The 57,671-nt window shown below is 38.7% G+C and carries 50 protein-coding genes and 1 pseudogene (1 of these 51 running past the window's edge); 31 read left to right on the top strand and 20 right to left on the bottom strand.

The window, feature by feature from the left end; genetic code table 11:
• From lepA to HMPREF1320_RS02440, 7 genes are all read left to right on the top strand, one after another.
• On the top strand, window positions 1-498 hold the 3' portion of the coding sequence (gene lepA, locus HMPREF1320_RS02465; protein WP_009417359.1) for a translation elongation factor 4. The gene continues 1,299 nt to the left of window position 1, outside the view; only the last 498 of its 1,797 coding nucleotides appear in the window; the start codon falls outside the window, past its left edge; it ends in the stop codon at window positions 496-498.
• Window positions 499-516: 18 nt separating this feature from the next.
• On the top strand, window positions 517-1,779 hold the full coding sequence (locus HMPREF1320_RS02460; RefSeq protein WP_009417336.1) for a hypothetical protein: 1,263 nt from the start codon (window positions 517-519) through the stop codon (window positions 1,777-1,779).
• Between the two features lie 104 nt (window positions 1,780-1,883).
• Entirely contained in the window at window positions 1,884-2,060 is a 177-nt protein-coding gene (locus HMPREF1320_RS11455) for a hypothetical protein (RefSeq protein ID WP_009417355.1), read from the top strand.
• Between the two features lie 162 nt (window positions 2,061-2,222).
• Window positions 2,223-3,128 carry a hypothetical protein gene (locus HMPREF1320_RS02455; RefSeq protein WP_009417320.1) on the top strand — a complete coding sequence of 302 codons (906 nt, stop codon included), beginning with the start codon at window positions 2,223-2,225 and terminating at the stop codon, window positions 3,126-3,128.
• 79 nt (window positions 3,129-3,207) lie between these two features.
• Window positions 3,208-5,058: a DNA topoisomerase IV subunit B gene (locus tag HMPREF1320_RS02450; RefSeq protein ID WP_009417339.1), complete on the top strand. Its 1,851-nt coding sequence runs from the start codon at window positions 3,208-3,210 to the stop codon at window positions 5,056-5,058.
• A complete protein-coding gene (locus HMPREF1320_RS02445) occupies window positions 5,055-6,035 on the top strand; it encodes a polyprenyl synthetase family protein (RefSeq protein WP_009417313.1) in 981 nt (326 codons plus the stop codon). Before HMPREF1320_RS02450 ends, HMPREF1320_RS02445 begins: the two co-directional genes overlap by 4 nt.
• Window positions 6,036-6,105: 70 nt before the next feature.
• Window positions 6,106-6,840, top strand: coding sequence for a shikimate dehydrogenase family protein (locus tag HMPREF1320_RS02440; RefSeq protein WP_009417344.1), 735 nt, complete (start codon window positions 6,106-6,108; stop codon window positions 6,838-6,840).
• Between the two features lie 15 nt (window positions 6,841-6,855).
• Here the strand turns inward: HMPREF1320_RS02440 and HMPREF1320_RS02435 are convergent, their stop codons facing one another.
• The gene (locus HMPREF1320_RS02435) at window positions 6,856-7,515 is read right to left on the bottom strand and encodes a class I SAM-dependent methyltransferase (RefSeq protein WP_009417340.1); all 660 of its coding nucleotides are present in this window, start codon (window positions 7,513-7,515) and stop codon (window positions 6,856-6,858) included.
• A 157-nt stretch (window positions 7,516-7,672) separates the two neighbouring features.
• Here HMPREF1320_RS02435 and HMPREF1320_RS02430 point away from each other — a divergent pair, with 157 nt between their 5' ends.
• From HMPREF1320_RS02430 to HMPREF1320_RS02420, 3 genes are all read left to right on the top strand, one after another.
• Window positions 7,673-8,419, top strand: coding sequence for an electron transfer flavoprotein subunit beta/FixA family protein (locus HMPREF1320_RS02430; protein WP_009417333.1), 747 nt, complete (start codon window positions 7,673-7,675; stop codon window positions 8,417-8,419).
• Between the two features lie 6 nt (window positions 8,420-8,425).
• Window positions 8,426-9,376 (top strand): electron transfer flavoprotein subunit alpha/FixB family protein, encoded by a 951-nt coding sequence (locus HMPREF1320_RS02425; protein WP_009417352.1) that lies wholly within the window; start codon window positions 8,426-8,428, stop codon window positions 9,374-9,376.
• A 185-nt stretch (window positions 9,377-9,561) separates the two neighbouring features.
• Window positions 9,562-10,356, top strand: a complete 795-nt coding sequence (locus HMPREF1320_RS02420; RefSeq protein ID WP_009417311.1) for a lysophospholipid acyltransferase family protein — start codon at window positions 9,562-9,564, stop codon at window positions 10,354-10,356.
• On the opposite strand, the gene rlmH is transcribed toward HMPREF1320_RS02420, so the two are convergent.
• The 8 genes and pseudogenes from rlmH to HMPREF1320_RS02380 form a co-directional block, all read right to left on the bottom strand.
• Window positions 10,357-10,830 (bottom strand): 23S rRNA (pseudouridine(1915)-N(3))-methyltransferase RlmH, encoded by a 474-nt coding sequence (gene rlmH, locus HMPREF1320_RS02415; protein ID WP_009412231.1) that lies wholly within the window; start codon window positions 10,828-10,830, stop codon window positions 10,357-10,359.
• A gap of 44 nt (window positions 10,831-10,874) precedes the next feature.
• Window positions 10,875-11,340 (bottom strand): annotated as a pseudogene (locus tag HMPREF1320_RS02410) (macro domain-containing protein).
• A 304-nt stretch (window positions 11,341-11,644) separates the two neighbouring features.
• Complete coding sequence (locus tag HMPREF1320_RS02405; protein WP_009417315.1) at window positions 11,645-13,060, bottom strand: S1C family serine protease; 1,416 nt, start codon at window positions 13,058-13,060, stop codon at window positions 11,645-11,647.
• A gap of 60 nt (window positions 13,061-13,120) precedes the next feature.
• A complete protein-coding gene (gene murC / locus HMPREF1320_RS02400) occupies window positions 13,121-14,473 on the bottom strand; it encodes a UDP-N-acetylmuramate--L-alanine ligase (RefSeq protein WP_009417327.1) in 1,353 nt (450 codons plus the stop codon).
• Window positions 14,474-14,527: 54 nt separating this feature from the next.
• Window positions 14,528-15,436: a hypothetical protein gene (locus HMPREF1320_RS02395; protein ID WP_009417321.1), complete on the bottom strand. Its 909-nt coding sequence runs from the start codon at window positions 15,434-15,436 to the stop codon at window positions 14,528-14,530.
• A gap of 5 nt (window positions 15,437-15,441) precedes the next feature.
• Window positions 15,442-16,524: an undecaprenyldiphospho-muramoylpentapeptide beta-N-acetylglucosaminyltransferase gene (murG, locus tag HMPREF1320_RS02390; RefSeq protein WP_009417329.1), complete on the bottom strand. Its 1,083-nt coding sequence runs from the start codon at window positions 16,522-16,524 to the stop codon at window positions 15,442-15,444.
• A gap of 51 nt (window positions 16,525-16,575) precedes the next feature.
• Entirely contained in the window at window positions 16,576-17,526 is a 951-nt protein-coding gene (locus HMPREF1320_RS02385; protein WP_034553911.1) for a hypothetical protein, read from the bottom strand.
• Between the two features lie 891 nt (window positions 17,527-18,417).
• The gene (locus HMPREF1320_RS02380) at window positions 18,418-19,227 is read right to left on the bottom strand and encodes a M48 family metallopeptidase (protein ID WP_009410124.1); all 810 of its coding nucleotides are present in this window, start codon (window positions 19,225-19,227) and stop codon (window positions 18,418-18,420) included.
• A 200-nt stretch (window positions 19,228-19,427) separates the two neighbouring features.
• Between HMPREF1320_RS02380 and HMPREF1320_RS02375 the strand changes: the two genes are divergently transcribed.
• The 3 genes from HMPREF1320_RS02375 (at window position 19,428) to HMPREF1320_RS02365 (ending at window position 24,840) form a co-directional block, all read left to right on the top strand.
• Window positions 19,428-21,959, top strand: a complete 2,532-nt coding sequence (locus HMPREF1320_RS02375; protein ID WP_009417322.1) for an ATP-dependent Clp protease ATP-binding subunit — start codon at window positions 19,428-19,430, stop codon at window positions 21,957-21,959.
• Between the two features lie 65 nt (window positions 21,960-22,024).
• The gene (locus HMPREF1320_RS02370) at window positions 22,025-22,933 is read left to right on the top strand and encodes a C40 family peptidase (protein WP_009417362.1); all 909 of its coding nucleotides are present in this window, start codon (window positions 22,025-22,027) and stop codon (window positions 22,931-22,933) included.
• Complete coding sequence (locus HMPREF1320_RS02365) at window positions 22,930-24,840, top strand: ComEC/Rec2 family competence protein (RefSeq protein ID WP_009417318.1); 1,911 nt, start codon at window positions 22,930-22,932, stop codon at window positions 24,838-24,840. Before HMPREF1320_RS02370 ends, HMPREF1320_RS02365 begins: the two co-directional genes overlap by 4 nt.
• Here HMPREF1320_RS02365 and HMPREF1320_RS02360 read toward each other — a convergent pair.
• Window positions 24,826-25,530 (bottom strand): CDP-alcohol phosphatidyltransferase family protein, encoded by a 705-nt coding sequence (locus tag HMPREF1320_RS02360; RefSeq protein WP_009417348.1) that lies wholly within the window; start codon window positions 25,528-25,530, stop codon window positions 24,826-24,828. The two genes, HMPREF1320_RS02365 and HMPREF1320_RS02360, sit on opposite strands and share 15 nt — an antisense overlap.
• A 1-nt stretch (window position 25,531) precedes the next feature.
• Complete coding sequence (locus tag HMPREF1320_RS02355) at window positions 25,532-26,365, bottom strand: FKBP-type peptidyl-prolyl cis-trans isomerase (RefSeq protein ID WP_009417323.1); 834 nt, start codon at window positions 26,363-26,365, stop codon at window positions 25,532-25,534.
• An 80-nt stretch (window positions 26,366-26,445) separates the two neighbouring features.
• Between HMPREF1320_RS02355 and HMPREF1320_RS02350 the strand changes: the two genes are divergently transcribed.
• Entirely contained in the window at window positions 26,446-26,832 is a 387-nt protein-coding gene (locus HMPREF1320_RS02350; protein ID WP_002672472.1) for an RNA-binding S4 domain-containing protein, read from the top strand.
• Here the strand turns inward: HMPREF1320_RS02350 and HMPREF1320_RS02345 are convergent.
• On the bottom strand, window positions 26,827-29,172 hold the full coding sequence (locus HMPREF1320_RS02345) for a thiamine pyrophosphate-dependent enzyme (protein ID WP_009417346.1): 2,346 nt from the start codon (window positions 29,170-29,172) through the stop codon (window positions 26,827-26,829). The two genes, HMPREF1320_RS02350 and HMPREF1320_RS02345, sit on opposite strands and share 6 nt — an antisense overlap.
• A 404-nt stretch (window positions 29,173-29,576) precedes the next feature.
• Here HMPREF1320_RS02345 and HMPREF1320_RS02340 point away from each other — a divergent pair, with 404 nt between their 5' ends.
• Complete coding sequence (locus tag HMPREF1320_RS02340) at window positions 29,577-30,188, top strand: fumarylacetoacetate hydrolase family protein (RefSeq protein WP_009417345.1); 612 nt, start codon at window positions 29,577-29,579, stop codon at window positions 30,186-30,188.
• 97 nt (window positions 30,189-30,285) lie between these two features.
• Here the strand turns inward: HMPREF1320_RS02340 and HMPREF1320_RS02335 are convergent, their stop codons facing one another.
• Genes HMPREF1320_RS02335 through HMPREF1320_RS02325 form a run of 3 tightly spaced genes read right to left on the bottom strand, consistent with a single transcriptional unit; the run spans window position 30,286 to window position 33,321 of the window.
• Entirely contained in the window at window positions 30,286-31,062 is a 777-nt protein-coding gene (locus HMPREF1320_RS02335) for a diadenylate cyclase (RefSeq protein WP_009417337.1), read from the bottom strand.
• Window positions 31,059-31,877: a dihydropteroate synthase gene (folP, locus tag HMPREF1320_RS02330; RefSeq protein ID WP_009417342.1), complete on the bottom strand. Its 819-nt coding sequence runs from the start codon at window positions 31,875-31,877 to the stop codon at window positions 31,059-31,061. The genes HMPREF1320_RS02335 and folP overlap by 4 nt, the downstream gene beginning before the upstream one ends.
• 25 nt (window positions 31,878-31,902) lie before the next feature.
• Window positions 31,903-33,321, bottom strand: a complete 1,419-nt coding sequence (locus tag HMPREF1320_RS02325; protein WP_009417314.1) for an L-serine ammonia-lyase — start codon at window positions 33,319-33,321, stop codon at window positions 31,903-31,905.
• Between the two features lie 626 nt (window positions 33,322-33,947).
• Here HMPREF1320_RS02325 and HMPREF1320_RS02320 point away from each other — a divergent pair.
• The 11 genes from HMPREF1320_RS02320 to HMPREF1320_RS02270 all read left to right on the top strand — a co-directional run bounded on the left by HMPREF1320_RS02320 (window position 33,948) and on the right by HMPREF1320_RS02270 (window position 46,555).
• Window positions 33,948-36,626 carry an AsmA-like C-terminal region-containing protein gene (locus tag HMPREF1320_RS02320; RefSeq protein ID WP_009417334.1) on the top strand — a complete coding sequence of 893 codons (2,679 nt, stop codon included), beginning with the start codon at window positions 33,948-33,950 and terminating at the stop codon, window positions 36,624-36,626.
• A 22-nt stretch (window positions 36,627-36,648) separates the two neighbouring features.
• Window positions 36,649-37,395, top strand: coding sequence for a 2,3-diphosphoglycerate-dependent phosphoglycerate mutase (gene gpmA, locus HMPREF1320_RS02315; protein WP_002672496.1), 747 nt, complete (start codon window positions 36,649-36,651; stop codon window positions 37,393-37,395).
• Between the two features lie 149 nt (window positions 37,396-37,544).
• Complete coding sequence (locus HMPREF1320_RS02310) at window positions 37,545-38,666, top strand: N-acetylmuramoyl-L-alanine amidase (protein WP_009411845.1); 1,122 nt, start codon at window positions 37,545-37,547, stop codon at window positions 38,664-38,666.
• Window positions 38,667-38,686: 20 nt separating this feature from the next.
• Window positions 38,687-39,637 (top strand): MlaD family protein, encoded by a 951-nt coding sequence (locus HMPREF1320_RS02305; protein WP_009417351.1) that lies wholly within the window; start codon window positions 38,687-38,689, stop codon window positions 39,635-39,637.
• Between the two features lie 9 nt (window positions 39,638-39,646).
• The gene (locus HMPREF1320_RS02300) at window positions 39,647-40,957 is read left to right on the top strand and encodes a (Fe-S)-binding protein (RefSeq protein WP_009417324.1); all 1,311 of its coding nucleotides are present in this window, start codon (window positions 39,647-39,649) and stop codon (window positions 40,955-40,957) included.
• 23 nt (window positions 40,958-40,980) lie between these two features.
• Window positions 40,981-42,846, top strand: coding sequence for an ABC-F family ATP-binding cassette domain-containing protein (locus HMPREF1320_RS02295; RefSeq protein ID WP_009417343.1), 1,866 nt, complete (start codon window positions 40,981-40,983; stop codon window positions 42,844-42,846).
• A gap of 121 nt (window positions 42,847-42,967) precedes the next feature.
• Entirely contained in the window at window positions 42,968-44,218 is a 1,251-nt protein-coding gene (locus HMPREF1320_RS02290) for a peptidase U32 family protein (RefSeq protein WP_015783082.1), read from the top strand.
• A 23-nt stretch (window positions 44,219-44,241) separates the two neighbouring features.
• Window positions 44,242-44,472: a ferredoxin gene (locus tag HMPREF1320_RS02285; protein ID WP_002672503.1), complete on the top strand. Its 231-nt coding sequence runs from the start codon at window positions 44,242-44,244 to the stop codon at window positions 44,470-44,472.
• 39 nt (window positions 44,473-44,511) lie between these two features.
• Window positions 44,512-45,126: a porin family protein gene (locus HMPREF1320_RS02280; RefSeq protein ID WP_002672504.1), complete on the top strand. Its 615-nt coding sequence runs from the start codon at window positions 44,512-44,514 to the stop codon at window positions 45,124-45,126.
• Window positions 45,127-45,146: 20 nt separating this feature from the next.
• Window positions 45,147-45,623, top strand: a complete 477-nt coding sequence (locus tag HMPREF1320_RS02275) for a hypothetical protein (RefSeq protein ID WP_034553908.1) — start codon at window positions 45,147-45,149, stop codon at window positions 45,621-45,623.
• The gene (locus HMPREF1320_RS02270; protein ID WP_009417347.1) at window positions 45,623-46,555 is read left to right on the top strand and encodes a hypothetical protein; all 933 of its coding nucleotides are present in this window, start codon (window positions 45,623-45,625) and stop codon (window positions 46,553-46,555) included. The genes HMPREF1320_RS02275 and HMPREF1320_RS02270 overlap by 1 nt, the downstream gene beginning before the upstream one ends.
• Here the strand turns inward: HMPREF1320_RS02270 and upp are convergent.
• Complete coding sequence (gene upp / locus HMPREF1320_RS02265; protein WP_002672507.1) at window positions 46,529-47,182, bottom strand: uracil phosphoribosyltransferase; 654 nt, start codon at window positions 47,180-47,182, stop codon at window positions 46,529-46,531. The two genes, HMPREF1320_RS02270 and upp, sit on opposite strands and share 27 nt — an antisense overlap.
• Window positions 47,183-47,321: 139 nt before the next feature.
• Between upp and HMPREF1320_RS02260 the strand changes: the two genes are divergently transcribed.
• Window positions 47,322-47,906, top strand: a complete 585-nt coding sequence (locus HMPREF1320_RS02260) for a porin family protein (RefSeq protein WP_009417332.1) — start codon at window positions 47,322-47,324, stop codon at window positions 47,904-47,906.
• Between the two features lie 589 nt (window positions 47,907-48,495).
• On the opposite strand, the gene HMPREF1320_RS02250 is transcribed toward HMPREF1320_RS02260, so the two are convergent.
• Window positions 48,496-49,818, bottom strand: a complete 1,323-nt coding sequence (locus tag HMPREF1320_RS02250) for an exo-beta-N-acetylmuramidase NamZ domain-containing protein (RefSeq protein WP_034553913.1) — start codon at window positions 49,816-49,818, stop codon at window positions 48,496-48,498.
• On the opposite strand from HMPREF1320_RS02250, the gene HMPREF1320_RS02245 reads away from it, so the two are divergent.
• From HMPREF1320_RS02245 to ybeY, 3 genes are all read left to right on the top strand, one after another.
• Window positions 49,802-50,959: an ABC transporter permease gene (locus HMPREF1320_RS02245; protein ID WP_009411855.1), complete on the top strand. Its 1,158-nt coding sequence runs from the start codon at window positions 49,802-49,804 to the stop codon at window positions 50,957-50,959. The genes HMPREF1320_RS02250 and HMPREF1320_RS02245 overlap by 17 nt on opposite strands.
• 101 nt (window positions 50,960-51,060) lie before the next feature.
• Window positions 51,061-51,270, top strand: a complete 210-nt coding sequence (locus HMPREF1320_RS02240) for a DUF2892 domain-containing protein (protein WP_002672528.1) — start codon at window positions 51,061-51,063, stop codon at window positions 51,268-51,270.
• Window positions 51,271-51,275: 5 nt separating this feature from the next.
• Entirely contained in the window at window positions 51,276-51,695 is a 420-nt protein-coding gene (gene ybeY / locus HMPREF1320_RS02235; protein WP_009417357.1) for an rRNA maturation RNase YbeY, read from the top strand.
• Here ybeY and HMPREF1320_RS02230 read toward each other — a convergent pair.
• From HMPREF1320_RS02230 to rfbA, 3 genes are all read right to left on the bottom strand, one after another.
• The gene (locus tag HMPREF1320_RS02230) at window positions 51,682-53,100 is read right to left on the bottom strand and encodes a lipopolysaccharide biosynthesis protein (RefSeq protein ID WP_009417341.1); all 1,419 of its coding nucleotides are present in this window, start codon (window positions 53,098-53,100) and stop codon (window positions 51,682-51,684) included. The two genes, ybeY and HMPREF1320_RS02230, sit on opposite strands and share 14 nt — an antisense overlap.
• Before the next feature lie 12 nt (window positions 53,101-53,112).
• On the bottom strand, window positions 53,113-54,477 hold the full coding sequence (radA, locus tag HMPREF1320_RS02225; RefSeq protein ID WP_009417316.1) for a DNA repair protein RadA: 1,365 nt from the start codon (window positions 54,475-54,477) through the stop codon (window positions 53,113-53,115).
• 96 nt (window positions 54,478-54,573) lie between these two features.
• On the bottom strand, window positions 54,574-55,455 hold the full coding sequence (rfbA, locus tag HMPREF1320_RS02220) for a glucose-1-phosphate thymidylyltransferase RfbA (protein ID WP_009417328.1): 882 nt from the start codon (window positions 55,453-55,455) through the stop codon (window positions 54,574-54,576).
• Window positions 55,456-56,474: 1,019 nt separating this feature from the next.
• On the opposite strand from rfbA, the gene HMPREF1320_RS02210 reads away from it, so the two are divergent.
• Entirely contained in the window at window positions 56,475-57,527 is a 1,053-nt protein-coding gene (locus tag HMPREF1320_RS02210) for a glycoside hydrolase family 6 protein (protein WP_009417331.1), read from the top strand.
• Window positions 57,528-57,671 lie beyond the last annotated feature (144 nt).

Here is a 57,671-nt window from a genome sequence, read left to right as displayed (position 1 = left end):
CACTACCTCACCCCTGAGCGTGTAGAGCTGAACTTTGATATGCCACTTGCCGAAATCGTGTTCGACTTCTACGACCGACTTAAAACAGTGAGCAAGGGCTATGCCTCGTTTGACTATTCGCCTATTGGGATGCGCGCTTCTAACCTTGTGAAGGTGGATATACTTATTAACTCACAGTCAGTCGATGCGCTCTCTGCCCTTATCCACGCCGATAATGCTTATAACATAGGCAAGAAGATGTGCGAGAAGTTGCGCGAACTGATCCCGCGTCAGCAGTTTGACATACCTATACAGGCGGCTATAGGGGCTAAAATCATCTCGCGTGAGACTATCAAAGCCCTCCGCAAAGACGTTACTGCTAAATGTTACGGAGGGGATATCTCGCGTAAGCGTAAGCTATTGGAGAAACAGAAAGCAGGTAAGAAACGTATGCGCCAAGTGGGGAATGTGGAGATACCACAGAGTGCGTTTATGGCGGTGTTGAAGCTGAATGACTAATTTTTTAAATTTACATTTATGATCAATAATAGTAATTTTCCAGACATAATTTCTAAGCAATTAGAAATTAGAGCTAGTTTTCCTGAATTATCTAATAAAGAATGTGAATATATAAATAAGGCAAGAGATTTGTTTTGTCTTAAATATTATGATCATTCCTTAATTGATTTTTGGAATGCTGCTATTTCTAATTTAAGAAGAAGAGTAGAAGCATATGGAGTTGAGCTTTGGTCAACTGTTCTAAAAGAAAACTCTGGAAGAAAAAAGTATGACCCAAACGGAAGTACACTAGCTGAAAGATGGAGCGGTGTAGAAGATTTTGTTCTAATTTCAGGAGCAAAGGACATAGGGCTAATAAGCAAAAAAACAGCAAAGTCTTTAGAGACAATCGACTGGATGAGAAATCATGCATCTTGTGCTCATGACTCAGATGATAAAGTTTGTGAAGAAGATGTTATAGCGTTAGTTCTATTACTTCAAGACCTATTTAAACAACCTTTACCAGAACCCAAGTATTCTATATCAGCTATTTTTGATCCTATAAAAACTAAGCTACTTAATTCAGAAGAATTAAAGACATTAGAAGATCAAATAAAGACTTATAACAATCAAGAAATTAGAACTCTTTTTGGTTTTTTATTAAATTCTCTAACTACAGAAAATGAAGAAACTAAAACTAACATATTTCACTTATTCCCAATAGTTTGGGAAAAATCGAATGATGATTTAAGAAAAACATTAGGTGTAAAGTATCATAACTTGATGATAGGTGGTGATATTGAATCTGCTTCAAATAATGATACCAAAACAACTATTTTTGAATTATTAGTTAAAATGAATGCTGTTGGTTATATTCCAGAAGGAACAAGAGCAAGAATTTATAGAAAAGCATCAAGTAATCTTGCAGAAGCTAAAAATACTGCCTATGGATGGGGCAAGGAAGAATCTATGAGTAAATCTTTACTTCAGTTAGGGATAAAAGTGCCTTCTGTAGCTTTTGAAGATGTATATCAAGAAATTTTATCTGTTTGGTGCGGAAATTTTTGGGGAAGGTCACAAAGTTATTCTATATTAAACCCTTTCATAGACTCATTGAGCACTGATAAGATAAGACTTATAGTAAAAATGTTTAAAGAAAATGATAGAGTAAAAGAAGAATTATACAATCGAAAGCCTAAGGAAAAAGCTATCGATTTATTAAAATCTTTTCAAGAGAGATTAACCCTTGAAGCACATAAAGAAGAGCTAAAAGAAACAATTAAATTTGTTCAGAATTTGTAAAATCAGCCATTTAAACTTACATTTTATACCTGTAAAATACAATGTAGTAGAGCGTAAGAATCTGTTAGACAAAACAGCAGCTCCTAATAAAAACTAATTTAACTATGGGGTATCATATCATTAATATTACAGAAAATGGTATTAAAAGTGAGTATGTTAATGATAAAAAAGCATTAATGTACTTAGATACAATTACCGAAGACTCTATTATCTATCAAGGGGAACCCCATTGGACACCTTTGCAGGTAAAAAATGGACAACAGAAGAAGATGATAAATTAGAAGTTCTTTATTGCGAAAAGACAAAAATCGTAGAAATTTGTAATATTTTGGGACGAAGTAAAACTGGCATTTTATTACGAATTGGTATATTAGAGCTAAGAAAAAAATATGATATTTAGGAAATAAAATTCTTTATGAATAACAAAATATAATCATACATCTATGGACTTTTTAACAGGAAAACCACTATCGGATACTATTTACGATACCCTTTTTAAGGCGGAAAAGGAGCTTATCATCATTTCGCCTTATATTCAGCTGGGAGATTACCTCAAAGACAATGTTTTTAAACAGCTTTTAAACAATACCAAACTGCATATACTCATTGGGTTTGGCAAAAGTACCTCTAATGGAGAAGAAAATTGTAAGCGTGAAGATATTGAGTACTTCTTGGGCTTCCCGAATATCACAATGGTGTATATTCCACAGTTACACGGACAATATTATGCCAACGAAAAGCAATCGGTGATTACCTCTATGAACCTTTTGGATTACTCGCTGGTAAACAAGGTAGAGTTTGGTGTACTTGCCGAAAAAGCCCTCACCGACCTTGTGAACAAAAACAACTTCTTCGAGACTTCTAAAAATACCATTATGAGTGTACTCGACAGCGGTTACACTATCTTTGCCAAACGTCCTAACTACAACAAGAAGTTTTTAGGTCTGGCGAAAGACTATGTAGGCTCTACCGTGCATTTGGATTTGGTAGACGATGTATTGTCTAACAGAGAGGTGAAGCCTATCCGCTACTCCTCTTTTGTACCCGAAAACTACGCAAATGCCGAGAACAGACCACTCGCAGAACGCGAGCCTTCCGCTGAAAGAGCTATAGAAACCGAAACACCTCAGGAAAATGCTGTACAAGAAGAGAAAAAAGGGCACTGTATCCGTTGTAATACCGCTATTCCTTTTGACCCTTCGAAGCCTTTGTGCGACAGCTGTTATGAAGCGTGGGTGAAGTTCGGCAACCGTTTCTACGAAGAGAAGTACTGCCATTGCTGTGGAGAGGAGAAGAAAGTAACGGTAGCGACACCTTTATGTTATAATTGTTTTTCAAAACAATTGTAAGCAAAGGAGACAGATATTTATTTTTTGGATATGAATAATTTTTAATACTTTTGCACATCTAAAAACAAAAGTAAACTTTATGGAAGAAATTAGATATGACGAGGATAGTATCCGCTCTTTGGACTGGCAAGAACACATTCGCACACGCCCTGGTATGTATATCGGGAAGCTGGGTGATGGCTCTTCAGCCGACGACGGTATTTATATCCTTCTCAAAGAGGTCATCGATAACTGTATAGATGAGTTTGTGATGGGAGCTGGTAAGACCATCGACGTAAAAATCACCGATAACCAAGTAGAAGTACGTGACTATGGGCGCGGTATCCCCTTAGGAAAGGTAGTAGATGTAGTATCGAAAATGAATACGGGAGGTAAGTACGACTCCCGAGCTTTTAAGAAATCTATCGGACTCAATGGGGTGGGTACAAAAGCTGTGAATGCCCTTTCTACCTACTTCAAAGTGGAATCGGTGCGCGATGGTCAATGCAAATCGGCTATTTTTGAGAGAGGTTTACTAAAAGAAGAAGGCGCTATCGAGGAAAGCCAGAAAAGGCGCGGTACTAGCGTAGCTTTTATTCCAGACGACACTATCTTTAAGAACTTCAAGTTCCGTAATGAATATGTGGTGCGTATGCTCAAAAACTACGTATACCTCAACCCAGGTCTTACTATCAACTACAATGGTGAAAAGTACTATTCTGAAAACGGACTCAAAGACCTCCTCACCGAAAACAACAATGAAGAGGATTTTCTTTACCCTATCATTCACCTTAGAGGTGAAGATATTGAGATTGCCATATCTCACAGCAAAACTCAGTACAGCGAGGAGTATTACTCTTTTGTAAACGGTCAGAACACTACACAAGGGGGTACACACCTCAACGCTTTCAAAGAGGCTTATGTAAAGACCATTCGCGACTTTTATAAAAAAAACTATGATGCCTCCGATGTGCGTAAGTCTATCATCGCGGGTCTCTCAATCAAAGTGATGGAACCTGTATTTGAGAGCCAAACGAAAACCAAGCTCGGTTCTACCGAAATGGGAGAAGGAATGCCTTCCGTACGCACCTATATCAATGATTTCATCAGTCGCCACTTAGATGATTTCCTACATAAAAACCCTGAGATATCCGATGTGCTACAACGGAAGATTATGCAGGCACAACGCGAGCGTGAAGACTTGGCAGGTATTCGCAAACTGGCAAAAGAAAGAGCTAAAAAAGCAAGCTTACACAACCGTAAACTACGCGACTGTCGCGTACACCTCACTGATACCAAAGACGAGCGTGCCCTACAAAGCACCTTGTTCATTACTGAGGGAGATTCAGCTTCAGGCTCTATTACTAAATCGCGTGATGTAACCACACAAGCCGTTTTCTCACTACGTGGTAAACCTTTGAATACCTACGGAATGAGTAAGAAAATAGTGTATGAAAATGAAGAGTTCAACCTATTACAAGCCGCCCTAAATATTGAAGACTCTATGGACGACCTTCGCTACAATAACATCGTTGTAGCCACCGATGCTGATGTAGACGGTATGCACATTCGTCTTTTGCTTATCACTTTCTTTTTGCAGTTCTTCCCCGAAATCATCAAAGAAGGGCACTTATATATACTGCAAACACCTCTATTCCGTGTGCGCAACAAAACGCAAAAAATATATTGTTACAGCGAAGAAGAAAAGGAAGCAGCCATAGACAAGTTAAAAGGCAAACCTGAAATTACTCGTTTCAAAGGATTGGGAGAAATCTCTCCCGATGAGTTTAAAGATTTTATAGGAGAAGATATACGCTTAGACCCTGTAATGATGGACAAAACTATCCATACCGAACAGCTCTTGGAGTTCTATATGGGCAAAAACACTCCTGACCGTCAAGAGTTTATCATCAACAATCTAAAAGTAGAAATTGATAACTTCGAGCAATGAAGATAACAGCTCAAATAAAAGAACCTATCCGTGAAGAAATGGAACTCTTTGAACAGAAGTTCCGTAGCTCGATGTCGTCTAAGGTTGCCTTACTGAATCGTATTACCTACTATATTGTAAATCGCAAAGGCAAGCAAATGCGACCGATGTTTGTGTTCTTAGTAGCCAAGATGGTATCGGGAGGTAAGGTGAGCGAACGCACCTATCGGGGAGCATCGGTAATAGAGCTCATACACACTGCTACCCTTGTACACGATGATGTAGTGGACGACAGCAACAAGCGCCGAGGGTTCTTCTCAATCAATGCCTTATGGAAAAACAAAATAGCTGTATTGGTAGGTGATTACCTACTTTCTAAAGGCTTACTACTCTCTATAGACAATGGTGATTTCGACTTATTGCGCATTATCTCGGTAGCCGTACGTGAAATGAGTGAAGGTGAACTCTTGCAGATAGAAAAAGCTCGTCGGTTAGACATTGTAGAAGAGGTGTACTACGAGATTATCCGTCAGAAAACCGCGACGCTTATAGCCGCTTGTTGTGCGATGGGAGCTTGTTCGGTACAGCCAGAACAAACCGAAGTGATAGAGAAAATGCGACTCTTTGGTGAATACATAGGAATGGCTTTCCAAATAAAAGACGACCTTTTTGATTATACCGAAGACGCAATTGGCAAACCTACAGGTATAGATATTAAAGAACAAAAAATGACCCTACCACTTATTTATGTACTTAATATTTGTTCCGAAGAAGAAAAACAATGGCTTATCAATTCGGTAAAAAAATACAACAAAGACAAAAAACGCGTAAAGGAAGTAATTGAATTTGTAAAGAATCATAAAGGGCTAGAATACGCTACGACTAAAATGAAAGAGTTCCAACAAAAAGCCTTAAATATATTGAATGAATTCCCAACCTCACCTTATAAAGAAGCCTTAACTCTAATGGTAAATTACGTGATTGATAGGAAAATTTAATTTAGGTAAGAGGTAACATTCAGTATATAGATAATATGTATAGTTTATCTATAAAAAAAGCGTTTTTCTTATGACAACTTTTGCTCTTGTGGGTCGTAATATTGGCTATTCTTTTTCTCGAAAATATTTCACTGAGAAATTTAAACGAGAAGGTATTAATGATTGTGAATATATCAATTTTGATATACAAAATCTCAATGAATTACCCGCTCTCTTAAAAAGCACTCCCAATTTACGAGGAATGAATGTTACCATTCCGTATAAGCGAGAAGTAATGAAGCTACTTACTGCCATTGATACTACTGCACAAGCCATTGGAGCTGTAAATACTATAAAAGTTACTCCTGATGGACTCGTCGGTTATAATACCGACTGCTATGGCTTTAGCAAATCATTATCTCTCTTATTGCAACCACATCATAATCACGCTCTTATCTTAGGCACGGGAGGTGCATCGAGTGCTGTTGCTTATATGCTCAAGCAACTAAATATTGATTATCGTTTTGTATCCCGCACACCACAGATAAATCAGTTTACTTACGCAGAACTTACCAAAGAGATTATAGAAAATTATCACCTTATTATTAATTGTACTCCTTTAGGTACATTTCCTAATATTAACGATTGTCCTCCTATTCCTTATGAATATCTCACTCCTGAGCACTTGCTTTATGACCTTATTTATAATCCTTCACAAACTACATTTCTACACAGAGGAGAAAAGCAAGGAGCTACTATTTGTAATGGGCAACTAATGTTAAAACTTCAAGCTGAAAAAGCGTGGGAAATATGGAATGAAGAATAAAAAGCAGAGAGGTTTTTATTTTTCTCCTATCATTATGCAATAAGGACGACGTATTTTCTTGCCACTCTTAGAAACAAGTGTTTCTTCAAAAGTATACTCTTTGATATTCTTAAACCCTATGCGGGAGAGTATTTTTCGCACTTCGGGAACAGTATAAAACTTAAAACCCACTTGTGCAAAAGGAGCTTTCTCACCTACTGACTTGTCAATAAAAGTAATCACTACCTTTCCCATAGGCTTGAGCAACTGATAAATATTGCGATAATAGCGAGTAGGGCTTTTGAGAAAGTAAAGTGTATTGACTGAAAAGCAAACATCAAAAAGTATATTAAATTCAAGTCTCTCATCGGGTTGTACTTGCAGAAAAGAAACAGATTGTTGCGCTACCAATTCGGGATTGCTTACAGCAGCCTCAGTTATCATTTCCGCAGAAGTTTCTATTCCTGTATAGTGAATGGTTGGCTCTTTTTCAAATAAATAAGGTAAATGGCTGGCATTGCCAAAGCCAATTTCTAAAACATTGCTATTGGGCAAAAGTGATAAACAATCAATAGTATTGAAAATCATAGTGCGATTGGAAAAGAAAGTATATTCACCTACTTCTTTTGCATATATTCCGCTAGGGCAACGCAATAACTGTCCGAAAAATTGCATATCGGTTACTGGAGGATTCATTATTTCTATTTAGTATTTCAAATAGTTAGACGGCAAAGGTACATTTTTTTCGCATAATAGTTTGCACAGTTATACAAAAGGAAGTACTTTTACCGCTTCAAAAATAACCACCTTTTGGTTATTAATATATCATTTTAATTATATTATCTATAAGATTATGAAGATATTAGTATGTATCAGTAGCGTCCCCGACACTACTTCGAAAATAAATTTTACTGATGAAAATAAGAAGTTCGACCCTACAGGAGTGCAGTTTATCATCAATCCTAACGATGAATTCTGCCTCACTAAGGCAATCTTACTTAAAGAAAAGTTAGGCGCTACTATCACCCTTGTGAATGTAGGCACCCAAGAAACAGAACCCGTATTGCGCAAGGCTTCCGCCATTGGTGCTGACGATATTATCCGTATTGATGCCACTCCTACTGATGCTTTTTTTGTAGCTACTCAGTTGGCTAAGGTAGCTAAAGAAGGAAATTACGACCTTATCATTACAGGAAAGGAATCTATTGATTATAACGGCGGAATGGTGGGAGGATTTTTGGCAGGATTACTAAATCTACCCTTTATCAACAAATGCATAGGTTTAGATATCAATGGGACAGAGGTAATAGCTGAACGAGAAATAGACGGCGGTAAGGAAAAACTCTCGGCAACTCTTCCGTTAGTAATTGCGGGACAAAAAGGACTTACCCAAGAGAAAGACCTTCGTATACCAAATATGCGCAACCTAATGGCAGCTCGCACTAAAGTAATCACCGTGTTGCCTGCTGAAAATACAGATACGAGAGTAACAACCATAGGTTTTGAGAAACTTCCTGCCAAAAAACCTGTAAAAATGGTATCGGCTGATGATTTAGATACTCTTATTGATTTATTACACAACGAAGCTAAAGTAATTTAATAAAAAATGTCCATACTCATATATATAGATTCCGAAAACGGAAAAGTAAAGAAAAGTAGTTATGAAGTGGCTACTTATGCCAAAACTCTTGCTCAGAAACAAAATACCAAAATAGTAGCAGTAGCTATCAACATTGATAATCCTGAAATGTTAGGCACTTATGGTATTGATAAAGTATTGAACATAGCCGATGAAAAGCTACAACACTTTTCGGCGAAGGCTGTAGCACAAATATTACAACAGGCAGTGAAGAAAGAAGGAAGTACAACGGTGCTTTTCAGCGCCTCGTCGCAAGCCAAGAATATTGCCCCTTTATTAGCCATTTCTCTACAAGCAGGTTATGTACCTAACGCCATTTCACTCCCTGAAAACGATTTTACTATTAAGAGTAATGCCTTTTCTAACAAAGCCATAAGTTTAAACAAAATCACAACACCTATAAAAATAGTAGGATTAGCTCCTAATGCCTTCGGAGTAAAAGAAAATCCTACTCCGGCAATTGTAGAACCCTTCTCCCCTACCCTTTCAGATAGTGATTTCGATATAAAGATAATCGCTACCGAGAAGGCTACAGGAAAAGTACCGTTAGACGATGCCTCTATTGTGGTATCAGGAGGACGCGGATTAAGAGCCGCCGAGAATTGGCACATAATCGAAGATCTTGCCGAAGTACTCGGCGCTGCCACCGCTTGTTCTAAGCCTGTTGCCGATATGGGTTGGCGTCCACACGCTGAGCACGTAGGACAAACAGGGAAACCCGTTGCGCCTAACTTGTATATTGCCATTGGTATTTCAGGGGCTATACAACACTTGGCGGGGGTTAATGCCTCAAAAGTAAAGCTGGTTATCAACACCGATGCCGAGGCTCCTTTCTTCAAAGCTGCCGATTACGGCGTGGTAGGCGATGCTTTTGAAGTTGTTCCCAAGCTTATAGAAAAACTAAAAGCTAAACTTTAATATTTGTAATAACTTTTCACGGCTGGGAAATGCCCAAGAAACTGTGAAGATTTACAACAAATACAAAGACTGCTATGCAGATAGCAAGAGAGACTTTTCAATAAACTAAACTGATGAGTTAATGAGTTAATTTGTTACTATAGTAATTGACTTTTTAGCTCATCACCTAATCAAAAAATTGAACAATGCCTTTATTTAAAAAAGACCCTTTCGGACATACACTTTTCGTAAAACGATGGCTCATCCGCGTTTTTGGTATCCTTACTCACAGCAGGTATGATGGTTTTAACCAACTGAAGATTGAGGGTTCGGACGTTATTCGCGAATTGCCACCACAGAATGTACTGTTCATTTCAAATCACCAGACTTATTTCGCCGACGTAACGGCTATGTTTCACGTGTTCAACGCAAGTCTTAAAGGTCGTAAAGATACCTTGGATAATATGGGCTATCTGTGGAACCCAAAACTTAACATTTATTACGTGGCGGCTTCCGAGACTATGAAATCAGGGATTCTGCCCAAAATATTAGGTTACGCAGGAGCTATACCGGTGAACAGAACTTGGCGCGAAAAAGGGAAAGAAATACATCGTGAAGTCCGCCAAGCCGACGTGGAAAACATAGGTATCGCCCTTGCCGATGGTTGGGTGATTACTTTCCCGCAGGGCACTACCTCGCCGTGGAAGCCTATCCGCAAGGGTACTGCACACCTCATCAAGCAATACAAACCTGTGGTGGTGCCCATCGTAATCGATGGATTCCGTCGCTCGTTTGATAAAAAGGGAATAAATATCAAAAAGAAAGGAGTGCAACAATCGATGATTATCAAATCGCCTTTGCAAATAGATTACGAAAATGATACGGTTGAAGAAATTGTAGCTAAAATAGAAATGGCTATCGAACAACACGAATCATTCCTTAAAGTTAAGAAATTAGATGGTGAAGAAGCTCCTAAAACAGTAACAACACCACAACCCTAATTACTGATGATGATAGGGCTCATTACGGAGAATCGTAAAAGCACGGTAGAGTTGTTCTACAAAAAATAGGCGTATCATTTGGTGTGAAAAGGTGAGTTTAGAAAGTGACAACTTGCCATTAGCACGGTCGTATACTTCTTTTGAAAAACCATAAGGTCCCCCAATCACAAAGGTGAGCTGCTTGATGCCGGCATTCATTTTCTTTTGCAATTCATCGGCGAAAGCCACTGAGGTAAACTCTTTGCCACGTTCGTCTAAGAGTATCAGGTGATGAGACGAGGCTACATTGCCGAGGATAAGCTCCCCTTCTTTTGCTTTTTGTTGCTCTTCCGATAGTGATTTGCTATTCTTAATATCGGGCAAGAGTTGCAATTCAAAATTGATGTAATACGAAAGTCGTTTTTCATACATATCAATGAGCTGTTGCAAAGCAGGATTATCGGTCTTGCCCACCGCGAGAAGTTTGATGTTCATTATTTTTCAGAATAAAAGCTAAAAGGTAAAAAATAAAAATAAGGTTATAAATCACAAACTAATACTTCGATGTTTTTCCTTAAAAGTGTTTGCCTTATAAGTTTCTCAATTCTGTCCCAAGAGCCTCCTGCCAATCCGCAACCTATGCGAGGCATTTGCACTTTAGCATTTATTTCATAAGCAAAATCGGCTATTTGTTGCAAACCTTTTTCCACTGCCTCGTAACGAATAGGCGGGTCACCGTTTTTCATCTCTATATATATTGTGTTGCCCAATGAGATTTGCAACCCATATCTTCTCTTCTACCGACACAAATTGTACCTCTCCCAAAGCAAAATTTCCCCCTTCTTTATACCATTGTTTGTATTGTTTTTCGGGGTATTTCCAGCGTTTGGAAAGTGCTAACACAAATCCCTTCCCCCAAGCGCCTATATCATTACAAATATGGGCGATAACAATGTTCCCTTCGGCTTGTGGCACCGTAGCATCTGCTTTTAAATAGTGTATCATCGCTTAAATCTTTTGTTATTTTGGCAAAGATAACTAATTTTTATTAACACTACAAAAACAATTTTTTATTACTTTCATCACAATAAACAACTCTTTTTTTACTATTTAAGGCAAATTCTATATTAAAAACTTTTATAAGGGAACAGAATACTTATAATAAATTATACAAGTACACTATTTAGATTCATAAAAAAACTTTGTCAAAGTACTTAAACTTTGACAAAGTTTGTGATGTGAAGGAGATTGGAGACTTTTCTCATCTCTTTTTTATAATGCAAGAGTGATTATCATTATTGTTTTACCATTAGAAAAAGAATCTTTCTTTTTCTCCTCTTTCGTTCAGGAATTCTAACGAGTTGCGATTACGTGAAGAAAGGGTAGACATTATATTTTTCAATTCATCTACATCTTTAATGGTTTTTCCATTCACTGAAAGCAACACTTTTCCCACTATATTGATATTATTGTACTCATAGAACTGACCTGCAGCAGTAACCTTCACTCCATTTTTAGTTTTAAATCGCTTGTGGTCAGCATCTGAAAGGTTTTTCACTTCCAAACCCAAGGATTGTATTACATAAGTAGTGTTTTTCTTAAGTGTGATATTGGTAGTGCGTTCTTTACCTTCGCGTACGTAAGTTACTTTTAGCATATCACCAGGACGTTTAGAAGCGATGTGACCGCTAAGGTCAGAGTATTTATGTATCTTCACATTGTCAATTTGCTTGATGATGTCACCTTTTTTAAGTCCGGCAGCTCCTGCTCCTGACTCATCATCTACAGAATCTACATAGAATCCTTCTGTTTCTTTGATATTGAGTTTTTTGGCTACTTCGGAGTCTAATCCTTGTCCGCGTACGCCCATAACCCCGCGTTGTACATTCCCGTATTCTATCAAATCCTCTACCACTTTCTTAGCGATATTGCTAGGCACAGCAAACGAGTAGCCCATATACACACCCGTAGTAGATGAGATAGCAGTATTGATACCAATGAGATCACCATTGAGGTTTACTAAAGCTCCCCCACTGTTCCCCATATTCACCACGGCATCGGTTTGTATGAATGATTCTATTTTATCGCTACCGCGCTCGCTGATGTTACGCGCTTTCGCACTGATGATTCCCGCAGTAACGGTAGAATTTAAGTTGAAAGGATTCCCTACCGCGAGCACCCATTCGCCTACTTGTGTGTTATCGGAGTCCGCAAAGGTGAGGAAAGGTAGTTTTTCGTCGGCTTCTATTTTCAGTAAGGCAATATCCGAAGAAGCATCTGTGCCTATGAGTTTAGCAGTATAAGTTTTATTGTTGTTAAGGGTAACCTCCAAAGTAGTAGCATTGGCAATCACGTGATTATTGGTTACTATATAGCCATCGGGGGTAATGATAACGCCAGAGCCTGTACCTACTTGGGTCTGTTCGCCTCCACCATTACCGTAAAAAAGGTCGAAGATAGAGGTAACACCTCCTTGTGATTTTACAGTGTTCTTCACGTGCACTACGCTATTCACCGTTTTGTTAGCCGCTTCCACAAAGTTGGTTTCACCTGCTACCGTTCTTTCAGGAGTAGTGTGATTAGTTTGTACCAAAGCAGGACGTGAGAGCAAATCAAGCGCCTCTTGTTTGGCATCGTGTTTATCTATAAAGAGTTTATACCCTCCTAAGGTCATAGCCCCGCCGAGAAAGGCAGCAGCTATCATTGTTGCATAATTTTTCATCATATTCTTTGTTTTACTAATTTGTTTTATATCGTAAAACGATTAGGCAACAACTGTGCCATTTTAATGACCAACGGTAAAAGCTTCTTTAATTTTCTCTACTTCAGCACCTATATCGCCTGCTCCTACGGCAAGTAATAATTTTGGTTGTTTTTTAAGCAATAAAGGTATCAATTCTGCTTTGCTCACCAATATTTTCTGTTTAGCCGTCACTTTGTCTAACAATACTTGTGAAGTAATACCTTCAATAGGCAGCTCTCGAGCTGGGTAAATGTCCAATAAAACTACATCGTCAAACTGTGATAGGCTTTTTGCAAAATCGTCTAAAAAGTCACGTGTCCGAGTGAACAAATGGGGTTGGAAGACAATAGTTTTAAAAGTTTGGGGGTACATCTCCTCTACTGCTTGGAACAACGCATTAATTTCCGAAGGGTGATGTGCATAATCGTCTATAAAGGCAAAGTTGTCTTCCTTGATAATATACGAGAAACGCCTTTTCACACCTTTGAATGTAGCCAAATGAGGGAGTAACTTTTCAGGGGCAAATCCTGCTTTTACCGCCATCGATACGGCTGCTAAGGCATTGAGTAGATTATGTCTTCCTGGCTTCAATAAAGTATAGTCTTTATAGACGCCTCCTTTATAATGAAAATCAAAATGGTAAATACCGTTCTTTACGGTTATATTTTGGAAAGTATAATCGGCATTATCTTCCAATCCGTAGGTCTCACCTTCTATATCTAAACCATTCCGTACTATAAGACTTCCTCCTGGTTTTATCTTACCTGCAAACTCTCTAAAACCTTCTATCAAGTGTTGTTTATCGCCATAAATGTCGAGATGGTCGGCATCCATAGAGGTGATACAAGCTATATTGGGCGAGAGTCGCAAGAAGGAACGGTCGAACTCATCGGCTTCTGCCACAGTGTACTCACTGCCTTTCAGTACTAAGTTGCTGTTGAAGTTTTCAGCAATCCCTCCTAAAAACGCACTTACCGAAGCTCCTGCTTCTACCAATAGGTGGGCGAGAATACTTGAAGTAGTGGTCTTACCGTGCGTACCTGCCACCGCAAGACAGAATGTATTTTTGGTGATAAATCCTAATACTTCCGAGCGTTTTACTACTTCGTAGCCATTTTGCTGAAAATAGTTTAATTCCTTATGGTCTTTGGGTACAGCAGGTGTATACACTACCAGCGTAGTGCGCTTGTCTTTAAAAGAGGCGGGAATAGCATTCACATCATCGGTAAAATGTACTTTTATACCTTCTTTTTCGAGCATTTCAGTAATTTCAGTGGGGGTACGGTCATAACCACACACCTTTTTGCCATTGGCATTAAAATAACGAGCAAGGGCAGACATTCCTATGCCCCCTATGCCTATAAAATAAACGTTCTGTATAGGTTGTAAATTCATTTGTATAAAATGCGAAGTAAGAGGTAAGAGTTTTTAATTCTTCACTCAATTACCTCATAATTTTTTAGTTTCTATTAGCTTTTTTGAAGCATCGTATTTGCGAACTTCCTTTTTCTTAGTATCAGTTACAGTATAATTGTCTAATTTTCCATTCTTGTAGATGGAAACAGTAGTCTCTTTTGTACTGCGGTCTTCACAAGTTTTTTGGCTAATTACTCCTTTGTCATAAGTTTCACGACAATTGCCGTTTTCAGTAACATACCATTTTTCAGTAATTTTCCCAGTAGGGTCATATTTAGTAGTGATTTTGCTATCCACTTGGTCTAATTTCAGCTTCCCGTTTTGGTAAAATTCCTTTGTAGTACTCTTGATAGTATTCACTTCTTTGCTAGGATTGCCATTCTTGTGGTAAGTAGTAACTATTTGGTCAGCTCCTTCCTTCAAGTTGGTGTGTATTTCTATCTTTTGGGCGAGCTTACCAGCGTGGTCAAACACGTGTCCTTCAATAATGTTCCCTTTGAAGATGTTTTTCTTGCGCAATCTACCTTCGGTATTGAATATGTGTATTTCGGATAGCTTCCCATTGGCAAAGATATAGGTAGATTTTAGGTTTTTTTCCTTGTTTTCAAACTGCCCTTCACCTACAAACTGCCCGTTGTTGCCTATCTCGAATTCAAAGCGCTGTTCATCGTTGTCAATAACGTAATTCCCTTTCGGCAGAGCTACCTTTCGCGTCATATACGCTTGCCGAATCATATCGCTATTAATACCTGCCGAATTGCCCGATTTAAGGTTTCTTTGTAACTGCAAATATGCTTCGTAATTCACGTATTCCTTCACTTCCACGATGCCTCTTTTAAATTCATCGCTTTTAGTATCTATAAAAAACTGTTTTCCCAATTGGTTTTGCGCAAAAGTAAATGTGGCATACCCAAGTGCTATAAATGTAAAAAGTCTCTTCATCTGTTTTAATTTCTATTTTCTAAGATAATGTTTACTATTTCTTTAGTAGCATTAGGCAAAGCCAACGTCTTAATGTGTTGCGACAGGCTCTGCTGTTTTGCCTCGTCATTTATGAGTTCGGTAAAAGTAGTAGCAAAAGTAGTGCCTAAATCTGTTTCGCGTATCAAAATAGCAGCCTGTTTTTGCTCAATAGCTCGTGCATTTTTGGTCTGGTGGTCTTCTGCCACATTAGGCGAAGGAATAAATATCACAGGTTTTCCCACTACACACAATTCGCTCACCGAGCTGGCTCCTGCGCGAGAGATAATTACATCGGCAACAGCATAAGCCAACTCCATTTTGTCAATAAAAGCTAAAACTTTCACTCGCTCGCTTTCATATTTCTTGTATTCTTCATAATACAGTTTGCCACACTGCCATAACACTTGCACCCCAAGTTTTTCAAATAAAGGCAACTGCTCTTCTACTAGCTGATTGATACGCCTAGCTCCCAAACTACCCCCTAATACCAACAACGTTTTTTGCTCAGGGTTCAGCTGAAAATATGTCAGTCCTTCTGTGCGGTGCTTTGCTATATCCAAGAGCCCACCGCGAATAGGATTACCTGTTTTTACGATTTTCTCTTTGGGAAAGAACTGTTCCATTGCATCGTAAGCCACACATATTTTTTTTGCTTTTTTAGAAAGCATTTTGTTGGTAATACCCGCATACGAATTCTGTTCTTGAATGAAAGTAGGAATACCCATTTCGCCTGCTACCTTCACCACAGCACCGCTAGCAAAACCTCCGGTACCTATTACGGCATCGGGTTTAAAACGCTTGATAATGCTCCGAGATTTCAGCAAGCTACTGATGAATTTTAGGGGAAATAGCAGGTTCTGCAAGGTAATTTTACGCTGAATGCCCGAAATCCAAAGCCCTTCAATAGGATAACCCGCCTGTGGTACCTTTTGCATCTCCATACGGTCTTTGGCGCCCACAAACAGAATGTCGGCATCTGGAATACGTCTTTTCAATTCATCGGCAATAGCGATAGCAGGAAAAATATGCCCGCCTGTACCTCCTCCTGATATGATAAACTTTTTCATTTCTCGTTCTAATTTGGTGCAAAGGTACGCAAATCTTCACAAAAAGCAATATTATTTAAGCGTTTGCTTAATACTGCTGTTGATAGCCTTAAAAACTTCACTGTTTTGATGAGGCACACAGTCCTGCACCCAATACCACCAAAAATAACCGCCCACGTAGTTCTTTACATATTTAGGCATCGAATAATAGTGCTTAGCTCTTTGCACTTTACTCTGTACAGAGTACTTCTTATAATCGTTATTGCCACACTCCCCTATGCCTAATTTAACACTCGGAAAAATAGACTCTAAATTGTTAAATACCTCTTGCCAATTAGGCTGGTAATTGTCGTTATCATCTTCGTAATAGCTTACTAACACGTAATCCAACTGCTTTTTCATATCTTCGGGGATATATCTTTTTAGCCAATCCTCCATCGTCACCTTTTGGTCACCTGGTTTAAAATAGTAGCTCACAAGCACTGTTTTCGCATTTTTACTGCGGATAAACTTATAAGCACCATAGGCTTTATCGGCAATAAACTGAGGGTTGTCACCCATCCAACCTTCTCCGTTAATTTCATTGCCCACTTCCCAAAAATCCGTATATGCCGAGAGTTCTTTATACGAATCTTGAAATCTCTTTACATAACTATCCACAGTTTTGTAACCCTTCATATCTTCTGAATCGGCAGGTGTTGCCATCACATAAGCTACTTGATGAACAGCCGAAAAAAGCGGTTTGTAATTAGCTATCGCTGTACCCTTGGACATCACAATGCGCACCGTAGGCTTTACAGGCATTGCCTTGATAGCGCTTACAATCTGCTGAACAGTAACTCCGGTTTTATCCCAACTGTCGTCTATAGTAATCCCATACAAATAGGCATTCGTAGGGGTATTAGGTTTGGGGTTATCAGGCTTGGGTTTGTCTGGAATTGGCTTATCAGGGGTAGGTTTATTAGGGTCTGGTTGGGGAACTTCGTCATTGTTTTTATGGCAAGCTATAAAAACGATTGCCATACATAGGTATAATATTCTTTTCATTTGATAAATAATTTAATTTTGAAAGTGCAAAGGTACTATTTTTATTGCAAACTGCTTCAAAAAATCATCTGAAAAATCAAAATCTACCCTTTCCCCCTCAGCTTTCGCATTTACCCCATTCTTTCTTTGCTTTAGTGTTATGAACTTTACCAAAATTTGAAACTTTGGCAAAGTTGAAAGCTACTAATAACATTCTTCTTATTTATATTTTAGTTTTAACATACCTTCACTTTTTCTCCGCCTTTTGTTCGTTCTTTGTTCGTTCTTTGTTCGTTCTTTGTTCGTTCTTTGTTCGTTCTTTGTTCGTTCTTTGTTCGTTCTTTGTTCGTCTTTTCTTCGTTCATTGTTCGTCATTTGTTCGTTCATTGTTCGTCTTTTCTTCGTTCATTGTTCATTTGTCCGTGTGGCTCGCACCGTCATTTGTTCGTCATTTGTTCGTCATTTGTTCGTCATTTGTTCGTCATTTGTTCGTCATTTGTTCGTCTTTACGTCGCTGTAGTTCCCCCTTTGGAGGGGGTTAGGGGGAGGTTTCCTTCGTTCTTTCTTTATTTGCCCGTGTGGCTCGCACCGTCTTTTGTTCGTCTTTTGTTCGTCTTTACGTCGCTGTAATTCCCCCTTTGGAGGGAGTTAGGGGGAGGTTTTCTTCGTCATTTGTTCATTATCTGCCTATGCGTCTTTTCATTATCTGCCTGTCGTGCTACGACTGCCCGTGCGGCTCGCACCGTCTTTCCTATAAGCTTTGTATAAGCCTCCAACTAATTAACCATTAACCACTAATCATTAACCACTAATAAAAAAACCTCCAAAAAGCTATTCACTTTTTGGAGGCATTCTTATTTTTATCGTACTTTTTACTAATAAAACAGTTTATTTGATAGGCGTTTTAGGCAAGGTAACTTCTCCTGGGTCTTTCCAAAGCCCATCTTTGATAGCTCTTTTTTTAGCCGCTTCAGCACGTTTCTCGCTATCAGGGTGTGAGCTCATCATCTTTTGAAATTTACTTTGGGTCGCTCCACCTGAAAGCAAAGCCAATTTCTTAAATGCTGTATAAACAGCCACCACATTATAACCGTGTTTCTTCATAAAATTGTAAGAATATTCATCGGCTTGTGATTCTTGTTTTTTGCTGTGTTTAGCATCAAGAATAGCATTAGCCATTTCACCCAATTCAGTGTCGCTTAGTTTTCTTACAACCCCCGAAGCCGAGCTTGCAGCATCTTGTGCAGCAGCACGCATATAAGCAGATTTGATAGCATCTTTAGTGTCCTCATTCTTCACGTGACCTATTTCGTGACCGATAACTGCCAATAATTCATCATCAGTCATCAAATCCATCAACGATGAAAACACACGCACACTCCCATCAGCACAAGCAAACGCATTGATATCGGTTACCAGATACACTTTGTAATTGAGCTTCAAACCGTCTTCATTTTGGTGTTTCCCAAACACACGATTCAAGCGTTTAGTATACGGACTGTTTTTGCCTGCTACCGGATTATGAGCATCCATCCAGTCTACTGATTCCTTTGAAAGCCTTTTAGCATCTTCATTAGTAAATGATAAAGCTTGTGCTCCTTTTGTAACAGCACTTGCGGCTTTCCCTAAATTGATTTTTTGAGCTTGTCCCATAGAAAATAGCCCTATAGACATTGCAATTAAGATAAAATTTTTCATTTGAAATTCTTTTAATAATAATGGCGCAAATTTATGCTTTTCTATGGTTAAAACAAAATATTTTTATATTTTTCTTTCGTATTAATATTTTTTTTCGTACCTTTGCCCGCAGTGTAGAAGACTGCCTTTTTTCCTGATAGGGAGAAATGGAATAGTTTTTGTTACTACACAACTATTTAATACAAAACAAGAGGAGATTTATGAACGATAACTTTTCACCAAGAGTTAAAAGGATATTCACATATAGCAAAGAAGAAGCCATTCGCTTAGGGCAATCTACGGTAGGCACTGAGCACTTTGTGTTAGCCATATTGCAAGAAGGTGAAGGTAGTGCAATCGATTTAATGCACAGTTTAAATATCGATATGGAAAGACTGCACCAAAACATCCACACGCTCACTTCTGCACGTGGTCTCAACCCTCCTAACTTCAATGCCGTTCATTTCACCGTACAAGCCGAAAGAGCAATGCAGGCTACTTACTTAGAAGCAAAACGCTCCCAGAATGATATGATTAATACAGCTCATCTATTACTAAGCATTTTGCGTAACGAAAACGACCCTACTACTAAAGTTTTCAACAAGCTAGGCGTAAATTATGAAGTAGCAAGAGATAAATTCCAACCCATACGCGACGATAATTATCAAGTCTCATCACCCACCGATGAAGTTGACGAATACGACCGAGACTATAGTTTACCTCACGAAAACAAATCGGGTTACAAAGGTCAGCAACCCAATCAAGGGGGGCAATATGGGCAACGAAAACTCACTGTGTTAGATAATTTTGGTAGAGATTTAACTGCTTTAGCCGAACAAGGTAGTTTAGACCCCGTAGTAGGTCGCGAGAAGGAAATAGAACGCGTATCCCAAATATTGAGTCGCCGTAAGAAGAATAACCCAATACTCATCGGTGAACCTGGTGTTGGTAAAAGTGCCATCGCCGAAGGATTAGCTTTGCGCATTATTCAGAAAAAAGTGGCACGAGTATTGTATAACAAACGTGTGGTAACACTCGATTTAGCTTCCTTAGTGGCTGGAACTAAATATCGCGGACAGTTTGAAGAACGCCTTAAAGCCATAATGAGTGAACTCGAAAAGAATAAAGATATCATTCTTTTTATTGATGAAATTCACACCTTAGTGGGAGCTGGTGGTGCCTCAGGTAGCTTAGATGCCTCTAATATGTTTAAACCTGCCTTAGCACGTGGTGAAATACAATGTATTGGGGCTACTACCTTAGATGAATATCGTCAATCTATTGAAAAAGATGGCGCCTTAGAACGCCGTTTCCAAAAAGTAATCATCGAACCAACAAGTGTAGATGAAACCATACAAATCCTTCGCAATATAAAAGGAAAATACGAAGAACATCACAACGTAACCTATACCGATGAGGCTATCGAGGCTTGTGTAAAGCTCACCAATCGTTATCTTACCGACCGTTATTTGCCCGATAAAGCTCTTGATGCCTTAGACGAAGCTGGTGCAAGAATACATATTATGCAAGTAAAAGTTCCGCAATATATCGTGGAATTGGAAGAACGTTTAGAACAAGCTACTCAAGCCAAAAACAGAGCTGTTTCACGTCAGCAGTTTGAAGAAGCTGCCCGTTTGCGCGATAACGAGAAAATTATCGAAAATTCATTAGTCGAAATGAATAAGAAATGGGACGAAGAATCTAAACAACACCGTGATGTAGTAACCGCCGACCATATTGCTGATGTAGTCTCAATGATGAGCGGCGTACCTGTAAACAGAATTGCTCAAACTGAAATGAGCAAACTCTCAGGATTATCCGAGATAATGAAATCCAAAATCATTGGTCAAGATGAAGCGGTAGAAAAGGTAGTGAAATCTATCAAACGCAATCGCACAGGCTTGAAAGACCCAAATAAACCTATAGGCTCTTTCATCTTTTTAGGACAAACAGGAGTTGGGAAAACACAACTCGCTAAAGTGCTTGCCAAAGAACTTTTCGATTCAGAAGAAACAATGGTACGCATTGATATGAGTGAGTATATGGAGAAGTTTTCAGTTTCTCGTCTCATAGGAGCTCCTCCAGGGTATGTAGGTTATGAAGAAGGCGGTCAGCTCACCGAGAAAATACGTCGCAAACCTTATTCTGTGGTGCTTTTAGATGAGATAGAAAAAGCACACCTCGATGTTTTCAATATGCTTTTACAAGTGCTTGACGATGGTTTCTTAACTGATAGTTTAGGACGAAAGATTGATTTCAGAAATACTATCATCATTATGACCTCTAATATAGGAGCTCGTCAAGTAAAAGATTTTGGGCAAGGTGTTGGTTTTGGCACTTCAGCAAGAATAGCCCAATCTGAAGCTAATGAGAAATCTATTGTCGAAAATGCTTTGAAAAAGGTATTTGCTCCTGAGTTTCTAAACCGTATTGACGATGTGATTACTTTCAATCCTCTTAGCAAAGAAGATATCTTTAAAATTATCGATATTGAGCTTTCTAAACTGTACTCACGTATCAACGATTTAGGCTATGGAGTACAACTTAGCCAGAAAGCAAAAGAATTCATTGCAGATAAAGGCTATGACAAACAATATGGTGCTCGACCTTTGAAACGCGCTATTCAGAAATATGTAGAAGACATATTAGCCGAAGAAATAGTATCTAACCAAGTGCACGAAGGCGATAGCATTCACTTTGATTTAGATGAGAAAGGAGAAAACCTCATAATAACGCAAAAAGAACTTATTTAATAACATCAACCTTTTGAACTTTTAGGTGTTTCCTCAAAGTTCAGAATTTAAACGCTCAAATTACTATGTACGTATTAAGAATTTTAGGTTTATTTACACTACTACTCAGCTTATCTTCCTTTTCAGAGGCAGTAAAGAATACCGAAAAGAGTGTAGTTGTAAATACAGCTACCACAAAGGCTGTGGAAAATAAGAGCAAGCCTAAAAAGAAAACATTTTCTCCTCCTAAGAAAGGGAAAAAAGCTACTACTAGAGTGGCTACAACAACTAAAAAACGTCATAAGTTACCTCCTAAACGCAGTGTAGCTCATCATTCTGCCAAAAAGTCTGTAAAAAAAGCTCCTGTTAAGAGAGCTTTAGCTATAACTGATAAAAAGAAAAAGCCTGTAAAAGCAGATATAGCTGTTGCTAAGAGTAAGAGATATGCTCCTAAAAAACACACCGGTAATAAAGCCTTAAAACAATACGCTGAAAATACTCTCGCAGACACTGAATTGGAAGACGACTTAGAAGACGAAGAACTATTTGAGGAACCTGAAAGCTATGAAACTACCGATATAGCGCTTACTGCACTCTCTAAAAGTAAAGCAGATACCAAACAACAGAAAGTATTATTAGATACAGCTTTCTCATATTTAGGAACTCCTTACAGACACGGAGGTGTTACCCGTAATGGTATGGATTGTTCTGGTTTTGTAAGTACTACTTTCAAATCTATTTCAGTACCATTATCTCGCTCCTCACAAGAAATGGCTACACAAGGAACTAAAATTGACTTGGAAGATGTAAAAGTAGGCGATTTACTTTTCTTCAGAACGACTAGGAAAAGCAGAATATCACACGTAGGTATGGTAGTAGATATAGATGGAGATATTAAATTCATACACTCTTCCTCTAAAAGAGGAGTTGTGATTTCTTCATTAAGTGATGAATATTACAAGAAAACATTTCGTATGGCAAAACGTGTAATGTGAGATTTGTAAATACTCCCATATTAACTATCTTATTAGGACTCATAGGAGGGATTGCTATTACTGATGTAATAGCTCCCTCTTTTTTATTTGCAATAAGTAGTTGTATATGCTTACTGCTCACTTTGGCAATACATCAGTTTTTAGCTACCAAACAATATACTTTTCGTCACGGAATTGTAATACACGTAGGTCTCACTTCCGTAGCAGTGGGTATACTGATAACTATCCTTCATACCCCCACCTATAACTCTAAGCATTACACACAAAAACTAAATGCCAATGAGTATTACACTTTAGAAGCTGACATAATAGAGCAAACTTCACAAACAGATTACGGTACTACCTTTAAAGCTGAACTCTTAACGGCTAACCATACAAGTACAGAAGGAAAAATTCTGTGCTTTTTCCCTTCTAAAACAATTACCGATGATGTGAAAACATTAGCTCCAACGGATAGATTGGTTTTTGTAGGTAAATATACTCCTATATCTCCTCCTAAAAATCCATATCAATTCAACTATAAACGGTATATGGAGCGAAAAGGTGTATATGGGCGAACAGAAGTAGTTGCTTTTTCTGTTGTAAAAAATAATACAACAGGTTTTATGGGGAGTATTGCGAGAACACGCTCTCATTTAGCTATTGTAATAGACAAATATTTTAATCAAGAGTCTTCTGCTCTGTTAAAAACACTACTCTTAGGAAAACGCACTGATTTAGATAACGAAGTCTATCAACATTATGTTGATGCGGGAGCGGTGCATATCTTAGCTATTTCGGGATTACACGTAGGGATTATTACTGCTATACTCCTTTTATTACTACAAAAGATGCCTAATTTAGGTTTTTATCGTCCACTGCGATACTTTATACTATTAGCAGGCTTATGGGCTTTTGCTTTCATAGCAGGCGCCTCTCCTTCGGTATTGAGAGCTACTGTAATGTTCAGCTTTGTAGGATTGAGTACTCTCATGCGAAGAAAACAAGGCAGGTTTGATGCGTTAATGCTCTCAATGTTATTTCTGTTGCTTATCAATCCTTACTATTTGTATGATGTAGGCTTTCAGCTGAGTTATGTAGCGGTATTTTCTATAATGAAATTCTACCCTGTGATGCGCAAATGGTGGCAACCTGAGAATAAATACCTACAATGGATATGGTCACTATTTTTGGTAGGATTATCTGCTCAAATAGTAGTTTTACCTATCAGTTTGTACTATTTTCACCAATTTCCCATATTGTTTTTCGTTTCTAACTTGGTAGTAGTACCTTTATTACAACCTATACTCATAGGAAGTATCATTGCCTTATGTTTGGGAAGTTTTGGTATTTTGCCTTATGCCATAGTCTTCGTCTTAGAAAAATTAATCGCTTTGATGAACTTTTTGGTAGCATTTATAGCCCATCAAGAAATGTTTATCATACGAAACATACCTTTTACTACTCCCCTACTTCTTTCTTCTTTATTGACGGTGTTCATACTCATTGTTTTTGTACATTATAGGAAATACAAAGTATTGATAGCACTTCTCTTATCTGTTATTTTATTTCAAGGGGTACTTTTCTATTACAAATATCAATTAGAAACTACTGAAGAAATGCTAGTTTTCAGCAAATATAAACAGAAAGTAATCACTATTAGACAAGGTGATAAACTAAGTATCTATCAAACAGATACAATTTCTCCTGACCCTGTAGTAATGAACTACATAAAAAATAAAGGTATCAGCAATATCGAGCTTAAGAAGATGCCTTATATATTACGTTTCAAACAAAAAAACTACTTGCTAATGGATAGTTTAGGGGTATACCCAAAATCCAAGCAAGTAGTTATTGATAGTGTTATTTTCTTACAAAAACCTAAAATCAATTTGGATAGAATGAAGCGAGATTTATCGCTTAGGTAGTAAGGAAAGAATAATGTACAATAAAATAATTAGCGGAATAGCGATTATTTTTAAACTTAGAAGTAAAATGACGCAAAGTGCTAAGAATATATATTTCAACGCATTATTTTTAAAAGAATAATCGCTAAACTTCAACGCAAAGAGTGCTATTTCAGCATTCAACAAGTAAGCACTCAACAAAGTAATCCCTAACAAGACCCACATATTATGCAATAAACTATCGAATAATTCAGTAGGCTGATATTGTAATATAAGAGGCAAAGAGAGAATAAACATTGTATTAGCTGGGGTAGGAAGCCCTATAAAGCCAGATGTCTGCCTTGTATCTATATTAAAATTCGCCAATCGATAGGCAGAAGCTAAAGTAATAAGGAAACCAACATAAGGCAACAACATAGCAAAAGTCCCCTCAGTTTGCAATACATAGGTACTATTATTCAACAGCTGAAACATCGCAATACCAGGAACTACTCCAGAAGTAACCATATCAGCTAAGGAATCTAACTGTAAGCCCATTTCGGATTTTACGTGTAGCAAACGAGCAAAGAAACCATCAAAAAAATCGAGGAAGATGCCTATTGCCACAAACAAAGCAGCCCAATCAATCGTTCCTCTTACGGCAAAGACAATCGCTACTGTTCCGCAAAAGAGATTGGATAAAGTGATAAGATTAGGGACATACTTCTTCATTCTACTTACAATCAGCATCTAAATAATCTGGAAGGTATGAAGTATCCTTATTAGCATCACAATCAGGATAAGTTACCACGCCATATTCATTACGCACAATCTCATTTATAGAGGGTTTACCATCGTGATCGTGGTCGGCACGACGTGTAGCAATAAGTCTTACTGTAAAAATTAAAGGTGAATAAGCAGGTATTTTAGCTTGACTGTTATTGAAATAGCCTAAACCTGAAGGAATAAAGAAAACTCCAACTCCTCCATCAGTAGGAGCATTTAGAGTACCATCACTATTATTTGTAAGTCCTGTAGCCGATGCTCTTAGTTGAGCAACACCCTCTCTAAAACCTCTAATAGTACCTGAAGGCTTGTTGGTAACAATATTACCTATAAGATCCATCCAATTAGAAGTAGATTGTGTTGTTGTTTCATCAAATACACTTAAATCTAATAATTGTCCTTTATAATTCACATATACTGAATCAGCAATAGTAGTGGTAGTTCCTGTCCCCTCTTGCAAAATAAGATAGTAAAGCGTATGACGTACAAGAGTATTATTAGCATCATAAACATCTAATTCCAATCGTTTTAGCTTGCTATCATTGAAGATAGACGCTGTAGTATTAGAGGTTGTTGCAAAGGTAACCGTTTCAGAAATAGTAGTTGTTGCTGAAAAAGTGTAAGTATGCGTTTTCAAGAATGTTTCAATACTTTGATTATTCTCATTTCTCACCTCTGTAACATCACGTGGAGGTGTTACATTAGAGTTTTCATTTTTCTTACACGAAACAGCAAATAGTAAACCTATTGTGCTAATAGTAAATATAAATTTATTCATCATATAAAATTTCTTTATTTCTTAGTATAAGATACAATTATTTATTATTTTTGCACTTATTATTTTTCTAAAATCACAAAAGAATGCGAATTGATAAGTACTTATGGTGTGTGCGTTACTTCAAAACACGTAATATAGCTACTGAAGCCTGCAAAAAAGGACACATCAAGGTGAATGGTGAGACTGCAAAACCCTCAAGGGAAATTTACAAAAACGACCAAATAGTAGTGCGTAAGAACCAAATCAACTACCAAATAGAGGTCTTAGATATCCCTGAGAGCCGTGTGGGGGCTAAGTTAGTAGACCTTTATCGCCAAGACAACACGCCTCCTGAGGCTTTTGAACAAGCCGAAATACAAAAACTTGCGCAAGACTATTATCGCGAGAAAGGTGAAGGTCGCCCTACTAAAAAAGATCGCCGTGCTATTGATAATCTCTTGAATGACTTTCAAGAAGATAATGAATTATAACAAGGTTGGATATTTTTCAGGATTAGCTTCGTGCATTATACTGTATATCTTCTCAATAATGCTATCGGCATTAGGTTTAGAGAAATAATCACCATCGGTTGCGTATGCAGGGCGATGATTACCTGCTGCTAAGGTTTGTGGCGCACTATCCAAATACTGATAAGCATTTTGCTCTTCTACAATCTTCTGCAAAATATATGCCGAAGTAGCTCCAGGCATATCTTCATCTACAACCAACAGTCGATTGGTTTTCTGTATACTCTTCACTATATCGTGACGCACATCGAATGGTGCTAAGGATTGTGCATCTATAATTTCTATATCAATACCCATAGAGGCTAATTCATCGGCAACTTCACATACGATACGCAAAGTAGAGCCATAAGATACGACCGTAATATCTTTTCCTTCACGAAGTGTTTCGACTACTCCAATAGGCGTTTTGAACTCGGCGAGATTCGTAGGCATTGGTTCTTTCAGGCGGTAACCATTAAGACATTCCACCACTACCGCAGGTTGATTACCTTCTAAGAGTGTATTGTAGAACCCTGCTGCCTTCACCATATTGCGAGGAGTAAGAATACACACACCACGAAGAGCGTGTAAAAGTATCCCCATAGGTGAACCAGCATGCCATATTCCTTCTAAACGGTGCCCTCGTGTTCTAACAATCAAAGGGGCTGATTGTCTACCAAAGGTACGATAATGTAAGGTAGCTAAATCATCACTAAGAGTTTGAAGACCGTAAAGAATATAATCTAAGTACTGAATTTCGGCAATAGGACGTAAACCACGCATAGCCAAGCCTATTCCTTGTCCTACGATAGTCGATTCACGAATACCTGTATCAGCTACTTTTATAGCTCCGTGTTTCTTTTGTAAACCTTCCAAACCTTGGTTTACATCGCCTATATTACCTACATCTTCGCCAAATATCAAAAGGTTAGGGTACTTGGTAAGTAATGCATCAAAGTTCTCACGTAAGATCAGTCTTGCATCAACAAGTTTAGCATCTGATTCATATATAGGAGCTACTTCTGCTATTTTCATAACATTATGAGTTCCTTCAGTATACAAGTGTTTGCTATACTTAGGTTCATTAGTTGTTATATAGTTAGTTATCCAAGTACGCAAGTTCGATACTTCTTTATTCTCTTTTAAGAACTGTCGTAATGCTTTACGTGCTACATTCATTATTACCTTACGAGAAAGAGTTGGAATCTGAGATAGTTCAGTAGCAAAGATACTTTTAGGTTGTATGCTATTGAGTAATTGCAAAAGTTCCTTGCGTTCTGTTTCCATAGGTTTCATATACGCTTCCCAAGCTTTTTTCTTGCCATCACGTACACGCTTTTTAGCTGCTTCTTCTATTGTCTGCAATTCCTCTTCAGTAGCATATCCTTTCGCTAATATCCATTCACGCATTTTGGTAATACAGTCAAAATCCTTTTCCCATTGCAAACGTTCAGCACTTTTATAACGTTCGTGAGAGCCTGAAGTAGAGTGCCCTTGGGGTTGTGTAAGTTCTTTTACGTGTACCAACACAGGCACGTGCTCTTTACGAGCAATTTTAGCTGCTTTTTGATAAATATCGTACAAAGTGGGATAATCCCAACCTTTAGCAACGAATATTTCAAATCCTTTGTGGTTGGCATCTCGTTGGAAGCCTTTCATCACTTCAGAGATACTCTCTTTGGTAGTATGGTATTCCTTAGGGACTGAAATGCCATATTCGTCGTCCCAAACCGAAATTACCATTGGCACTTGCATTACGCCCGCAGCATTAAGAGTTTCAAAAAAGTGTCCTTCACTGGTGCTTGCATTACCAATAGTACCCCAAGCTACTTCATTACCGTGATTTGAGAAGCCTTTACTTTCAGCATTCGGTAACTCACGATATACTTTAGAGGCTTGCGCTAAACCTAATAAACGAGGCATTTGTCCCGCAGTACACGATATATCGCTACTACTATTCTTTTGTTTTAATAAATCTTTCCAATTTCCCTCTTCATCTAAACTATGAGTAGCAAAGTGTCCACCCATTTGACGACCTGCACTTGTAGGGTCTGCCTCTATATTAGCGTGAGCATACAGTCCAGCAAAGAAATTTTCAACTGTATGTACCCCAAGAGCCATCATAAGGGTTTGGTCTCGATAATAACCACTCCGAAAGTCTCCATACTGAAAGGCTCTCGCCATTGCTACTTGGGGGACTTCTTTCCCATCACCAAAAATACCAAATTTTGCTTTACCAGTAAGCACTTCTTTCTTTCCCATCAAGCTACATTCTCTACTGAGAACAGCGATGCCATAGTCTTCTAAAACATCTTCTTTTTTCATTGGTTATATCTTAAAATAATATTTGTTTTATTTCACAATCGTTTTTGTTTTGTTATAAAAAACTCGGGCAAATGTATTACTTTTTTTTAAATATACAAACATAATACAGTTTTTATTTTTACTTTTGCAATCTATAAGCTATATTTCAGTAATGGGAAATCATTGCATATGAAGCGTATTCTTATCACGATAAACTATTTTTTAAATTGAACAAATAGGTGTTTTGTTACTTTAAAACCTCTCACAGATTTTATAAAACTTTTCCCAAAGGGAAGAAAACCAAATTATAAATAATAAAGAAAGGTGCTCTTTGCCTCATAGACCTTATTCCTAAGAAGGAATTGTAACAACGTAAAAGCGATTGAAAATAAGTATTTTTATATCAAACTCACATTAAAATAAATATGAAAATTATTTGTATAGGTAAAAATTACCGCGAGACTATCAAAACATTTGATAAAACAACGGTTCAGCCCATAGTGGTATTTATGAAGCCTGATACGGCTATTCATAACCTCGAAATTCCTTACTACCTTCCTGATTTTACACAGGATTTGTATTACGAAATAGAATTAGTACTCAAAATCAACCAGAATGGAAAGTGTATTTCGGAAAAATTTGCACATAAGTATTACGACGAGATTGCGGTGGGCATTGACTTTACCGCTTGCGACCTGCAAGCGGATTTGAGTCAAAAAGGACTATCGTGGGAGCTAGCGAAGGCTTTTGATGGCTCAGCTATCGTAGGAAAGTTTGTCTCTAAAGAAACATTTGAGAGTTCTTCCTCTATTCAGTTTCACTTAGACAAAAATGGCTCTACTGTACAAAAGGGCAATACAACACAAATGCTTAGAGATTTTGACGTTATCATCTCGGAGGTATCGCAGTACTTTACCCTTCGCAAGGGAGACCTTATCTTTACGGGAACACCTAAAGGTGCAGGGAGAGTTACAACAGGTGATGTGTTAGAAGGATTTTTAATGGGAGAGAAAGGATTTAGTTTGAAAATTAGATAATTTGGAAATTAGCAAATTGACGATTAGCCCTAGAAGCCCCAAAGCCAATGAATGCTTGAAGCTCGCTATCTGAAAAAGGTTGTAGCGCAACAAGCAATTAAAAATCGGATTGTACAGCTTTGATGAGTTCATCGTTATTCTTGAACTTTACAAAGGCGCCATTCTTGAAGTAGGAAATGTGTCCGGTTTCTTCAGAAACGACTAAGGCAGTAGCGTCTGTTTTTTCGGTGATAGAAATGGCAGCACGATGACGTAAACCATAGCGTTTAGGCAAATTGATTTCACTTGCAACAGGCAGTATTACCCTTGTAGCTACGATGTGGTCACCCTTTATCACAATAGCTCCATCGTGTAGCGGACTATTCTTATAAAAGATGCTTTCGATAATAGGCTCGGAGAACTCTATATTCACCTTGTCGCCAGTTTGGGTTACAAAGTCGAGAGGCATATTGTGTTCCAAAACGATAAGCGCCCCTGTATTGGTACTGGCTAACTTCTGACACACATTTATCAAACTCTCAATATTAAGCAGAATTTCCTTCTCTTTGAAAAAGTGAAAAGCACGGTGTAGCTTGTTGCGTGCAGTGATATTGGTAGAACCAATGGTGAGCAAGAAGCGACGTATTTCCTGCTGGAATACAACTATCAGTGCGAAGACTCCTACCCCAATGAACTGACCTAATATACTACTAAGCAACTGCATTTGCAAAGCTTCGGTAATCTTCCATATCAAGTAGATAATCACAATACCCATAAAAATATTAATGGCTACCGTGCCTCGAATCAATCGGTAGAGGTAGTACAGGAGAGCTGCAAACAGCACTATGTCAATCGCATCGACGATTGTAAAGTCTAAAATATCGAATAGTTTCATTGTATTTTTTCAAAGAGTGTTACACATTCTTTAGCTTCTTTTACATCGTGTACCCGCAAAATGTGTGCCCCTTTCATCAGGGCTATGGTATTGACTACTGTCGTAGCATTCAGCGCACCAGCAGGGTCAGTGTTTAACAATTTGTACAACATCGACTTGCGGGAAAAGCCTACCAATAGCGGACAACCAAAGCTATGGAATAGCTCTAAGTGCTTCAACACTTCATAATTCTGGTCTAAGGTTTTAGAGAAACCAAAGCCTACATCTACTATAAAATCGTTAATCCCCGCTTGCAAAGCTTTGGCTTTGCGCTCAGAAAAATAGTAGCGCATATCACTGATAATATCCTTATAATCAGTGTGCTGTTGCATTGTTTGGGGTGTACCTACGAGGTGCATCGCAATATAAGGCACCTGAAATTGCGCTACTGTAGCCAACATCTGCTCATCTAAGAGTCCGGCAGAAATATCATTGATAATACAAGCCCCTTCTAAGAGCGATTGGCGTGCTACCTCACTGCGGAAAGTATCTACCGAGATACGTATCTCGGGGAAATGTTGCACCAAAGAGCGCACTACGGGCACTACCCTACTGAGTTCTTCGGTTTGTGAGACTTCGGGTGCATTGGGGCGGGTACTATAACCACCCACATCAATAAAATCTGCGCCGTGAGCGAGCATTGTTTCTGCGCGTTGTAAGAGTGTTTTTTCGGTTACACGACTTCCTTCGTAGAAAGAGTCGGGGGTATGATTAAGGATTCCCATCACTCGCGGGGTATCCATAGAGAGAAGCTCTCCTTTACAGTTTATTGTCATTAATTGTTAGTTATTAGTTGTTAGATTAGCAGTCCGCCATATTTACAGCTACCGCTAAGCCCCCTTCTGAGGTTTCTTTGTATTTAGAGTTCATATCTTTGGCAGTTTGCCACATAGTATTGATAACCTTGTCTAAGGGTACTTTCGCATTCTTAGGGTCGGTTTCGATAGCTAATTCGGCAGCGTTAATTGCTTTGATTGCCCCCATAGCATTGCGCTCGATACAAGGGATTTGCACCAATCCGCCAATAGGGTCGCAAGTAAGCCCCAAGTGGTGTTCCATTGCTATTTCGGCAGCGATGAGTACCTGCTCTGGAGAACCACCCAAGAGTTCGCAGAGCGCACCTGCCGCCATTGCGGAAGATACACCTATTTCGGCTTGACAACCGCCCATAGCTGCTGAAATGGTTGCCCCTTTTTTGAAGAGACTGCCTATTTCGCCCGCTACCAATAGGAATTGCTGGATTTGCTCCTCAGTAGCTTGTTGGTTTTCGATGGTTATGTAGTAGAGCAACACGGCGGGAATCACCCCTGCACTACCATTGGTAGGTGCCGTAACTACACGCCCCAACGAAGCATTCACTTCATTAACTGCTAGCGAAAAACAACTTACCCATTTAAGGATTTCGCGAAACTTGATATTCGTTTTCTTGATAGAGTTCAGCCAATTCTCTGGACTATCGTAGGTGACTACCCCTATGAGGTTCTTGTGGATATCATAAGCACGACGGCGCACGTGTAAACCGCCTGGGAGTACACCCTCGGTATGACAACCTATATAAGTACATTCCAACATAGTATGCCATATACGCATCAGTTCGCTATGGATTTGCTCCTCAGTACGCAAGGCTTTTTCGTTTTCATAGACGATTTCGGATATTTTCTTTCCTTCTTGGCAACAATAGCTAATGAGCTGCTCAGCTTTATCAATAGGGAAAGGGAAATTTCGCTGAGTATCTTCCTTGACTGTTGCTTGTTCTCCTTCTTTTACTATAAAACCACCCCCTACTGAGTAGAAAGTAGAAGCATAACTGAACCCCTCGCCTTCAGCTGTAAAAGTAAGACCATTGGGGTGAAAAGGCAAAAAATCTCTATTGAAAATAATATCTTCCTTAGGATTGAAGCTAATGATGCTCTCATTACCTAAATAGAGCTCTTGATTATTAGTAATAGCCGTAATAATCACATCTAAACTCTCAATAGGCACATACTCAGGGTCGGCACCACTGAGACCTAACATTACTGCCAAATCGGTAGCGTGACCTTTGCCTGTGAGAGAGAGTGAGCCGTATAAATCTACGTGCACTTTGGTTGTGCGGGTTAGGAGGTGCTTCTCTCTCAATTCTTTGAGGAAAGCCTCAGCAGCACGCCAAGGACCCAAAGTGTGAGAGCTGGAAGGACCTACCCCTATTTTTAGCATATCGAATACACTTATCTGCTCCATTTTTTCGTTATAAGACTTTATAAGAATGCAAAAATAGAGAGAAATTAGCAAATTAGCAAATTTGAAAATTAGCATATTAGATAAAACACACTAAATTAGTGAAGTAAAAGAAGTATAGCTTGGGTGTAGAATTTGAACAAAAATGATTAATAAAATTTCCTCTAAACCTCTAACGAAGAATCAGCGGACAGAATATCTACTTACAAGGAGAGGGAGTATAATAACGGAAAAAGTAAGACGAACAATGAACGGTGCGAGCCACACGAGCAGATAAAGAATGAACGAAGAAAAGACGAACAATGAACGAACAATGAACGAATAAAAGACGAACGAATGACGAACAAATGACGAACAAAAGACGAAGAAAAGACGAAGAAAAGACGAACAATGAACGAACAAATGACGAAGGAAGAGTGGCGTTAAAGCAAAGGGAAGTTAAAGCTAAGAGAGAGTAAAAAAAGAGGATGTTGGTGGATTTCAACTTTGGTAAAGTGCAAGATGAAAATCCGCAGACCAATTCTGGTAGACTATAAAAACAAAGAACAAAATAATTATTTCAGAATTTATTGCCAATTGTTAATTATTTCGTATCTTTGCACTCAGAAAACATAATTGCTAAAACACGAATGAAAATAGCTAAAAAAATACTGAAATGGGGAGGTATAACCCTACTGCTCCTCATCATCGCAATGATTGCTATTCCTTTTTTCTTTAAAGATACTATCAAGGAAAAGGTTATTGAGATGGCAAATGAAAACTTAAAGGCGAACATCGGATTACAAGATGTTGATATTAGTCTGTTTAAAAACTTTCCTAAGGCACGCGTTACCCTCAACGATTTTGTTTTGGTAAACAAAGAGCCTTTCGTAGGTGATACACTTTTTGCTGCTAAACACATAGATGTAACGCTTAGCATCAAAGATTTATTAGCGGGCAACTACAATTTGCTAGGAGCTAATGTGAAAGATGCTTCGGTGTATATACACCTTAACAAGGAGGGAGAAGGCAACTATGATATCGCTATTCCTTCGGATAAACCTGAGGAAGAGTCAGCACCTATCAAGCTAGATATTCAGCGGTACAATGTAGAAAATCTGAAATTTACTTTCAAAATGGACGACGGCAACCTCTTTATGGAAGCAGCCGATATTTACCACAGCGGGAAAGGAAACTTTGCCGAAGAGGTATTGGACTTAGACACTCAGACAAAAGCCAACCTAACTTTTGCAATGGGTAAGAGCACTTTTATGAAGCGAGTGCCTATCACCTTGCAGGCTATTTTGGGTATCGACCTCAAAAATCAGAAATATACTTTCAAGCAAAACAAAGCTACTGTAAATCGTTTGGATTTGGTATTCGATGGTTTTATTCAGTTATTGGAGGAAGGACAACATTACGACCTTACTTTTAGCACCCCTACCAATTCATTTCAAAACTTTTTAGCGCTCATTCCCGAAGAGTACTCTAAAAGCATTGAGAATGTAAAAACCACAGGAAATCTGACCCTGAAAGGTTTTGCCAAAGGTGATATGGTAGGTGATAAAATCCCTACTTTCGGACTTGAAATGTATGCAGACAATGCTTCTTTTAAATATCCGAACCTGCCTAAAACGGTGCGTGACATCACTATCGACCTAAAAGTAAACAACGCTACGGGTATTACCAACGATACCAAAGTGAACCTCAACAAATTTACGATGAGCATTGACCAAGACCATTTTTCGGCTCGTGCCAATGTGAGCAATGTGGTAGTAAACCCGTTTGTGGATATGGCAGTAAAAGGGACTATCAACTTGGCAAACTTATCGCAAGCATACCCTATTTCGTTAAACAAGAAGTTGGCAGGAATCTTACGTGCTGATATAGCGACACAATTGGATATGAAATCGGTAGAGGCTAAGAATTATCAAAAAATTAAAGCGCAGGGTAATTTGTCGCTTTCTCAGTTTGTATATGCAGGCGAGGAGTTTGTAAAACCTTTCCATATTGATAACTTAAACGTAGCCTTTAATCCGTCGCACATTGGGCTTTCAAAATTTGATGCTCGCACAGGTGATAGCGACTTACACCTTACTGGAACGATAGATAATCTGTACGGTTTTGCTTTCAGAAAAGAAATCCTCAAAGGAAACTTTAATCTATCTTCGAACAAGTTAGTAGTAAACGATTTTATGCAACCCGCAACAGAATCGTCTGCTCCTGCAAAACAAGAAACCAAAGAAGCACCTAAAGCTAATAAGACCTCTACAAAAGAAGCGGCTATAAAAGTGCCTGCTTTCTTAGATTGTGCGCTTACTGCAAAAGCCAATACGGTGTTATACGACAATTTGAAATTAAGTAATGTATCGGGTAAACTGATTATAAAAGACCAAAAAGTAACCTTAGAGAACTTAAAATCGGATATTTTTGGAGGAAATATAGCTCTTACAGGAGATGTATCGACCAAAGAAAAAGTACCTACCTTTGACGTAGACTTGAACCTCAACCGCCTTAACATATCCGATGCTTTTACGCAAATTACTATGCTCGAAAAGATAGCGCCTATTGCGAAAGCTGTACAAGGGAAAGTGAATACGGTTATCAACGTAAAAGGTAATTTGAAAAACGATTTAACTCCTCAAATTAACAGTATCTCGGGCGACCTATTCGCAGCACTTATCGACTCCAAGATTGACAGCCACGGTTCTCCCCTACTCTCAGCTTTAGACAGCCAATTTACAGGTTTAAATTTAGCCAATCTCAACCTAAAAGATGTGAAAGCAGCGGTTGATTTTGAAGATGGAAAAGTGAAAATCAAGCCTTTTACTATCAAATATAAAGATGTAGCCATAGAGGTAGCAGGTTCTCACGGATTTGACCAACAGATGAATTACAAACTCACCTTTAATGTACCGCCTCAAATGTTGGGTAAAGAAGCAGAAGGTTTGTTAGCAAAACTGACTCCTGAAAACCAGAAAAAGATAAACAACTTGCCTGTGGTAGCAACCGTAGGTGGAACTTTCAAAAAACCACAAGTAAGCACCGATGCTAAAGCCGTAGTAAAAAATTTGGCTACTCAAATAGCTAAAAACCAAATTAACAACCTTACCGCTAAAGGCACTGACGCACTACAAAAGGCTTTAGGAGGTAAAACAAGTTCGGGTACAGCAGGCGAAATAACCAAAACCGTGGGAGGACTGATGAAGAACAAAGACAGCACAATGACTAAAGTGAAAGAGAAAGCCAAAGAAGAGGCTAAAAAAGAAGCCAAAAAACAAATAGGCAATTTCCTAAGAGGTTTGGGTAAAAAAGAAGGAGAAGAATAAAAATAAAATTAATTAAATATATATGTATAAAGTAGTACTTTTACGCCACGGGCAAAGTGAATGGAACAAGCTCAACTTATTCACAGGGTGGCAAGATGTAGATTTAACAGAGCAAGGCGTACAAGAAGCACGTGAAGCAGGACGCGTAATGAAAGAAGAAGGCTTCAAATTTGATGTTGCCTATACTTCAGTGCTCAAAAGAGCTATCAAAACCTTGAACAATGCTTTGGAGGCGATGGGCGACCTTTGGGTGCCTACACACAAAAGCTGGAGACTCAATGAAAAGAGTTACGGAGCGCTACAAGGTTTGAACAAAGCTGAAACTGCTGCTAAATACGGTGAAGACCAAGTACTTTTGTGGAGACGCTCTTACGATGTTCGCCCTCCACTTATTGAAGAATCAGACGAACGTCACCCTTCACACGACCGTCGTTACGCTTCACTTACCAAAGAAGAAAAAACAGCAGGCGAAAGTTTGAAAGATTGTTATGACCGTATGTTGCCTATATGGTTTAACGAAATTGCGCCAGACATTAAAGCAGGCAAGAGTGTGATTATCGCAGCACACGGTAACAGCTTGCGTTCTTTGGTACAATATCTCGACGGGCTTTCAAAAGAAGAAATCTTAAAGCTCAATATCCCAACGGGAGTACCTTTGGTATATGAACTCGATGCTAATTTAAAACCTATCAAACATTATTATTTAGGCGACCAAGAAGCTATTGCAGCCGCTATCAACAGCGTGGCAAATCAAGGTAAATCAAAATAAAATTTGCTTGATATATTGATAGAAGAAGGAGGTTATTTATTGCAGATAACCTCCTTTATTCCTTTAAAAATGAAACTTTAACGTCACGCTTTTTGTATATTCGAGTAAAATAATTACCTTTGCACCAATTTTAAGCAGAACATATATTAATGAAATTTATATACATTCTTCTTTTTTCACTATGCAGTAGTACTTTTAGTCTGTTTTATGGACAGAAGAACCCTGTGTTTAAAGTAGTTTTAGATGCGGGTCACGGAGGTAAAGACCCCGGTAAAGTAGTACAGAAAAACATCTTTGAGAAAGATGTGGTGCTGAAAATAGTATTATTAGTAGGCAAAAAGTTAGAGGCTTACCCTGATATAAAGGTGATTTACACTCGCAAAACCGATGTGCTAATTGACCTTTATGAGCGTGGAGCTATTGCCAACAGGAACAAAGCCGATGTATTCGTTTCAGTACACTGCAACGCTCACGAAACACAAGTAGACGGTGCGGAAACATATGTATTAGGGCTACACGCCAACCAGCAGAACTTTGAGGTTGCCAAAGCCGAAAACTCAGTAATCTACTTGGAAGATGATTACAAAAAGAAATACGCTAAGTACAATATTAACTCACCTGAATCGGTAATAGGGCTATCTATTATGCAAGAAGAGTTCTTGGAGCAGAGCATTCAGCTAGCTAAGTTAGTGCAAAACCAACTCACAGGAGTGATGAAACGCACTAACAGAGGCGTACGCCAAGCGGGATTCATCGTCTTGCACCAAACCTATATGCCCAGTATTCTTATAGAAACAGCATTCCTTACTAACAACGAGGAACGCAAATTCCTCACCTCGGCTAAGGGGCAAGAAGAGTTTGCAGAGAACATTGCCGAGGCGATACTCGCTTACAAGAAATGGATAGAAGACAAAAGTTCTTATACTACCCCTGACGACAGTATTTCACAAGTAAGAGAAAAAAGTAATACCCCGAGACAAAGTACAAGTAATAGCACTATTAACAACAGCGATTTGAGCTATAAAGTACAGATATCATCAAGCCCTAAAAATTTAGAAACAAAGGCTTTTAATTTCAAAGGACTCTCGCCTATATCGGTTGAAAAAGACGGGCGTGTATATGTGTATTACTATGGTGATACTTCGAAGCACAGAGAAGCCCTTGAGCTACTGAACAAAGCAAAAAAAAAAGGGTATAAAGATGCTTATATCGTAGCTTTTTACCAAAAGAAACGCATTACAGTAGAAAGAGCTAAACAAATAGAAAAGTAAACTTATTCAAATAGAAACTGATGAAACTATCCAGAGAAATAAAAACAGCTATTATAGTTGTGGCGGGTATTGCCGCTTTTTATATAGGCTTTAACTTCTTGAAGTCTAAATCATTATTTAATAAAACGAATACTTATTACGCTTATTTTCCTCATTCAGGAGGGTTAAAAACAGGTACACAAATCACTGTAAATGGGGTGAAAGTAGGGAGTGTGGAAGCAGTGGACTTAGAAGAGAAAAGTGCCAAGATAAAAATCACGATGGAGTGTTCAGACGATTTTAAGTTCTCTAAGAATAGTGTAGCGGAGCTTTACAACAGTTTGCTTGGAGGTGCAGGACTGCAAATTATTCCCGCCTTCGATAATGCTCCTATAGCCGTATCGGGAGATGTATTAGAAGCACGTGTACAAGAAGATATGCTCGCCTCTATCTCTTCGTCAATCAAACCTACACAAGACAAACTCAATCGTCTTTTAGGACAAGCCGATACCACTCTTACAGGAGTGAACAGTGTTTTAGATGCTAAAACTACTAACAATTTAAAAATTGCCATTGCCGAACTGAGCGCGACAATGCACAACCTAAATCAGGCATCAGTAAACCTCAATAAGATATTGGTAACTAATCAAGCCAATTTGAATGCTACTTTAAGCAATGCTAATAAAATCACTACTGATCTATCAAAAGTATCAGGACAGCTTTCGGAAGCTGAACTCAATAAAGTAATTGCCAATGCACAAACAACTCTTAACAACCTCAATACTCTTTTGGCTGAAGTAGAAGGAGGCAAGGGTACTATTGGAAAATTACTAAAAGACGAAACGCTCTATAAAGATTTAGACAAATCGGCTAAACAGCTCGAATTGCTCTTGCAAGACCTTCGTTTAAATCCTAAGCGTTATCTTCATTTCTCCGTTTTTGGTAAGAAAGCTAAAACATACGAGCCTCAAGACGAAGAAAAAGGAGAATAAACTGTATTGATGAGCTTCTTTCCTAACATAGTATTTACAATACTTCTCTGTATAGGAGGAGGCTTTTTTATTTATAATCTACGGAAACTCATTAGGAATATCCGTTTAGGCAAGCCGGAAGACACTTCTGGCAACCGCAAAGAGCGACTCAGAAATATGTTGTGGCTCGCTTTAGGGCAACGAAAAATGTTGGTACGCCCCATAGTGGGTGTGTTACACATTATTGTATATGCAGGTTTCCTGATTATCAACATCGAACTTTTAGAGATTATTACTGACGGTATCATAGGAACCCACCGCATATTTGCCTCCTTAGGGGCGTTCTACAACTTCTTGATAGCTTCTTTTGAGGTATTGGCTCTCTTAGTGATTGTAGCAGTAACTGTATTTTGGATAAGGAGAAACGTTCTAAAACTACCACGCTTTCGCAAGGCAGAAATCAGAGGGTGGGCAAAAAAAGATGCAAGCAATATCCTTTATGCCGAAATGGTAATGATGAGTCTTTTCCTACTGATGAACGCTGCCGATGCTCAGCTACAAGCATTACACGTACCCCACTATGTGCAAGCAGGTTCTTTTCCTGTGAGCGAATGGTTACGCCCCTTGTTAGGAAACGCTTCGGTAAGCACTCTTATAGTTGTAGAACGCAGTTGTTGGTGGTTACACATTACTGGGGTTTTATGCTTTTTAAACTACTTGTATTACTCCAAACATCTACACATACTGTTAGCTTTCCCTAATACGTACTACGCACCTATTCGTCCGTTAGGAGCTTCTAAGGTAAACCCAGCGGTAACACAAGAGGTGAAACTAATGTTAGACCCCAATGCCGACCCTTTTGCAACACCACAAGACACAGCCCCTCCTGATAAGTTTGGAGCTTCGGACGTGACCGACCTCACTTGGTTACAGCTGATGAACGCCTATACTTGTACCGAGTGCGGGCGTTGTACCGATGAATGTCCGGCGAATCTCACTGGTAAAAAGCTTTCTCCTCGCGCGATTATGATGAAAACACGTGACCGCTTAGAAGAGGTAGGACGCAATATCGACAAACACGGTACTTTTGAGCCTGACGGTAAGCAACTTTTAGGCGACTACATTACTCCTGAAGAACTATGGGCTTGTACCACTTGCAATGCTTGTGTGGAGGTCTGCCCTGTGAATATCAGTCCGTTATCTATTATTATGGATATGAGGCAGTATTTGGTAATGGAAGAATCGGCAGCCCCTACCGAACTCAATGTGATGATGACTAATATAGAGAACAACGGAGCCCCTTGGGCGTATAGCCAAGCAGATAGAGACATCACAAATTAATTTTAATTTATTATCTAAATTAAATGAACTTACTATCCGTAGAAAATATATCAAAAGCCTTTGGCGAACGCATAATCCTTGAAAACATCTCTTTTGGTATCAATAAAGACCAAAAAATAGCCTTTATCGCTAAAAATGGTACAGGAAAGACTACTTTACTCAATATTATTGCAGGCAAAGACCAACCCGATAGCGGACAAGTAGTATTCCGCAAGGGCATACATATAGGTTTTCTCTCACAAAATCCCTCTTTTAACGAAGAACTAACGGTAGAAGAGACTATTTTTGCAACCGACAATTCTATTTTACGATTGATTCAGGAGTACGAACACACTTTACAGCACCCTGAAAACGAAATGGCTTATCAAAAGGCTTTTGAACAGATGGAACGCCATAATGCCTGGGATTTTGAAACACAATACAAACAAATACTCTTCCGTCTAAAATTAGACAACCTCCAACTGAAAGTAAAAAACCTTTCGGGAGGACAGAAAAAGCGTCTCGCCTTAGCCAATGTACTTATTAGCAAACCTGACTTGCTGATATTGGACGAACCTACGAACCACCTCGACTTAGAAATGATTGAATGGTTAGAACAGTACTTTGCCAAAGAAAACCTCACACTCTTCATCGTTACGCACGACCGTTATTTTTTGGAACGCGTATGCAATGAAATCCTCGAATTGGACAATGGCGAACTATTCAGCTACAAAGGGAACTACTCCTATTTCTTAGAGAAAAAAGAACAGCGATTAGCACAAGAACAAGCATCGGTAGAGAAGGCTAAAAACCTTTATATAAAGGAACTCGACTGGATGCGTAGGCAACCTAAGGCACGAACTACTAAGTCTAAATCGCGTATAGACGATTTTTATAAGATAAAGGAGGCTGCCCACAAGCGTCGGAAGGAGCACTCGGTACAGCTCGAAATCAATATGGAGCGATTGGGAAGCAAGACGGTGGAGTTTCACAATGTGAGCAAGAGCTTCGGAGACTTGTGTGTGCTCAATAAGTTCAATTATAATTTCTTGCGGGGCGAACGAGTGGGAATTATAGGTAAGAACGGCACGGGCAAATCCACCTTTCTCAACTTGCTCACCTCGTCTATCGCTCCTGATAGTGGTAAAATAGTAGTGGGAGACACTATTAAGTTCGGGTACTATACCCAAGATGGTATTGAGGTACAACAAGGGCAAAAGATAATAGAAGTGATACAAAAGTATGGCGATTACATTCCACTACTTAAAGGGCGTACTCTCTCAGCAGGACAGCTATTAGAGCGCTTTCTCTTCGACCGTAAAAAGCAATACGACTATGTAGAGAAACTCAGCGGAGGGGAACTCAAACGCTTATACCTATGTACTGTACTCATTCAAAACCCCAATTTTCTGATTTTAGACGAGCCTACGAACGACCTCGATATTGTTACTCTGAACGTCTTAGAAGACTTTTTGTTAGACTATCCAGGATGCTTGGTGGTAGTATCGCACGACCGCTATTTTATGGATAAAATAGTAGACCACCTTTTTGTTTTCAAAGGCAATGGCGAAGTAGAGGATTTCCCTGGTAACTACACCGATTACCGCGTGTACGAAGAGAGCGTTCCTCCGACAGACGATACTCCCAAGAAAGAAGCCACCAAAAACACTTGGCGCAAGGACGGAATGAAAGGTTTATCGTTCAACGAGCAGAAGGAATACAACCGATTGGAAAAAGAAATAGCGCAGTTAGAAGAGAAAAAAACTGCTATAGAAGCTACTTTTGCCGAAGGAAGTCTTAGCAGTAATGAAATACAAGAACAATCAGTAGCCTTGCAAGAGACACTTATTGCGATAGAGGAAAAGACCGAACGCTGGTTTGAACTAACGGAGAAGCTGGAAGAACATTAATATTTTACTTCACTGACAAGTTAGCATATTAAGCATATTTTCGCTTTTTACTTAATTTTATACATTACAATTTTCAAATTCTACTTTATTTTCGTATCTTTGCCCCCTCACTCACTATATAATGACTCATTCAGGAAAAATTGAACTAATGGCACCAGCTGGTAATTTTGAGTCGCTACAAGCGGCAATAGACAATGGTGCCGACTCAGTGTACTTTGGGGTAGACCAGCTGAATATGCGTGCAAGAGCAAGTATCAACTTTACGATTGACGACCTTGATGAAATAGCGCGTCGTTGTGCTCCTAAGGGCATTCGCACTTATCTCACCCTTAATACTATTATTTACGACCACGACCTATCTATCATCAAAACACTATTAGACGCTGCCAAAAAAGCAGGTCTTACAGCTGTGATAGCTATGGATCAGGCAGTCATAGCTTATGCTCGACAAATAGGAATGGAGGTGCATATCTCTACTCAAATCAATATCACTAATATTGAAACCGTGCGCTTCTACGCGATGTTTGCTGATACAATGGTAATGAGCCGTGAACTGAGCTTACGACAAATCAAGAAGATATGTGAGCAGATAGAAAAAGAGCAAATCAAAGGACCTTCGGGCAATTTGGTAGAAATAGAAATATTTGGACACGGGGCGCTTTGTATGGCGGTGTCAGGCAAGTGCTACCTGAGTTTGCACTCACACAATTCATCAGCCAATCGCGGAGCTTGCAAGCAAAACTGTCGCAAGAAATACACTGTAATCGACCAAGAAAGCGGTTTTGAAATAGAATTAGACAACGAGTATATGATGTCGCCTAAAGACCTCTGCACGATTGACTTTCTCGACCAAGTAATCGACACAGGGGCAAAGGTATTAAAGATTGAAGGACGTGGGCGCGCTCCTGAGTATGTGGCTACCGTTATTCGCACCTACCGAGAAGCAATAGATGCTTATTACGCAGGCACATACAGTAAAGAAAAATTTGAAAGCTGGATAGAAGCCCTCAAAACGGTGTACAATCGCGGTTTCTGGAGTGGATATTATTTAGGGCAAAAGCTCGGTGAATGGAGTGAGAACCCAGGATCTAATGCTACCCAAAAGAAAGTATACATTGGGCAAGGCAAACACTATTTTCCTAAGACTGGTATTGCAGAGTTTGCTATTGAAGCCTTTGATATAAAGATAGGCGACAAGTTGCTCATCACTGGACCTTCAACAGGCGTTCAAGAAATAGAGCTCACCTCAATGATGGTAAACGATACTCCTGCTGAAAGAGCTAAGAAAGGTGATTCTTGTACTATCAAAACCAATTTTAGAATAAGGCTATCAGATAAACTATATAAAATAGTAAAAACAAATATCAATTAGCAGATTAGCAGATTTAGTTTAATATGGTAATAGTAACCTTACAGCGTGAAAAATGCATAGGCTGTAACTACTGCGTAGAGATGGCTCCTGAGCAGTTCCAGATGTCGAAAAAAGATGGCAAGAGCGTATTATTACGTTCCACTGAAAAGAAAGGCTTCTTCACTCTAAAAAGTTATGACGATAGTATTTTTGAGGATTGTGAGAAAGCACAAAAAGCCTGCCCTGTGAAGATTATCTCTACCAAAAAATTATAGTATTAACAACAAACGACTAACATCTAAAAATAATAAACAATGAGAAAAATAGTATTATTAGCCATATGTTTGTTTGCTTTTTACAATGTAAAAGCACAATACATAGGAGTGAAAGCAGGGTACAATTATGCTACCTTAAAAGGAGATGTAAGTAGTGAGGCAAGTTTTAAACCATATCACGGTTATTATGCTGGGGTTACTTTAGAGTTTCCCCTATCTAAATTGTTCTCTTTACAGATAGAAGGTATCTACAATCGTCGTGGTGCACAAATAAAATCTGATAGATATGGGAATGCTACTTTGGCTCTTGATTATCTTTCGGCTCCTGTAATGGCACGATTCAATGTAGGAAAGGGTATTAATTTGCACGTAGGCCCTCAGATAGAGTATCGCATTGACCAGCCTAATTTCTACTTCAATGGTACAGAACCCGTAACTCGTGTAAAATCAGATGCCATAGACATTATAGATGTAGCTATGACTGCAGGGATAGGTTACACTACTGATGCAGGTTGGTTTTTCGAAATACGTTGGGTACAAGGACTCACTAATATCTTTGAAGGCGATGAGGCAAGTCTCATAAGTACGGGTATTGCTAATTCTTACGACTTTAAAAATAGAACGCTCTCAATGGGAGTAGGGTATCAATTTTAAGCTAAATAATAGGTAACAAAATGTATAGACTGATATATGTAATACTTTTGATTGGATTGTTTTCTTGCGAGAAAGAACGGCAAACGCGCAACCCTAACTTAGGAGAAGTACATTTCACCTATACTATCGATATAAGTTTACCTCTCTATAACAGCTTAAAAACACCAATGAATACTGTATTTGTTCCCTACGGAGGTATTAAAGGATTTTTTGTGACTTGTTATAGTAATGGAGGATATCGTGCTTGGGAGGCTACTTGTCCTAATCATAATTTACAAGAATGTCATAGTCGCCTGTTTGGCATAAGGGCTATAGAAGATGAAAATAGCTATGAGAAGACTGGTCACGACTATACTTTTGCCAAATGTTCTTGTGGTAAAACAGTTTACAATTTAATATCAGGAGCTCCTATTGCTATTGGACAAATTGCCAAACCTTATCCTTTACTAAATTATAATGTTTCAGTAGCTGGTAATATTTTAACTATTAGTAACTAATGCTATCAGTACGTTTTGAAAATACAAAGCCCATCACATTTATCATTGTGCTATTAGCACTATTGATAGGTGATGGGCTATTTCAATTTAAAATACTACAACTTCCTCTCAGTGACGTGTCTCATCTCACTGTTTTAATGAGTACTTTTGTATTACTCTTTCTTTCTTTATTATTACTTCACCAAATAGACCGGTGGAATGAACTTACTGACACCAAAAACTGCTACTCTATAGCTTTTTTTAGTATTTTTGTAGTGCTCTTCCCTACCCTTTTTGATAAAGTGAAATTAGTAGGTGCTAACTTACTTATCATTGTAGCCTTGTGGCGTGTACTTACTCTTAAAACAGGTGAAGGCATTCCACAAAAACTATTCGATACTTCTCTACTAATCATTTGTGCAGGCTTGTTGCACCCTTGGGCTTTAATTTTTCTGCTAAATGTATGGATTTCTCTACTCTTTTACGGAGCTGAAAAACGCCGTTATTGGTTTATACCTCTTTTAGCAATCATTACTGTTAGCATCTTATTAGGGGCTATTTTATTAATACTTCAAGAGCCTTTTCCTATTGATGATTTTACAAATCTCATCACTTCAGATATAAATAATCTTCTAAACTTTTCCTCTCATTCCATTGCTACAACAATAGCAGTATGTAGCTTAGCTCTCCTTCTTTTAGTGGCATTAGCAGTATACTATTTCAGAAGTGTTTATCACAGTATCAGCTCATTAGTAGTAATACAATTCCTCTGGATAGGGCTTATAGTAGTATTCCTTTCCAAAGAAGTGATATACACCTTTGCCCCTATTGCCATTCTCTTTGCTCTTTATGTAGAGAAAATACGTGTGTGGTGGCTAAAAGAAATCGTACTATGGTCACTATTATCTATGCCTGGCATAGGGCTTCTACTCCATTTTATTACCAAAAGCTAAATCACCCGCATCACCTAAACCTGGTACTATATATCCGTGGTCGTTAAGGTGAGCATCTATGGTAGCAATCCATAAATGAGTAGTCTCAGGAAACTTATCTTCCAAGTATTCTATCCCCTGCTGTGCCCCTATAACAGCAAATAAATGTATCTCTTTAGGTGTTCCTAAAGGTTTCAGCGCATTGAATACATTAGCAAACGAACGCCCTGTAGCTAGCATTGGGTCAGCTAAGAATAAGATTTTACCTTCTAAGGACGGCGAAGCCAGATACTCCACCATTATATCGAAATCAGTCTCAGAAGTGTGTTTGCGATAAGCCGAGATAAACGCATTATCAGCATTATCAAAGTAGTTCATCAAGCCTTGATGCAATGCCAAACCAGCACGCAAAATAGAGCAAATTACTATCTCGTCTTTCGGAAGTTGTACCTTCTTTTCGCCCAAAGGTGTAGTAATTGTTTCCGTTTTATAGTGTAGAAACTTACTCATCTCGTAACACAATACCTCCCCTATTCGTTCCAAATTTTTACGGAATCGCATACGGTCTGCTTGAATATTTACATCACGCAACTGGGCGATAAATCGGTTTAATACGGAAGGCTCTTCGCCTAAATGATGTATAATCATTGGTCTGTTAGCTTTATATTTTCACGCCACAAAAGTAGTATATAATTTGCTAATTTACAAATTTGCAATTTGGTAAATTATTTTTTTTGGCACACTATTTGGAATAACTATACCGAATCATTAAACAATAATTAAGCGTATGAAAAACAAAATCACTAAATTAACAGCTTTTATTGCGATAATGCTACTCACCACCGCTACCTATGCTCAAGAGTTTCACTTAGGAGTAAAAGCAGGTGCTAACTTAGGTAAAGTAGAAGGTGTAGCCTATGACAAAAACTTTAAATTGGGCTATCAATTAGGTGGTTTCGTCGAATTCGATTTCAATGATAGCTGGGGGCTACAGGGTGAAGTACTTTTTAGTCAAACCAATACAGAGCTCCGCGATAGCTACCAATCTGTTTGGAACGACAAGTTCGAAAAGAAAAAAACACTGAACTACGTAAGTGTACCAGTACTCTTGAAATACAACCCTAGCGGATTGATTTCACTACACGCAGGACCTCAATTTAGTTTCCTTGCCAACCGCGACCAAAGTACTTGGGAAAACGGAGAAAAGCTCTTTAAAGATACTGATTTTTCATTAGTGGCAGGAGCCGAAGTAAATTTAGGTCCTCTTTTTGCTTACGGTCGCTATGTATGGGGTTACAGTGATATTAGTAACGCCCTTAAAGAAAAAGCAACCACCCAACAAATACAATTGGGCGTAGGAGTGCGTTTTTAGAAAATAGGAATATTAGTTAATTAGAAATAGGGTTTAAGTGATTTATAAATCACTTAAACCCTTTCTTATTTTTTTAACAACCCTAATTATTCTTCGTCTTAGGTTCACCTTCTCTTCGTCATTTCTTTATCTGCGCGTACGGCTCGCACCGTCTTTTGTTCATTTATATATACAAACTTTGCCAAAATTTGAAACTTTGGCAAAGTTGAAATCTACTAATAACATTCTTCTTATTTATATCTTAGTTTTAACTTACCCCCACTTTTCCTCCGCCTTTTGTTCGTTCTTTGTTCGTTCTTTGTTCGTTCTTTGTTCGTTCTTTGTTCGTTCTTTGTTCGTTCTTTGTTCGTTCTTTGTTCGTTCTTTGTTTATCTGCCCGTGCGGCTCGCACCGTCTTTTGTTCGTCTTTTGTTCGTCTTTTGTTCGTCTTTTGTTCGTCTTTTGTTCGTCTTTTGTTCGTCTTTTGTTTATCTGCCCGTACGGCTCGCACCGTCTTTTGTTTATCTGCCCGTCGTGCTACGACTGTCTATCGTCTTACGAGCTCACACTTTACCTTCAACAATTGGTATTATTGGCATTATAGTATTAATTACGGATATAGTAAATATTTCTTTCTCATCTCCTTAAACTGCTCTATATCCTTTTGCCACGATTGGCGTATTTCGTCTTCGGTCTTCCCTTCGCTTATTTGCTTCTTTAATATATCATTACCAGCAATCTTATTGAACGATGAAGTAAAGAAAGGTGTTTTCACTCCTTTGCCTTGCTCAAAAGCTTTTTTAAGCCAAGTGAGATTTAGTTTATCCAAACGAGGTGTTTTTCTCAAGTCCTCACCGTAACATAGTTCACCGTTAAACTTCGGATTCTTGTCGCCTGCATTAGGGTGTGGCGTAAAGCTAAAAGCCGTCTTATCAAAATAAGGAGAGCCATAAATCTGAAACTGCATATCGGTACCGCGTCCCATACTCACATTTGTCCCTTCAAAAAAACACAAACTTGGGTACAAGTTCACCGATACATCATTAGGTAAGTTAGGCGAAGGTTTTACCGGTAAGCTATAAGACGTTTGATGTGTATAATAGGCAAGAGGAATCACTTTAAGGTCAGCAGTAACGCCTGCTTGCAACCACTTTTCACCATTTATCATCTGAGCATATTCGCCAATAGTCATTCCGTAAACCACGGGCACAGGGTGCATTCCAATAAAACTCTTAAAGGCAGGTTGTAACACCGCTCCATCAATATAATGCGCATTAGGATTCGGACGGTCGAGTACTATTACAGGAATATGCTGTTCAGCACAAGCCTCCATCACATAATGCAAAGTAGAAATATAAGTGTAAAAGCGCACCCCTACATCTTGCAAATCAAAGAGTACAAGGTCTACACCTTTCAGTTGCTCAGCAGTAGGTTTTTTGTTTTTACCATAGAGCGATACAATAGGCAAGCCTGTTTTAGAGTCCTTGCCGTCTTTCACTACTTCACCCGCATCGGCTTCCCCTCTGAATCCGTGTTCAGGAGCAAAAACCTTGCTGATAGATACTTTCTTCTTTAATAACGTATCCACCAAATGCACATAATTCCCTTTTTCGGCTTTCACAATCCCAGTCTGATTCGTAACGATAGCTATATTTTTAGCGCGTAAATCCTTAATGTAAAGATACATTCGGTTAGCGCCCACCACCACTTCTTTCATCTGTTTTTCAGTGTTTTGCACAGAAGCATTACCTTGTGTCTGTCCATTATTTTTGCACGATATAAGTGTACATAAGAAAAAAAGTGTAACTTTGGCACTTCTAAAAGGCATTATTGTTTTGAATGTTGAATATTTCATAGCAAAAAGAGTTATTTTTTCGAAAGGGGACAAAGGTACAATTTCTTCCCCAATTATCAAAATGGCAATAGCTGCCATTGCTGTGGGTATGGTGATGATGCTCATTGCCATTGCTACGGGTATTGGCTTGCAACGCAAGATTAGGGAGAAGTTGGTAGTCTTTCACGGGCACATTCAGATTTTTGATTATAGCAGTAATGCGTCACAAGTCACTACCAGACCTATTGCTATAAAACAAGATTTTTACCCTACTTTTTCAGCAGTACCCGAAGTTACCCATATTCAGGCAGTGGCTACCAAAGGTGGTATTATCCGTACTGAAACCACTTATGAATCGATTCTCGCTAAAGGTGTGGGGAAAGACTACAATTGGTCGCTTATTCGCGATTTTATTACCGAAGGGCGTACCCCTAATGTAGCGAGTGAAGAAGTAACCGATGAGGTGTTAATGTCTACCTATTTAGCCAACAGATTGCACCTAAAACTGGGCGACCGTTGCCAAGCTATCTTTTTAAAAGACGAAGCTGCCCAAGCTCCTAACCAACGTAGTTTTAAAATCGTCGGGCTTTACAATAGTGGCTTCCAAGAGTTTGATGCGTCGTACGTCTTCACTGATATACGTCATATTCAGAAAATCAATAAATGGCAACCTGACCAAATAGGCAATTTCGAGCTTTTTATCAAAGATTTTGACCGTATAGAAGAAGTAGGCAAACAAGTGTACGGCAAGGTAGGATCCTTCCTCGATTCGCAAACTATCATTCAGAAGTTTCCTTTTATCTTCGAATGGCTTGGTATGTTCGATTTCAATATTTACCTCATCATCGGGATAATGATAGTGGTAGGTGGATTTAATATGATTACGGCTATTCTCGTGCTCATATTGGAGAAAACACCAATGATAGGTACTTTAAAGAGCTTAGGTGCCTCTGACCGCAGTATCCGCAAGATATTTTTGTATAATGCTACCTATATCATAGGCTTGGGACTCTTATGGGGGAATGTTTTAGGATTCTTATTGCTCTGGTTACAACAGCGTTACAGCCTTATCAAGTTAGACCCTGCCACCTATTACGTAACCGAAGTACCGATTGCTTTCACTCCTCTGTGGGTGTTATTGCTCAATATAGGAGTCTTACTATTGTGCTTGCTAATGCTACTCATTCCTACCTATGTGATTACCAAAATATCACCTACTAAATCTATGAAGTTTGCGTAAATAGTTTGAAATAGTGTAAAAGTAAGTGTATAATTATTTAAAATCTTTGTTTTATTCAAAATAAAGAAGTACATTTGCCACAAATTAAAAAATGTGACTATATGAAAAGAAATATTAGCACTTTGGATAAGAATATCCGTTTGCTCATTATCGTTATCACTGCAATATTGGGTTATTTTAACGAGTTTTCTATTACCATTGCTTCCGTGTTATCAGGCGTTTCTATATTGCTTTTGGTAACCATTCTCATCAATTTCTCACCCATTTACGCACTTTTAGGTATCAGTACCTATAAGCCTAAAGAAAAATAATTATTATGACTTCTTTTTTTAACGAAACTCCCTTTGTCTTTCCTTTTAAGAAAAACGAAGTAAAACGTTGGGTGAAACGCGTAGCCCAATCCGAAGGTAAAGAGGTGGGCAATATCAACTATATTTTTTGCGATGATGAGTATTTGCATAAAATCAATGTAGAGTACTTGCAACACGACACCCTTACCGATATCATCACCTTTGATTATTCTGAGGGAAAGGTACTCCATTCGGATATTTATATTTCGGTGGAACGCGTAAAAGAGAATGCTAACATCTTTAAAGTACCGTTCCAAAAAGAACTCTTGCGGGTATTGGCACACGGCTTGTTACATCTTTGCGGTTATAAGGATAAAACACCGGAAGACAGTGCGTTAATGCGCAACAAGGAAGAAGAAAAGATGAACCTTTTTACGGTTGTTTAGGAAGAGTAGATTTGAGCTTTATAGTAAAACTCGCCAAATAACCATAAATAAGCAAAAGTAAGGTGCCTATGTAGATACTATTGTCAAAAGCATAGAAATTTACAAATGAGAAAACAACACTCATTCCGAGGAAGATTTTTATCTTCCTTTTTTTATAGGGTATCGGATAGTATTTTTGTCCATAGTAATACGAAATAAACATCATCGCCCCATAAGTGATAAGAGTTGCTAAAGCCGCTCCTTTATAACTAAGCCAAGGAATAAGCGCAAAGTTGAACACTACCGTAATAGCCATTCCTACTAAAGATACGATAGCTCCAAAGCTGGTGCGGTCGGTTACTTTGTACCACACCGAAAGACTATGGTAAATACCTAAACAAAGGTTAGCTAACAAGATAATAGGCACTATCCAAAGGGCTTCCCAATAAGCTTTGTTAGGTATCAAAATAAGTTTAAACACATCAGTGAATACGGTAATAAAGAGCAAAATAAAGCCTCCACACACAATGAAGTATTCGGTGATACGAGCATAAGTTTTAGGCGCATTCTTATCCTGTGCACTGCTGAAAAAGAAAGGTTCTATGCCAAGTTTATAAGCAGTGACAAAAAGGTTCATAAATACCCCCATTTTGTAACAAGCAGAATAAATACCTATAGTTCCATCGGCAGTATCAGCGGGAAGGAGCATACGCAAGAACACTCGGTCAAAACCTTCGTTTACCGCAAAAGCAATACCTGCCAATAATACAGGGAAAGCATAAACCATCATCTCTTTCCAAAGTCGATAATCAAAACGGAAATGTATTTTGAAATAGATGGGCAGTAAGACAATGAAAGTCGCTAAACTCGCTATTACGTTGGCTAAAAAGATATAATATACACCACCGTTGGTAGCAAGGGTTTCAGCAGGTAAATAGTTCAGGTAGTAAATGTTAAGAGCTAAATTCACTGCTGTATTCCCTATTTTAACAATAGCATAAAGTTTGGCTTTGCCTTTGTTCCTGAGCCACGCAAACGGAATCACCACTAAGGCATCGAGTACTAATATATAAATGGCAAAGACAATATACTGTACATCGTAGTTGAGCCAGGAGGCAATAAAGTGTCGCAATAAGTAAGCAATCAGCAGGAAAAACAAAGAACTGACTGTAAGAGAAGTAAGCGCGGTAGATTGTACCTTCTTCTTCCGTTCGCCTTTATTCATAAAGCGGAAGAAAGCTGTTTCCATACCGTATGATAGCAGTACGTTCCCCAAGATAAGATAGACAAACAACCCTGAATAGATACCAAAATCGGCAGTATCGAGTTTATTCACGTACAGCCTTGTGAGCAATAAAGTAAGCACACGAGGGAGTACAGTAGCAATGCCGTAGATAATGGTATCTTTAAAGAGTTTTTTCAACATAAGGCGTTTTTATTATCCAAATAGTTCTTGTATTGCATCTTCTATTTTGGCAACTTTTACAATCCTAATTTTAGTATTTTTAAGGGCTATTTTGTTATATTTTGATACAAAAATAGTGTTAAAGCCTAATTTCTCAGCTTCAGTAATGCGTTGCTCTACGCGTTGTACAGGGCGTATTTCACCGCCTAATCCTACTTCGCCGGCAAAACAGACGTCCTTTTCAATCGCTATATCTTCGTTAGAAGATAGGATAGCCATCGCCACTCCTAAGTCAGTTGCAGGGTCGTCGATAGTAATGCCTCCCGTAATATTTAGGAAGACGTCCTTAGCACCTAAGCGAAATCCTGCGCGTTTCTCAAGCACTGCCAAAAGCATATTGAGGCGTTTGGCATTGAAGCCCGTAGTACTGCGTTGTGGTGTACCATATACCGCTGTACTTACGAGTGCTTGTATTTCAATCATCAGCGGACGCATACCTTCCAAAGTGGCAGCTATGGAGGTACCGCTAATCGTCTCATCGGTTTTGGAAATGAGAATCTCCGAAGGATTATTTACCTCACGCAATCCGTTGCTAAGCATCTCGTAAATACCTAGTTCGGAAGTAGAGCCAAAGCGGTTTTTCAGTGAACGCAAGATACGGTACACGTGGTTGCGATCGCCTTCAAACTGCAAAACCGTATCGACCATATGCTCTAATATCTTAGGTCCTGCTATTTGTCCGTCCTTAGTGATATGCCCAATGAGTATTACAGGAGTGTGAGTAGTTTTAGCAAACTTAATCAGTTCGGAGGTACATTCTCTAATTTGAGAAATACTCCCTGCTGATGCCTCTATATAATCGGATTGTAGGGTTTGAATAGAGTCGATAATCACGATTTCGGGTAAGAGTTCTTTTATCTGCTGAAAGATATTTTGCGTCTTAGTTTCAGTGAGAATAAAGCAATTATCGAGCTTATGCGGAATGCGGTCAGCGCGCATTTTTATCTGTTTCTCACTTTCCTCCCCCGATACGTAGAGGGTACGATAAGGCAAGTTAAGAGCTATTTGTAGCAGTAGCGTACTCTTGCCTATCCCTGGTTCTCCTCCTAAAAGAGTAACCGACCCCGGTACAATTCCCCCACCCAAGACGTTATTCAATTCGTGGTTGTTGCTGTTAAGGCGCGCCTCGTGTTGTGTATCGATTTGCGAAATAGAGATATACTTAGGAGCTTTACTCTTGATAGGTGATTCTTTCTCTTGCCAAGCAGGAGCAGTGTCTTTCTGTACGACCTCTTCCACAATGGTATTCCACTGCTTGCAGACGTAACACTGTCCTTGCCATTTGCTGTATTGTGCTCCGCAATTCTGACAGAAATATGCTGTTTTTAGTTTTGCCATTTTTTAGGAGGTTAGATGTTAGGAGGCACGAGCTACAAGCTCGCGCCAGCATAGATAGAGGTTAGGTTTTAGCGTTAAATTATTTGGAAAAGCAAATTATCTATTGTTCATCGTTAATTGCAAAAGGTATTGCCCGTATTGGTTTTTGAGCATTGGTTTTGCTAACTCTTGTAACTTTTCAACGGTAATCCAACCCTTACGATAGGCTATTTCTTCCAAACAAGAGATTTTGAGTCCTTGACGTTTCTCTAAGGTTTCTACGAAGTTTGATGCTTCGCTAAGCGAATCGTGAGTACCCGTATCAAGCCACGCAAAACCGCGCCCTAAAAGTTGTACTTTTAACTCGCCGTCGTTTAGAAACTCTTGATTCACCGTAGTAATCTCCAATTCACCTCGTGCTGAGGGTTTGATACTTTTGGCTACTTTCACTACTTTATTGGGGTAAAAATAGAGTCCTACTACCGCATAGTTAGATTTAGGCTGTGTGGGTTTTTCTTCAATGCTAAGCACATTGCCCTCGGTGTCAAATTCAGCTACCCCATAACGTTCAGGGTCTTTTACGTAATAACCAAAGACAGTAGCTTTGCGTTCTTTCTTTACATTCTCTACCGCTTGAGCGAGCATTTTCGAGAAACTCTGTCCGTAGAAAATATTATCTCCTAATACCAGGCACACATCGTCATCGCCTATAAACTCTTCGCCTATGATAAAAGCTTGAGCCAAGCCATCGGGACTGGGTTGCTCGGCATAGCTAAGGCGAATACCGAAGTCGGAACCGTCACCTAAGAGGCGTTCAAAACCTGGTAAGTCCTGAGGAGTAGAAATTACCAATATCTCGCGAATACCCGAAAGCATCAGCACTGATAATGGATAGTAAATCATTGGTTTATCGTAAATAGGGAGCAATTGTTTAGAAACTCCCTTAGTAATGGGGTAAAGGCGCGTACCTGAACCGCCTGCTAATATAATTCCTTTCATCGGTTGTTAGTTTTTTCAGACGTTAGTAATTACTATAACTTTCATATTATATTGAGCTTTGCCCAAAGTTGTTATACGACAAGCTATCAAAAAACTTTGGCAAAGGTACAGTATTTATTTGAAATTAGCAAATGTGCTATTAATACCACAATGCCAATTGTTGAAGGTAAAAGATAAAAGATAAAAGGTAAAAGGTAAAGTGTGAGCTCGTAGCGCAACAGACAGATAAAATTAGTAAATTAGTAAATGAGTCAATTAGCAAATGGGGACGGGAGAATAAAATAATGTAGATGAAAGGCTTATTTAATGGTTAATGATTAATGGTTAATGGTTAATTTGGGAGAAGCTTATAGGAAAGACGAACAAAAGACGAACAAAAGACGGTGCGAGCCGCACGGGCAGATAATGAAAAGACGAAGAAAATATCCTCTCCCCAACTCTCTCCCAAGGAGAGGGAGTGTAGTAACCAAAAAGTGAGACGAACAAAAGACGAACAAAAGACGAACAAAGAACGAAGGAAAGACGAACAAAAGACGAACAAAGAACGAACAAAAGACGAACAAAGAACGAAGGAAAGACGAACAATGAACGAACAAAGAACGAACAAAAGACGAACAAAAGACGAACAATGAACGAACAATGAACGAACAAATGACGAACAAATGACGAACAAAAGACGAACAAATGATGGTGCGAGCCGCACGGGCAGATAAAGAAATGACGAAGGAAAAGTGGGGGTAAGTTAAAGCTAAGATAGAAATAAAAAGAAGGTTATTAGTAGATTTCAACTTTGGCAAATTTTGAAACTTTGGCAAAGTTCGTACATATAAACGGATAAATGACGGTGCGAGCCATACGGCAGATAGACAATGAACAAAGGAAAAGTAGAGACAAGGTGGTGAAAAAGCGAAGAGCAAACGGAGGAAAATGACTGGAAAAATTAATTAGAAAATAATTTTGGGTAAATGAAAATAAATTCCTATCTTTGCCAAATTAAGACATAAATAAGATTAAAGATTATGAAGAAATTACTAGCCTTAATAGCTTTTTTATGGGTAATGACTGCCTGTGAAAAATCAGGGGAAGATACGCCCCAAAATACGCAAACTCAAATACCTTATGATTGGGATTTTTATTTGAAACCTTCTCGGTTATATGCAGTAAAAAATGAAAAAAATGCCGAGTTGAAAAAACTGTATTACCAAGTATATGGTACGCCCTGCGGAGATTGGTATGATGGAATTAACCCAAACAGTAAGGATAGCGACCTCTATCTAAAGAATTTTGTTGAAGGAGCTGAACACGCTCGCAAAACGCCTATTGTGGTGATTTACGGTATCCCCAATCGCGATTGTGGGTCGTTCTCAGGAGGCGGACACCCTAATGCTGCTTCTTACAGAGCGTGGATAGATCGTGTAAGTGCCATTATTGGACAACGCCGTGCAGTAGTAATTATAGAACCAGATGCCATTAACTACTGCGGACATAAAAAGGGCTCGGCTGAATACAAAGAACGCGCTGATTTGCTTACTTATTGTGCAAGAAAGCTAAAAGAGAATAACCCTAATGTAGCGAGCTATATTCACGCTGGGAATTCTGATTTGGTCACAAAACACCCTGAAGCTGTTGCCAATGCCATTATAGATGGAGGCTTACAATATATGCGTGGTTTCGCACTGAATGTTTCGGGCTTAGGAGGCACTGCTGAAGAACAAGCAGGAGCCGAGAAATTTGTAACTTACTTAGCTTCTAAAGGTTTTGACAAAGTGCGTTACGTGATTGACACAGGGCGCAGTGGTATCAATAGACCTAAACACCAAAATGCAAATGCTCCTTATAACTCTTGTAATAACTTTAATGCAGCTTTAGGCCCGCGTAGCACTACCAAAACCACAGGTGCACACGCCGATGCTTATTTGTGGATTAACGGAGGAGGTGGCTCTGACGGTGAATGTAATATGGGAGCCCCAAAAGCGGGAAAGCCTTATCCTGAATATACGAGACACTTGGTGCAAAACGCTATGAGAGTAAAAAGTATAGAGATCTTGGAAGTACCTCAAAACTTAAAATAGTCGTAGCACGACAAGCAATTATAAAATAACCTTTATCATTGCAAAAATAAGAATAATACAGATAAATAAGATTAAAGATTATGAATAAATTACTATCCTTAGTAGCTTTTTTATGGGTAATGACCGCCTGTGAAAAATCAGGGG

Origin of the sequence: Capnocytophaga sp. oral taxon 335 str. F0486 (genome assembly GCF_000277665.1) — a bacterium.
Classification (GTDB): Bacteria; Bacteroidota; Bacteroidia; order Flavobacteriales; family Flavobacteriaceae; genus Capnocytophaga; species Capnocytophaga ochracea.
The sequence above is the reverse complement of the archived record's forward strand: the minus strand, read 5'-3'. Positions and strand labels throughout refer to the sequence as shown.

Excerpts from the sequence above, each read along its gene's own strand:
- HMPREF1320_RS02230 (WP_009417341.1), bottom strand. The coding sequence starts at position 53,100 with ATGTTGAAAAAACTCTTTAAAGATACCATTATCTACGGCATTGCTACT.
- murC (WP_009417327.1), bottom strand. The coding sequence starts at position 14,473 with ATGAATTTACAACCTATACAGAACGTTTATTTTATAGGCATAGGGGGC.
- ybeY (WP_009417357.1), top strand. The coding sequence starts at position 51,276 with ATGACTTCTTTTTTTAACGAAACTCCCTTTGTCTTTCCTTTTAAGAAA.
- HMPREF1320_RS02375 (WP_009417322.1), top strand. The coding sequence starts at position 19,428 with ATGAACGATAACTTTTCACCAAGAGTTAAAAGGATATTCACATATAGC.
- HMPREF1320_RS02455 (WP_009417320.1), top strand. The coding sequence starts at position 2,223 with ATGGACTTTTTAACAGGAAAACCACTATCGGATACTATTTACGATACC.
- HMPREF1320_RS02305 (WP_009417351.1), top strand. The coding sequence starts at position 38,687 with ATGAAACTATCCAGAGAAATAAAAACAGCTATTATAGTTGTGGCGGGT.
- HMPREF1320_RS02460 (WP_009417336.1), top strand. The coding sequence starts at position 517 with ATGATCAATAATAGTAATTTTCCAGACATAATTTCTAAGCAATTAGAA.
- HMPREF1320_RS02295 (WP_009417343.1), top strand. The coding sequence starts at position 40,981 with ATGAACTTACTATCCGTAGAAAATATATCAAAAGCCTTTGGCGAACGC.
- HMPREF1320_RS02320 (WP_009417334.1), top strand. The coding sequence starts at position 33,948 with ATGAAAATAGCTAAAAAAATACTGAAATGGGGAGGTATAACCCTACTG.
- HMPREF1320_RS02430 (WP_009417333.1), top strand. The coding sequence starts at position 7,673 with ATGAAGATATTAGTATGTATCAGTAGCGTCCCCGACACTACTTCGAAA.
- HMPREF1320_RS02385 (WP_034553911.1), bottom strand. The coding sequence starts at position 17,526 with ATGGCAATCGTTTTTATAGCTTGCCATAAAAACAATGACGAAGTTCCC.
- HMPREF1320_RS02325 (WP_009417314.1), bottom strand. The coding sequence starts at position 33,321 with ATGGAGCAGATAAGTGTATTCGATATGCTAAAAATAGGGGTAGGTCCT.
- HMPREF1320_RS02440 (WP_009417344.1), top strand. The coding sequence starts at position 6,106 with ATGACAACTTTTGCTCTTGTGGGTCGTAATATTGGCTATTCTTTTTCT.
- HMPREF1320_RS02270 (WP_009417347.1), top strand. The coding sequence starts at position 45,623 with ATGCTATCAGTACGTTTTGAAAATACAAAGCCCATCACATTTATCATT.
- HMPREF1320_RS02405 (WP_009417315.1), bottom strand. The coding sequence starts at position 13,060 with ATGATGAAAAATTATGCAACAATGATAGCTGCTGCCTTTCTCGGCGGG.
- HMPREF1320_RS02310 (WP_009411845.1), top strand. The coding sequence starts at position 37,545 with ATGAAATTTATATACATTCTTCTTTTTTCACTATGCAGTAGTACTTTT.
- HMPREF1320_RS02340 (WP_009417345.1), top strand. The coding sequence starts at position 29,577 with ATGAAAATTATTTGTATAGGTAAAAATTACCGCGAGACTATCAAAACA.
- HMPREF1320_RS02300 (WP_009417324.1), top strand. The coding sequence starts at position 39,647 with ATGAGCTTCTTTCCTAACATAGTATTTACAATACTTCTCTGTATAGGA.
- HMPREF1320_RS02285 (WP_002672503.1), top strand. The coding sequence starts at position 44,242 with ATGGTAATAGTAACCTTACAGCGTGAAAAATGCATAGGCTGTAACTAC.
- HMPREF1320_RS02250 (WP_034553913.1), bottom strand. The coding sequence starts at position 49,818 with ATGGCAGCTATTGCCATTTTGATAATTGGGGAAGAAATTGTACCTTTG.
- HMPREF1320_RS02350 (WP_002672472.1), top strand. The coding sequence starts at position 26,446 with ATGCGAATTGATAAGTACTTATGGTGTGTGCGTTACTTCAAAACACGT.
- HMPREF1320_RS02450 (WP_009417339.1), top strand. The coding sequence starts at position 3,208 with ATGGAAGAAATTAGATATGACGAGGATAGTATCCGCTCTTTGGACTGG.
- HMPREF1320_RS02370 (WP_009417362.1), top strand. The coding sequence starts at position 22,025 with ATGTACGTATTAAGAATTTTAGGTTTATTTACACTACTACTCAGCTTA.
- HMPREF1320_RS02210 (WP_009417331.1), top strand. The coding sequence starts at position 56,475 with ATGAAGAAATTACTAGCCTTAATAGCTTTTTTATGGGTAATGACTGCC.
- radA (WP_009417316.1), bottom strand. The coding sequence starts at position 54,477 with ATGGCAAAACTAAAAACAGCATATTTCTGTCAGAATTGCGGAGCACAA.
- folP (WP_009417342.1), bottom strand. The coding sequence starts at position 31,877 with ATGACAATAAACTGTAAAGGAGAGCTTCTCTCTATGGATACCCCGCGA.
- HMPREF1320_RS11455 (WP_009417355.1), top strand. The coding sequence starts at position 1,884 with ATGGGGTATCATATCATTAATATTACAGAAAATGGTATTAAAAGTGAG.
- gpmA (WP_002672496.1), top strand. The coding sequence starts at position 36,649 with ATGTATAAAGTAGTACTTTTACGCCACGGGCAAAGTGAATGGAACAAG.
- HMPREF1320_RS02335 (WP_009417337.1), bottom strand. The coding sequence starts at position 31,062 with ATGAAACTATTCGATATTTTAGACTTTACAATCGTCGATGCGATTGAC.
- HMPREF1320_RS02240 (WP_002672528.1), top strand. The coding sequence starts at position 51,061 with ATGAAAAGAAATATTAGCACTTTGGATAAGAATATCCGTTTGCTCATT.
- HMPREF1320_RS02360 (WP_009417348.1), bottom strand. The coding sequence starts at position 25,530 with ATGAAGAAGTATGTCCCTAATCTTATCACTTTATCCAATCTCTTTTGC.
- upp (WP_002672507.1), bottom strand. The coding sequence starts at position 47,182 with ATGATTATACATCATTTAGGCGAAGAGCCTTCCGTATTAAACCGATTT.
- HMPREF1320_RS02290 (WP_015783082.1), top strand. The coding sequence starts at position 42,968 with ATGACTCATTCAGGAAAAATTGAACTAATGGCACCAGCTGGTAATTTT.
- HMPREF1320_RS02345 (WP_009417346.1), bottom strand. The coding sequence starts at position 29,172 with ATGAAAAAAGAAGATGTTTTAGAAGACTATGGCATCGCTGTTCTCAGT.
- HMPREF1320_RS02245 (WP_009411855.1), top strand. The coding sequence starts at position 49,802 with ATGGCAATAGCTGCCATTGCTGTGGGTATGGTGATGATGCTCATTGCC.
- rlmH (WP_009412231.1), bottom strand. The coding sequence starts at position 10,830 with ATGAACATCAAACTTCTCGCGGTGGGCAAGACCGATAATCCTGCTTTG.
- HMPREF1320_RS02280 (WP_002672504.1), top strand. The coding sequence starts at position 44,512 with ATGAGAAAAATAGTATTATTAGCCATATGTTTGTTTGCTTTTTACAAT.
- HMPREF1320_RS02435 (WP_009417340.1), bottom strand. The coding sequence starts at position 7,515 with ATGAATCCTCCAGTAACCGATATGCAATTTTTCGGACAGTTATTGCGT.
- HMPREF1320_RS02445 (WP_009417313.1), top strand. The coding sequence starts at position 5,055 with ATGAAGATAACAGCTCAAATAAAAGAACCTATCCGTGAAGAAATGGAA.
- HMPREF1320_RS02275 (WP_034553908.1), top strand. The coding sequence starts at position 45,147 with ATGTATAGACTGATATATGTAATACTTTTGATTGGATTGTTTTCTTGC.
- rfbA (WP_009417328.1), bottom strand. The coding sequence starts at position 55,455 with ATGAAAGGAATTATATTAGCAGGCGGTTCAGGTACGCGCCTTTACCCC.
- HMPREF1320_RS02395 (WP_009417321.1), bottom strand. The coding sequence starts at position 15,436 with ATGAAGAGACTTTTTACATTTATAGCACTTGGGTATGCCACATTTACT.
- HMPREF1320_RS02380 (WP_009410124.1), bottom strand. The coding sequence starts at position 19,227 with ATGAAAAATTTTATCTTAATTGCAATGTCTATAGGGCTATTTTCTATG.
- murG (WP_009417329.1), bottom strand. The coding sequence starts at position 16,524 with ATGAAAAAGTTTATCATATCAGGAGGAGGTACAGGCGGGCATATTTTT.
- HMPREF1320_RS02420 (WP_009417311.1), top strand. The coding sequence starts at position 9,562 with ATGCCTTTATTTAAAAAAGACCCTTTCGGACATACACTTTTCGTAAAA.
- HMPREF1320_RS02355 (WP_009417323.1), bottom strand. The coding sequence starts at position 26,365 with ATGATGAATAAATTTATATTTACTATTAGCACAATAGGTTTACTATTT.
- HMPREF1320_RS02425 (WP_009417352.1), top strand. The coding sequence starts at position 8,426 with ATGTCCATACTCATATATATAGATTCCGAAAACGGAAAAGTAAAGAAA.
- HMPREF1320_RS02260 (WP_009417332.1), top strand. The coding sequence starts at position 47,322 with ATGAAAAACAAAATCACTAAATTAACAGCTTTTATTGCGATAATGCTA.